This is a genomic window from Solidesulfovibrio sp. C21, assembly GCF_047785625.1.
In the GTDB taxonomy this organism is placed as follows: Bacteria; Desulfobacterota; Desulfovibrionia; order Desulfovibrionales; family Desulfovibrionaceae; genus Solidesulfovibrio.
The window spans coordinates 1-56,131 of the sequence record NZ_JBLODY010000006.1 but is presented as its reverse complement, the minus strand read 5'-3'; the positions used below and the strand labels follow the sequence as shown (position 1 = coordinate 56,131).

Genomic DNA, 56,131 nt, shown 5'->3' with positions numbered 1-56,131 from the left:
TCCCATTGGACTAACTTGAAATATCCATTTTTAAAACAACACAATCTGCCAACAGTCACATCCACTGGTCGAATTGTGGACTTTGGGCCGAGGCTGCCCTTACTTGCGATTTCGGGGCATGGGGCCCGGAGATTTCCCGGGCCGGCAGAAAACTCCCAGGAAAGGGCCGTAGGGCGCGATCCCAGGGGTGTCCGGGGATCAAGGGGCAAGGGCAACGAGCACCCCCACCAAGACGATCAAGAACAGATCAATTAACAGCCAAAGCTCATTCACATAAATCTCTTTTCATTTGACAGGAAATCACCTTAAAGCTATCTGCCGATTAATTCATTCAGACACAAAGGAGCTAATCATGGTCGATAAAGAAATCTGGGCAGAAGCTTTGAACTTGGCAAAAGACCAGCTTCGGCATGGAAAGGTCCACTTCAGTGAACTCGAAGTAGTCACGAAGAGCATTTACGAGAAACTGATTTCTCTGAGCTGCGGTCCTGTAATTTATATAGAACCTGAACCGATGAATCAAATTGAAGCTCCTCAGCATGTGAAGACCAGAAAAGGTGTCAAATGTGCTGTATGCGGTAAGGAATTTAAAGTTTTAGGTACAAAGCATCTTGAGTCTCATGGTCTGACTCGTAAAGAGTACATGGAGAAATTCGGCGTTTCCAAAAAAGACATGTCCATCAAGATTGCTAGGAAAACACTTACTGGCGAAGACAATCCTCTCAAGCAGATACAGATGATCATGAAGGAATTTGGAATTAAGCGTGGCGAGGTCACTCAGTTTGTTATGGACAAAGGATATGGCGGTCTGAAGGAACTTACGGCGGAGGTCAAGGAAAAGAATATTGGCCTTCTTGAGCTGTTAAAATCTAGTGCCGAAGCTCAAGAGGCCAAGGACAATAAGAAATAGTTAAGGCTCAAAACAAAAAGCCCACGTCTGTCCATGCTATAATGGTTGGCGTGGGCTTTAAGCATGTGTGTGTGATTCTGGAGCGGAGCGACCCGTAGTTTGTTGCCGACGTCGAGTTGGACAAAGTTGGAGGCCGAGTGGACGTCCATGTTGAGCATACTATCGGCATCCGCTGGCGCTGTCCGACCTGTGGCCGCGAACTGGCTTGTCGTGATCATGCCGAGCTTCGGATATGGCGCCACCTCTACCCGTGGCGTACCCGGAACATGCTTCAGCTTCAGGTTAAAGTACCTTTGGCCGAGGCCAAAGGGCGTTTTACTTTGCTCATGGAACGCTTGATCATCCACAGCGGCGTAAATGTCGAAACGAGAGAGCATGGCCCCCGGTTACATGCGGGAGGGAAATCATGGGAAGTGCATGGATGTGGATTGGGTTCAATGTGTTGGTGTTGGCCTTACTGGCTTTGGACCTGGGTGTCCTGCACCGCCATGGACGAGAGATCGGCGTACGCGAAGCGCTGTTACTGAGCCTCGGCTATGTCCTTTTGGCCTTGGTTTTCGGCGCGGCTATCCATTACGTGCTTGGCCCCCAAGCTGCGACAGAGTACCTGACCGGCTATCTGATCGAAAAAAGTCTCTCCATTGACAACATCTTCGTCTTCGTTCTCGTCTTCCTGCACTTTTCCGTTCCCAGAGACTACCAGCACAAGGTTCTCTTCTGGGGTATTCTTGGCGCACTGATTATGCGTGCCGCGCTTATCCTGGCCGGGGCAGCGATTCTTGAAGCCTTCCACGGACTCATCTACGTCTTTGGGGCGTTCCTCGTCTTCACAGGAATTAAGATGCTGGTTACGGTTGGACAAGAGCCGAACCTGGATGAGAACCGCATCAATCGTTTCATGCGTCGCCACTTTTGGGTGACAGAAAGCTTCGAGGGTGGCAAATTTTTCGTTCGACGCAATGGCTTACTCTGCATTACGCCGCTCCTCATCGTCCTGGTACTTATCGAAGTCACAGATGTAATCTTCGCTTTGGATTCCATTCCGGCAATTTTTGCCATCACCACCGACCCCTTCATCGTTTATACGTCAAATGTCTTCGCCATCCTCGGCCTCAGGGCGCTTTACTTTGCTCTCGTGGGTATCATCCACCGTTTCCATTATCTCAAATACGGTTTGTCTCTTGTACTTGTGGTCGTGGGGGGTTAAAATGATCGTTAACGCTTGGTTCGGCGAAAAATTTGTATCCACAGAACTAGTGTAGCGTTCTCGTAATAATATTGAATTAAGCGGTCAAAGGCTTTCCTTCATAGGTCCATTTGAACGGATGAGCGCGTTCGTTATAGTGCCGAATGTAGGTCATAATCTGAGAGACAAGAGCTTGTCTTGATTTCCAAACTCCACCTTTAAGGACATCTCGGGTAAATATGTTGAACCATATTTCGATTTGGTTCAACCACGAAGAATACGTCGGGGTGAAGTGTAGGTGCAAACGACGACGTTTTTCGATCCAAGCAAGAACATCTTTGTGTTTGTGGGAACTCAAATTATCAGCAATCACGTGCAGGTCTTTGCCGGGGTTTGACCGATAGAGGTGCTTGAGGAAGTTTAAAAAATTTGTGTGCTTCGTGCTATCGACACAGCGACCTTCTATCGTACCTTCGTGCACAGCAAACGCTGCGAGCAGACAAGTTGTGCCGTTGCGTTTATAGGTTGCCGTAATTCGTTTCGGTTTACCAGGGCGCATAGGCAAAAGTGGCTGTGTTCTATCGAGCGCTTGGATTTGAGATTTCTCATCGACGCATAACACGATGGCGTTGACAGGAGGATTCATGTACAGTCCAATAATCGTGGCCTGCTTAGATGCGAACTCGGGGTCCGGGCTTTTCCCACACCAGTGTTCAACTTTATGAGGCTTCAAGTCGCCTGCATTGAGAATTCCATGGATGGCCGACACAGAATGTCCTGCCACTTCGGCAAGCTTGCGCATGCTCCAACGACTACTGCCGTCAATCGGCGTTGTGCAGGCAAGAGCCATGATCTCAAGACGCTCCTCTTGCGATATACTTTGAGGTCTGCCACGCCCAGATTTGTCGGAAAGCCCTTCGAATCGTTCTGCGGCGAAACGTTTTCGCCACTTCAGGCAGGCGTTGACGCTCAGTCCTGTACGACTGGATATCTCATCCAACGTCAACCCTTCAGCAGCGGCAAGCACGACTTGCGCCCGGACGGCCATGCGCTGCTGCGTTGTACCGGACGCCACCCAAAGCTTCAAAGTGGACGCCTCTTCCTCAGTCAATTCGAGTCGTTTGGCAGGTGCTCCCATCCCAGTCCTCCTGGGATCAAATATATCAACTTTAATTCAAGAACGCAACACTAGCTTTGTTTATCACGTCAGCGATCATCGGTGGTTCCATGTTGTTTTCATTGCTGCGAACACGTAAAACGCCCATTGAAGAAACCCTCAAAGAAGCGACCCGTTGGTGGGTGCCGGGCAGCCCTCCAAAAGTTGAAGCGGACAAGCAGATCAGAAACGACAAGAAACATGGCTAGATGAGGTTCCAAAAAAACGTGATCGTTGGGGAGCTGGCTGTCAGGCTCATCGGCAATGAGAGACTAACCCTTTTTAAGCGATGAGGATTGGGAACGAATTCACGCTGTTCTTCCCAAAGGGAATGGTCGTGGCTGGCCACGCCGCGATGACCGCCAGGTGCTGGAGGGAAGCCTATGATTTTTGCGCTCCGAAGCCCGATAGCGCTAGTCGGTAGGGAAGGTGGGCTTCTGGAGTGGGAGTTCACCTTCCCCAACCCTTCTTTCTCCAGGGTTACCAGCTATTGACATAAGGATGTTTCACTGAACTCAGTAACATTTTAAAGTAGCTGTTTATTTGTTGGAGATAGATTCCTTCGGGAATCAGGTTTCGGTCGAGTAATTTTTGCGTTTCCGGGGAGATGCCGCCGTTTGTGACCACCTCGGCTCCCGACTTTTCCAGCAGCCCCAGATAGTCTGCGATGATTGGCTGCAATTCGGCTGCTGGATTGACCAGGAGCGGCCCCTGGGGAGCATAGATTTCCCCGATGACTTCCGTAAGGTTGTTGCGGGCTAGGCGCTGTATCCAGTGGCTGAGCACTTGGAAATGCCCTCTCTGCCCCAGACCGCCGTTGGCGATAGCTACTAGTTTGGCACGATAGAAGGAAGACTCCGCTCCTGGTGCTTTCTTCGGATGGCGCGTTTCACCTGTCTGGTCGACCAACATGAATGGATTGGCGAAAACCAGCAGCCGCTCGACAAAAACTTTCAGCATACTGGATACATTGGCGTACTTGAGCGGTGTGGCCCAGACGACCACATCGACACCTTCGGTTTGGGAGAGAATCTCCGCCATGTCGTCATCGTCAATGATGCATTTTCCCGGAGTCTTGAACCAGCATGCCATGCACCCCCGGCAATGCCTGATGTCTTTTTCCGCCAGAAAAACCGTTACGGTCTCAGCGCCAGCCCGCTCTGCTCCTTGCAAAAATGAACGAACCATCAAGTGGGTAATGCTCTCTCGTCCCTTCGGGCTGCCATTGATTGCGGCAATTTTCATGGTGTCCTCCTTGCCTTCTCCAAAGCGTGTGAACAGGATTCAGCCCAAGTACACCATCAGATAGGTATTTCACCTGTCAGAACTGACAGGCAAAACGATCGGAAAGAGGATCAGGAAATGTCGACCAAACCGGAGTGGATCGCTACCGCCACGGCCTGCGCGCGGTTCACCACTTGAAGCTTCCGTAAAATGTTGGCTACATGAAAGTTGACGGTTCTCTCGCTGATTTTCAGGATGACGGAGATTTCCCAGGAAGTCTTTCCCGCTTTCAACCAATCGAGCACTTCCTTCTCCCTGGCGGAGAGGACAACATCCCCTTTCCCATGGAATTTATCCCTAGTGATGTCGGATAACACCATGTGCAGGTGAGGTATCAGGACCTCCAGTATCGCCTTATGCCGATCGGAACACGTAATGGACGAACCGGAAAAACAGAACATACTACCTCGACTTCCCACCATCCCGGATATGCCGTGGGTACAGCATTCCCGCAGCCCAAAATCAAAGCCGAGTGACGTAATCTCCTCTCTGCGAAAAAGGTTCTTTCTGGCCAGGGGCCAGACCTGAACCCTAAAGGATCGGAAGTTTTCCAGGACGACACGGTCTCTCTGAGGATAGTTTTTCGCCAGATACTCCGAGAGCCATCCATCGGGAAAGCTGACATTAACATGACTTGCCAATAAGAGCCCATGAGGCCTGTCAAGTTCACCCAGTGCGGTAATGGCGTAATCAAAGGGAAAGATTTCCTGAATTTTCGGAAACAGCGCCCTGAAATCCTCTTTACTCTTACAAGCGAGGCACATGTTGATCAATTCGATCAATGCGAGCGCATCGCCGCCCGTGATTCGGGCACGCACGCTATTGGAAGCATGTGGGGACATTTTCCATCCGCCTCCTGTGGCAGGCAGCGGAATCAATTCATACCCGTTACCGATGACAACAAGCCGGTCGCTGCCCTGATCTATCAAGGGGACATGAACCCGTCCAGCCTGCACTTAAAAGGCGTCCGCAGGAACACAACGAAGAAGCGGTGCCCCGGCAATCCCTCCGTCTGCCTTACTAACGTCGCAGCATATGAAAATCGTGATTCAGTTAGGGCTCTGATTTCACACTGGGACAGAAGAGTATAGACGTATCATCCTGTCTTTATATTAAAATTCAGTGAGTTATTTGCCAAATTAGATTTCGACTTGCTCTCACACACCTCTTTTGATATCAGATTAATCGATCAATTATGCTAGGAGATATCGAAAATGCAAATACTTATCGTTCTTTCGAGTAGCTGCCCGGAAATCAAGTGGAATGCCGTTCGATTCGGCAATTTCCTGTTAAACGCCGACGAAGAAGTCACTATTTTCCTGAACGGACCAGGAGTTGCCCTCTATGATGGAGACTCTGCGCAATTTCCAATCGCTGAAGAAGCAAAGTTATTTGCTCTAAGCGATGGTATGCTAGCAGCTTGAGGGAAATGTATGATCATCCACGGTGTGGATGAAAGTGAATACGTCAAGCGATCAAACATGAAGGCTCTTTACGAGCTAGTCAAAATCGCAGACAAAATCATCAGCTATTAAGAATAGCAAAAAAAAACAGGCCTATGTTATCACTTTTAGCAGCATAGGCCTTTTTTATTAATAGCACCAGGCTCCCCGCCTCTTTACCTAAGTCCTTTCTCCAATAGACCCTGAATTGACTCGAGCCTGTCCAATCTACCTGGACCACCTCAATCCTTCGTTTGGGGCCTCGTGGTGGCGTGTCCCTCAAAAGGGTATCTGGTCGACGCTGTCTAACGAATGCCTTCCAAGGCGGGCATTGTTTCCACCTGGAACGATTGAAACATGACGGCCATTTTTCGCTGATCGTGCGGTAGTGCGGGGTGCATCTTGTCGCCAAGCCAAGTCGCGTACCGAAGCTCCACGGTGTTGCGTCCTGGTTTGGCCTTGAGGGCGACGTCATGGCGGGACAGGTCAGTGGCTGTCCCGACGTAGGCGATATCGTTCCATCGTGCGAGCTCCTTACCATTGGCGACCACCAGCAATGTTTGATCCGGAGTGGCGCTCAGACATTGCACGGCGACATGTATACGGGCATGACGAGGGGCGAAGACGGTTACCACCGTACTCGGCCCAATTCCCCAGCGGAAACGTCGCTCGGCATTTTCCTCTGTCCCCCATAAGCCTGTGACAGTGACGTCCGCATCGGCGTCGTTGCCGACAAGATCACGAGAGATCGCCGCCAATCGCTGTGTTTTCCCCACATTTTCAACCACCAAGTCGAGCTGTTCGCGAAGCTTTTCTATGTCGACGACCTGTTGCCGCGCATTGTTTGTGTCGACAAGGGTCTGACCAATTCTGTGAGCCAACAATTTCTCTCCATCTTTATTGTAGTGGCAGCAGTCATCCATATAAAGTGTTTCATTGTGGTCTTGAAAAATATTTGACGTATCGGTGAAATACAAACTATTGGCGACAAGTTCCTTTCCAGCTTTTCGCAGCAAATCATACCCCTCTTCCACACCTACGCGATATGGCGAGTCATCGATAGCTATTTGCTTTTCTTCACTATTTATAGGCTTCGATCCCTTGTCGTATTGGTTAGGTTGCAGAAAATGGTAGTAGCGGCCGCCCGAAGCGACGACGGCGTTGTTGATAAGCGCCGAGGCGAACGCCCAATGTACGGCCAGATCAGGATACAATTCGGAGGCAGGATAATCTCGATGCGAACCAAAGAAGATTTTGCCCGAGGGACTAAGGCTGAGGAAATTACCGACCGCCGGCTTGTCATGGTCACGGCGGCCCAACCGCGAGGCCTCCAAGGCATAGAGCCTGTTGGCCAGCAGCTGATCGATGACACTCCAGAGCGTGGCGCTGGTCAGGCCGAGGCCGAAGTCCTGGTAGGCCTTGGCGAGATGGACACGCACATGTTGCAGCAAGGTCATCTTACCGAGGACGGCCAAGTCTTCATTGGAAGCGACTTCACCGGTCCTGTCGGACCAACCGCTGGGGAAAAAGGGCGAGACGCGGTTTGGCAGGTTGTGCACGCCGGGATGGGCGACCTCGTTGAAGCCGTCGATGTTGACAACGATGTCGAAACGTGCGCCCTGGGCGAGGAAGTCGTTGACGATATTGAGTTGCTGTGGCTCTTTATAGGAATAATTGCCAAGGCCGAGAATGACGATCTGCTTGCCTTGGGCCTCCGGCAACCGCTCGACATATTGCCGGAGCACTTCCCCCATGTTGGCCGCAAAGTATTTGGCCACTGAGCCGCCGAGAATTGCTACGGTAAAGACCTTGTCGGGATAGTCCGGTATCAACTGGCCCGCTGTGTCGAAACCGAAGGTTCTCGCCGCGTTGATTACATTGGGGCCATGCTCGGTTTCCTGGTCTGTTTTGCTGACATATCCAAAGTACGGGTCAATGAGATAACTTCGCTGGCTGCTTGGATCATTTTTTTCGTTTAGGTAGCTATTTATAACGACATTGTTTTGACTGGCAATAGCAGAAAACGAGAGTGGTTTCCTGAAGACGAGAAGATATGAAACATAGCTTACAGTCTCAACAAATCCCAAAAGTACACTGGCAAGTATCACAAAATATGCAAACTTTTTAGGCATCGAAAACATCATCCATATAATATATTTGACCGTTAAAAACAATTTCTCGTGATTCAAAAATCATTTTTTATGAATTCAAATATTTTTTCTGCAACAATTCCATTCCCTTCGTCTGTAAAATGAACTTCATCAGTATATAAATATTTTTTATCATGAAAAATATCAGCCATAAAAATATACACTCCTTTCGCGAAGTTATTTTTGTTCATATCCGAAAAAATCCTTCTTGCTTCGCAATAAAATTTTCCTTTTAGAAACTCAGCTTGATTGACTCCACCACTTCGAAAACAGTATTCAGGGCTATAATCGCGCCAAGGTTGGAGACAGGCGATAAATTTAATACCAAATTCTTTACAGATTCTGGCCATGATCTGGATATTATCGATATAATATCGAGTTGCAGCGAGCACATCTTCAACACTAGTCAATTCATTTGATGGTGAAAGTTCTGGATAATATTCGAATGCACCCTGGCTCTTTATATCTTTATCTCTTGCCGGCCAACCAAGCCTTTTAGTGGCATGCAAAAAATTGTGAATATCGTTAAAGCCGTCTAACGCCACGACCAGATCGACATGCAATCGCAATAGCTCATGCACTAATACAGAAATTTCTTGCTCCGTATTATACGAAAGAGTCCCTGTATTGATATATTCGACGGCAAATCCAGCATTTCTTATATGTTGCGCTACCATAGAAATAATTGACGTCTCGTTTGTATCTCCCTGAAAAGCAACTGAACCGCCGATAATGGCAATCCTTATTACACCTGACTCCTTGTCTTCATTCACTTCTGGAGATCGATAGCCGCGACTATTTATTGAAAATTTTACCTTATCACTAATACCAAGGACACTGGGTTCTGTTTTAAATGCACTAAACGGATGCGCCTTTCTAAAATCAATAGACATTGCATCTTTTTTCTCATATTTTTTCTGGTTATTTTCTTGACCATAAACAGAAACATTAGAAGTATATTTTTTCATAAAAGCGCTAGTTTGCTTTCTATAAACAACAATATCAAACATTGAAAAGAAAAATACGCAACATCCCACTACAACGGCGATGTTGGCAAAAACGACAATTGACCACAGCATGAAACGCTTCGATACCACAAACATATTCCTCAAACATTTAGCCAACATCGAAATCAGTAATTTCAGTCATTTTTTCGCAAAACCCCGAACGCATGGCACCTTCGTTGGGCATGCTGCTCCAGACATTGAGACCCTCACTGGCAGTCGAGAGCAGCAACCAGCGGCAAAATAGGTCAATGAACTCCTTTTTTCAAGTAAAAAAAGTATATCATCTGGTTCGCCCCCTGTCTCCAGTTCCGTAAGGAGAATCAGGGGGCAACCATGGCTAACATTCACAAAATACTGGGGAAAAGGATCCAATCCTTCAGGAGGAAAGCCGGCTTGACTCAACTCCAACTTGCTGAAATAGCTGATTTATCCTTGAAGCATCTCGGCGAGATCGAAAGAGGAAGAGGAAATCCCACCCTGGAAAGCCTCGACAATTTGTCACAGGCGCTTGGAATTTCCTTAATGACGCTGTTCGATCTGGAAATTGAGGCACTCACCACTCAAGACATGGAAAAGCTCGCGATAAACATTATTCAATCAAGCTCGTCAGAAAACAAATCGAAGATGTTAAAAATACTGTCCATCCTGGCGGAATAATCGCAATACAACGATGCATTGGCCACGACAGCCACTCTCGACAACATCGCCAAGACATGCCTTGCACCTCATGCCTATTGTTTTTATTCAACAAAACAACTGTTCGACCTGCTTTTTGAAGTTTGTCGACAGATACATTCCTATCTCTGCCCATTGTCTGACGAATATCCCTTGCACACCAGAATCCGCCGCCCCCATCACGCTGAAAAGATTTTCTATTGGCTGAAAGTGTTCAATAATCGTTTCGAGTTTTTCAAAATCGCCATCACCGGCAACATCATCATCCGACATAACGTTTCCTCTTCTAGATCGGTGAATCCAAAGAAGAAGCCCCGGCCTTTTACAGGATGGGGCTTCTTCCCGCCTCAGTTGACCATCCCCAAAACCATGCCACCCACACGCTGGAGCCGATAGGCGCTTTCCGCCGGCAGGCCAGGATACTGGGCCGCTTTCGTATACGCGTTGATGACATGAAACATGGTGCCGCCCTGCTCCTGCGGCCAGGCCCATTCCACGGCTTCGACCTCGGGCTTACCGAGCAGAAACTGCCTGCTCAATGACCGCAAGGTCGCGGCAGGGTCCTTGACCTCGGATGCAAGGGAAAATCCGAGCCGTTTCTTGTCCTCGATCATCCTGGCGCTGACGTCCCCGATCGTCGTTGGGAAATCGTTCAGTATCCGCGTCGAGACATGCCGGTAGGACGCCTCGACTTCGGTCTTGGAAATGAGCCCGTTGGTGCAAACCAGCCGCAGGATGAAGGCGGAGATGGATAGCGCCGACAGGCCGACTTCCGAGTTGCCGATGGAAATACCGGGGCGCATCCTGTCGTTCCCCTTAACGGTGAACTCTCCGGCGGCATCGAGGATGGACAGGGACATGAATTCCCGGTCCAGATGACACTGCACTTCGGAATCCATAGAGTAGCCCAGCATTTCCAGCTTGTTGAGGACCGTCAGGTTATCCACAGGCACATAGCGGGGGGTAAAGACCGCCCTGACATCGTCCCCATCGAACCGCAAAAACAATTCGTCGTTGCGTTCCTTGGACAGCCAATGGTTCAGGTTCTGCGCCTGCAAGTCAGGGGGACATTTCTTCACATACTGTAGCGGCACACCCAGCCGGCAGGACAATGCCCGCTGCGCCGTAGGCCGAAGCCCATGCACCTCGCCGTGCACCGCAACCGTATCAAGGTCATGGAAAGCAATGGCTTTGACCGGGACGATCCGGTCATGGCAATCCTTCGACATGCGCTCGACACGGGCCATGACTTGCCCAAAAGAGGTCAGATTTCCGCTCATGACCGCACCTCACTTTGCCCTCCAGCGATTTTCCGCCCATGGCCTTCCACGACGGCGGGATCACCATCCGACATCTCCGCCGCAACACTGAAAATGGCCACGGCCACGGGCATGGAGATGGTGGGATAAAACGAGTCCACCTCCCTGGCCACGAGATCCTTGGTCGAGCCGAAGGGGCTTTTGGCGCTGCGCTCTCCCGTCAGCAGCAGCAGCCCGACGTCGATCCTGCCCAGGTCGTAGCCGAGCTGCAGCCGTGCCAGCCCTTCCAGGATGTACTCGTAGGCGTAGAAATTAGCCTCGATGGCAATCCGTTGCAGGCAGCCCTTGTACTGGTAGCGTCGGCCTTCGATAATGGGGAGATTGCCGTTGTCACGCCAGCCGCAGTCCTCCAGCCCAAGGCGAAGGCGACGTCCCTTGGCTGACGATTCGTTCAGAAGGGTATCGACATACTCAAGGGTATCTTTGACGATGCCGGCCATCCCTTTTTCCTCAATGACCAGCTTGGAATCTCTGAAATGGAGTATTTCAAAAGGCATAGCTGCTTCCTCACAGTTTTCAGAATAGGTTTTAAGACTTGTCGACAAGGGCAGAGCCCGTCATCTCGTCGATGAACATGGAACGCTTGGCAGGCTGCCCTAGGTAGTTGTGGGAATAAGTGACATAGAGCCGGTCCATGGCGCGGGAAAGAGCGACAAAGCAGATGCGCCGCTCTTCCTCCAAATCGCCACGCTTGGTGGGCATGATGCCTTCGACCAGTCCCACGACAAAGACCACGGGGAATTCAAGCCCCTTGGCCTTATGAATGGTCATGAGACGGACGCCGCCCGGATCGCGGCTCCAGGCTTCGTCCTCCACCGTGGCCACGTAGGTCAGGAACTCGCTAATGGAAATGTAGCGCGACGCCGATTGCAGAAGCTGCTTCAGGTTGACGATGGCCTGGTTGTCCGGGGACGGAATGTCCTTGTCCGTGATAAAGCGGTCGTAATCGAGCCGGTCCCTGAGCTTCGCCAACAGTTCCGCCGGCCCAAGCTGTCCTTTTTCTTGGATGCAGGCATCCATGAGCCTGACAAACGCATGGACGTTCCGTCTGACATGGGTCCTGTCGAAGTCCATGTCGCGAAGGGCTTGATACAGGCTGCATCCTGCTTCGGCGGCATGCCCTGTCACCTCTTCCATGAACATCCGGCCCAGGTAGCGGTTGGGGGCATTGATGATGTACGGCAAAACCGCATCGCCTTGTTCCGTGTCAGGGCTTTCGATGAACCGCAGATAGTCGAGCAGAATCTTGACCTCGCGGCGTTCATAAAAGCCCATGCCGTTATCGATCTGGAAAGGGATGCTCGCACGCACGAAGGCGTTTTGGAGCACCTCAGACTGGAAATTGGCACGGTACAGCACCGCCATATTGTTCAAGGGAGTTCCGTCGGCGGTGGCCAACTGCTTGATCTCATTGGCGACAAGGTTTGCCTCTTCCTCTTCATCCAGGGAGTCGACGATAAAAACGTTATCGTTCCCATGGGGCTTATGGGCGATGAGCTCCTTAGGGATCTTTCGCTGGTTATGGTCGATGAGCCGTTGACAGGCAGCCAGTATCGCCGGCGTGGACCGGTAATTGACGTTGAGCACGATTTCTCTGGCGGAAGGGAATATCTGTTGAAATCGCAGAATGTTCCCGATGCTGGCACCATTGAAGGCATAAATGCTTTGCCAATCATCGCCGCAAGCCCAAAAGGAACCATCCTCTTCTTGTATCAGGGCCTTGAGAACGGCCAACTGAGCCGGATTCGTGTCCTGGTACTCGTCAACGAGGATGTGCGGGTAGACCTGCCGGTACTTTTCAGAGCCGCCATCATGAATCAGAAATCGGCACGCGTGAAGAAGCAGGTCATCGAAATCGAGCAGCAGCCGCATGGCCTTTTGCTCTTCGTACTCCCTGAAAATCATGGCAATTTTTTGCTTGGTGAGGTCATCGCCATAAAGGTCGACGAACTCTTCAGGGGTGACCAGATTACTTTTGGCAAGGCTGATTTCTTGCAAAATGCCGCCGACAGGCAAATCCTTGATCCCTTGGGCACGGAGGATGGTCGCCATCATGGCCACTTGCTCCACCCCGTGCAGGAGCGTGAAAAACTTGCCTTCAACTTTGAGTAACCGCAGGCAAAAGCCATGGATCGTGTACAGGTTGACGCGGTGGGCTGCTTCGTGAAGCACCGCTTGCAACCGTTCACGCATCTGTTCGGCGGCCTGCCGGGTGTAGGTCAGACCCAGGATATTTTCCGGGGATACCCCATGGTCATTGACGAGGCGGCCAATCCGTTCAGTCATCGTCTTGGTTTTCCCGGAACCAGGGACGGCCACGACCAGGGCTATCCCGGTATGAAACTGCACCGCTTCTAACTGTTTGGGGTTAAGGGACATGATCCCTCCTTGTTCAATTTGAGAACCAATCACGGCAGCACTGCTGATATGAACAGCCTTTGCACTTCCACGAGGTATCATTGGGGATGAACACACCCTGCATGATGCCCCGGTAGACGGCCTGAATCTTCTTCATGGCCCGCTGTTCATCCTCTTCCGTGCGGACGGTGTAATACTGCTCGAACTTGGGCTTCTTGGTTTTGACGAGACAATCGAAGCGGAGCAGGATCTCCCGGTCGGCATACCCATTGGCTTTGGCGGCCATGCCGTAGATGGTCAGCTGCAGGCTCTTGTCGATGTCATCCGACGAGTAGGACCGGCTGGAGGTCTTGTGATCGACGATGACGATATTGCCGCCGGCATCTTCCTCCACCATGTCCATGGCGCCGACGATGGGGATGGGCACGCCTTCAATCTGAAACGAGAACGATTTCTCCAGGCCAATGACTTTGAGCCCAGTCTCGGGAAACTGGGTGACATAGGTGGCGAGCAGGGATTTCCCTTCAAGCAAGGTGGCGTCGAAATCCTTGCCTTGTTTGAATTGAATTTTGCCAGCCTGCCGCTCAAAGGCTTCAGTATAGCACTTCTCGAAAGCAGCAGTGATGTCCATGACGGAAAGCCTTGTCCCAATGGACCGTTCATGGTGATAGAGTTCGATAATCTTGTGGATGGTGGTGCCGAAGATAAGCGCTTCAGCAATGGCCTCAGGCTGCCGCTTCTCGATCTTGGCGAACTTGAATTGCATGCCACAGTCTAGATAGCTGTTGATTGATGAAGCAGATAGGTGCGATATTTCAATTGGTTTATCCATAGAACAATCTCCAAGGCGGAAACCGCTCAAAGGGCGCACGAATCCCCTCAAGCGGTCCCCGCTCGTTAAAATGGACGTCAATGAATAGAACGAGGTTCGGCTAGGCCGATTGCTGGAGTTGGCGAATGAAGGCGGCAGCGTCGGAAGGCGAAAGGGAATCCAAGGCAACACCGAAGGCTTCGATAGCCATGCCGTCGAGATCAGCTTCGGCAATGCCCCGGCGTCTGGACAGGCTTGCGATGGCGCGCTTTTGGGCTTCACTCATGCGGATGGTGGCATGGGGCGCAGGCTTTTGTGAGTTGGTGGCGACTTTGGCCACAGGAGGCGGCGTGTTTTTTGTGCTCACCGCTTTCTGCTCAGAAGGCTGCTTGCCTTGCTCCTTGTTAGAGGAAGCTGCCTGCGTGGTCGCGGGGGGGGCGTCTTGACGGCCAGTTTGTCGCGCAGGGGCACGGGGGGGCGTTTCACGGGGCTTGCTGCCACTGCCAAGTTTTCGTCCGACAGCGGGGCGATCTGGGCCATTTCCGACGACGTCTTCGATATCGCCCAGTTCTTCGAGCGCCGTCATGCCGATATTATTCATGTCGCGAAGGACGCGAGCCTTGGCCCTGGTGCTGGCCATGCGGATAACATGGGCGGCGATAGCGCGGTTGGTATTTGAAGGGTTGGCGTCGCCGATGTCGACAAATATTTCGCCGGTACGGGTCATGGCCACCGCCTTGCAAACAGCTTCCATGCCGTTTTCCTTGGTTGGATGCTGGACAAGTTCCACTTCAAGTTTGGCGAGGCCGCGCTGATGGCCGAGATCGAGTAACCCGGAGTAGAGCACGAAATCCTTGCCATGCAAATTGGCCACGAATCGATCGTCAAGCTTGGGCTTACGCTTTTCGATGGCCTCGGCAGATTGAATGCCATCGGGCTGCGATTCGAGGACGGCGAGGATGTGCTTGCACTTAAAATCGGGATTCGACTTGCTGTTGCGGGTGAAATCGGCACAGGGGCAATAGATGGTTCCGTTCACATTGACTTTGTAGGCGATCTTGCCTTCTTCGGAACCGACGAGATACAACCCTTCACCGACACTGAAAACAGGAAGTTGCTGGGCCTTTACTTGTCTACGATGCATTTCTGGGTCGGTCATGTTCCTGCTCCTTCTTTGGTTTTGAAGCTACTTTATCGATTACCGCCTTTACAACTTCGACAACGATAGAGACAAGAACTTCTTTGTTACCCCACATGCATTGTCCTCTTTTTGTTTATGATTAGAAGGGAACGTCGTCGGGAGCTTAGTCATTTTCAAAGCCACGGCCATCGGCCTTTATAAACTCGACGCCATTTGCAATAACCTTGACTGCTGTACGTGTTTCACCGTTTTTTTGACTCCAATTCCTCTTGATCGATAGAGCCACGGACGGATATCCGTGCTCATTTTTGCAAATATATTATTTGCAATTTCCGAAAATTTATTGAAACGTTTAGCCATACTCCATATTGTCTTCTTTTGGGTACGTCGAAAATCTACGATAAATGAGAAGATGAGGATGTTTTCAGATGTGCAACTGGGCTCAGGACATGCATCTAGGTTGCCGGTTATAATAATTATATTCACTTGCGGCGTAAATTTCAATTCAAAGATGCAATATATTTATTTAATATATATAGTGCATAGTAAGCAAAATGACGTAAAAACACATGCTTGATCATTGGTTAATTATTCTAACAGAGGGATTTCCTCCAACCCTCGCGGATACTGCAATTAAGCCTGCGCCCTCCAAGCACTGGAGTGCCCTCCTCTTTGCGTCCCTTGATATGGACATCTGACGAAGATATTTATTTTTCAAATGCACCCATGTAGACCTCTCGATCGTGGTTAGGTGTCTGATGATGAGGGCCACCTGGAGGGACTTCCCCGGGAGACTGCCGGCGCGGAGGATCCAATCTAACGGGATAGGTGCCAAGAAGAGAGCCTTCTTTGCGGTTGCCTCATTATTCTCCGGACTTGATGGGTCGTAGTTCATGCAACATAGCTCCCTTTGCAAGCTGGCCTATTTTATCTGGTTGAATAATTCCTGGCTCCCCTGTCGACTACTCAATATATATTATTGAAGCGGGGTCGCATCAACGCGCCCCCCCCCCAACGTCGGAAAAATTACACTCAACTGTCGCCGTCACCCTCAATTTTCCTCATCATAAGCCCCCACATGTTTCTACCTCTTTCATCCATATAGCGGTCCCCCTCGTAAATAATCTTAGAGTCCGCCCTGAGGGTCAGGGTCCCGAGCAATTCCCTGCTAGTGTTTCCCATAATCGCCATTGCTTCATCCCTATTAGCTTCTATACAATCAGTATTTGCTTCAATAAGAACAGCATCATGGACTGTAGCAATAACAGATACCCCCTTCCTTTTCATCATGACGCAAGCAAGTCTAAGCATGTCAGAACCATTTGCCTGCATTGGAAAATTTCTCAATGAATTTTTTGACCTGTCGGAAACATTTAATATATGCAGGCCCCAGCCAAATTTTGTCTTAAGCTTTCTCATATGGAAAGCATAGTCAACTATTTTATCAGACCACTTCCAATAATCAGGGTACGTCCTTTTGTGTATGTTTAATAAATTTTTTGCAACATCAATTGTCGATATAAGCCGTGAAGCAAGAGATCTTGCACCCATACAATATTGAACAGCTATTGCACAAGTTTTGTATTGTTCTCTAATATTTCCATGACTTTTTTTCGTAGCATCTTTAGGTGCTGCACCTGCTTGGATGGCGAACTCCATATATGGATCACCGCTTTCATAAGCCTTGATCATATTTTCATCGTGCGACAAAGCAGCCGCTATCCCAAATTCTTGCTGCGACCAATCAATATAACAAAGTGACTTTCCTTTTTTTGGCTTTATAAGACCACGCATCCAGCAAGGAAGTCCAAATATAAAGCTACTATTACTAGGTTGATTTCTACCTGTCTTTGAAATAAAAGGCCTTAAGCAAGTTCTATTTCTGGAGTCAACCCCAACCGATAATTTAAAATTTTTCATAACTGACAATGTTTTTCTTAAATCCCGTATTGGCTTAATGTCTGGATATTTCAAAGACATTTCTTTAAAAGTGTCATCATCCAACAATAGCGAGCCATTCTTATATTTAGGCCATTCGATATTTTTAGAATTAAGAAATAATCCGAATTTTTTAGTGTTAAATTTATCTCCTTGATATACTTTTAAATTAATATCGACTTCTTCAATAAATGACAGTTTTATTGTTTCCCATTTTTCACGTAAGCGAATCAATGTGTTGCTATCGATAGGGATACCACGACGTTCAATTTCCGAGAGGCACACTATATACTCTCCCCTAAATAATGCTTGATTTAAAATTAATTTATTCTTATAAAATTCATAAAAATACATAACTTTTTCGACAATTTTGCAAGATTTTTCAGACATTATAAAATATTTCTCGCATTCTATATTACAATCTTTACTTAGTATCGAGCTAGTAGCGCCAAAATAATAATTCAAATCAATGCTTTTTGATTCTCTATCCCATATTGTATCACTTGAATTTGTAATATTTGAATTTGTGAATACACGCCATTCAGAATATACATCTATTATATAATGTGGTATACTCCAGCCTAACTCTAAAAAACAGGAAACATCATTATATGCATACGCCATCAAAAAAATAGATGTTTCATAGTCATTAAAAGGATGCTCAATTAAATTATTAAGATCATTTTCATTGTATTGCTTCAAATTTTTACTATTATACTCAAATACAACTAAGAATTTAGGCTTTACGTTCTCACCACTTTCTTTTGTATATTGAAATGAAATAAAATATATGCTTTTATATTTTTCTATTTGACACATTCAATGACTCCTTTATTGGATATAATTTAACCAAACATTCAAGATGATTCTCTGTGATAGTGTGAAATTTAATTAATTTTTGAACAATTAAGTTCCAATCTAACAACGGCCATAAAACATCATCAAAGTCCTTAGCTAATTCAAAATCATACTTTTTCTCCTTTTTATTAGAAACAACATAAATCCAATTATTTTTAGCCTTCGCGGTAGCATAAAGAGCCGAGCTGTTCCAAGTATCATTATTATATTGTCCATCGATGCACTTTATAGGCCACACAAATAAATAACCAGAATTATTCATAGAAATATGTAGTATTTCTTTTTTTAAGTAACATTTTAGTTTTTTATTAGTTATTTCATTTAAAAAAAATCTTTCATCAGTTCCTTTGATATGGAAAACACTCTTAACAAAACTGCCAATGTCCAAAACTTTTATCTTTTCATTTATACATGGTTTTCTAATTGGAATTTTATCTATTGCTATATCTGCTTTTAATTCCACACCACAATTTACCACAAAATTTTGATTCACCATCGAACTAAGTAGATCATTAAATAATATTGTCTTATCTAACAAAATTGAATTTTCATTTTCATTATTTTCCATATTTAGCTCCAATAAAAATACGTTAAAACAAGAAAAGCCGCTCGTATCTGACGAGCGGCTTTTTCATTTAACCTTAAAATAAATAATTTGTTTACGTATCTTATGGCAAATTAAATGGTATACCGATTTTTTTGTCTAAAAAAATATCTTTAAATATTTCTTGTCCATGGATATACCTTTCATCGTCTTTACTATCACTTTCGAGATCTTTAAGTTCACGTTTATCTTTAGCAATTTTTTCTTTTACTTCTCGAAGTATTGCTGAATTCTTATTAATATCAGCTTTACTTTTTTCTATCATCTTTTTAATCCTCCTACTTGTCTTTAATCTAATATTAAAAACATGATTGGCAAAACGATCATCACTTGAATTACTTTCAAAATATTCTTTAACCTTAAATTTCTGGTCATCGTCTAAAATTGTTCCAGAAAATTGGACATTCCCTATTGGCAAGGTTTGGTTAGTATTATTTTTGTGTATACTCCACAAGTCTCTAGATTTCATGACTTTTCCATTAGATGAGATAACAACATCATTTTTAGCAATCATTCCTTTAGCTATCAGTCTTTTTCTTATTTTTGAAACAAATGGGTGACTAACTTTACATATTCTGGCCACATCATGATCAGATTTTTTTTGGAGCTTTTCGTTACAAAGGACAATAGTTACAGCTTTTTCTTTGTCAGATCTAGATCTTCTTAGGCCATGTTCATCATTTGATTGAGCCGCAAAAGTAATGGCCTCTTCTAATGAAAATCCTCTATAGACTTTTCCAGTAATCATCAGCAAATCTGCCTGGATAGCAGCTTTGACACGATGCCAACCATCTACGACCACCAACTTTGAATCAATTTCAAAAACTGAAATAGGAGGCAACTCGTCACCTTCAGACATAATTCTGGCATATTCATCAATATCTTTAGACCGATATGAGTGTCGGGCCTCGACACGAGGATCAAGTTCTAAATCAATAACTGTTAATGTTTCCAGTGGGGGGCTAGAATTTGATTCCATAGTTCCTCCAAACGTTTCTCATTTGTTGTCTCGAAACAGGATCACGACAAAATTATTAATAACACTCAGATTATATTGTAAATTTCTGTGAAATCGGCCACTCAATTCGGAATATTCGGCCACCCTGGATGAGTTGAGCGCGCTGGTGTTGTGGTCCTGCTTTAGGTGGCCGATTTGGTCAAGTCCGATGTCCGTTTCCTCATGGGATCCCCCGGCAGTTCAATCCGGTACGAATCGTGAACGATTCTGCCCAAGACCGCATCCGCTAGGGTCGGATACTGGAAACGTCCATGCCATTCCGCCACCGAAAACTGCGTCGCAAACAGAGTCGATTTGTTCCGAAATCGGTCATCCATCAGGTCGGCGAGACCACGTCCGTAATCATCGAACGCAGAACGGTGTTGAGATCATCCTGGCTGGTGATCTCTCCTTCGAACACCTCGCCTGGCCAGTTCATCACGGTTGATCAGCACAAAAACTTCCTGAGCTTTCGTCCCTTCGTGGAGGTTTACACAAATTTCGTAACAGACCTCTTCAAACAATATACCAATATAAATATTAATAAAGACTATAATTACTAAAAGATGAAAGCTATCATTATCATATCTGATTTGAACAACAAAACAATCATCAATTTAGGAATTTTTCAATTGCATCATTTTTTTTAGAGCCTTAAGCGCATTCTCTCTGTATTTGAATACTATTGTATTTGGCTTAGAATTTATCTGCTCAATTTTATATATATTGTTACTTATAATATAATCATTTTGACATTCCTTAGCAGCAGAATATAATTTTATAATTTTGTTTACAATATCACTATTATCATTATGCTTATTTCCAGTAGGCTGTATTGAATCATTCAGTACATCGTTAATATGTTTAGCAGACAATCCAGTTACTTGAGACAAAACACTCATTGACTTTTCCTGAGAAATATTTACATTCATCGCCAATTTATGAAAATCTTTAATTCCTTCATAACGGATTTCCTTAACATCTACAGAAACAGTCTCCAAAAGCCTTTGATATGTGCGCATTGATAAATTTTTTTTATTTAAAATTTTACATTTGCTATTATTAATTTGTAGTTTTTCAAAAAACATTTTCTTCTCACCTTTAAATCCATTCAATAAATCAATCCATTCACTCATTTTATTATCCGTCTGAGATAAAATTATATCACTTATTACTTTTAATTTACATTTTGTAGCCTCGAGTGAATCAGATAATTTAAAAAAATAAAATCGCGCCGCAAAACAAATAAAAATAATTTCACTGTTTTTGCTTGTTACTTCCCCAACCCCAGAAATGGATTTCTCAAATACTTTACACATAATATAAATAATATTTAAAAATATATTTCGAATTTAATTTTATCAATTACTTCATTAAAAATTATTCTTGATGAATACTTTTTACCATACCTCCCATATGTAATGCTTTGACCAGCTACTTCATGTCCCAGCACCTCCCTTACTTTAAACTCGTCAATACCACCAACTTTACAATAATTTGCAAATGTATGACGAAAAGAATGAAATACTTTTTTACTATTTTCTGTTTTAACACCAATTTTTACAAGAAAATCAGAATTAAACCATCTTGACACATAATGGGAATAGCGCCCGCTTTGCTTTTTCAATTCAGAAAATATTCGGCCGCACCCTTTTTGAGCTTGTTTAGACACAAAATCATGAAACTTAAATTTATCTATTAATACTGGATGAAGAGGCACCATCCTATTGGCTGCAGGAGTCTTTAACCTTTTATCTTTTCCATCATTCACACTAATGCAATACAATCCATCCTCAACAATAAGATCTTCTATATAAAGTTGACAAATTTCTTCCAGACGCATCCCTGTAAAATAACCAATCAATGGAACCCAGTATTTATATGAATGATGACAAGAAATATTCGTGTAAATTTCAGAGCTGAATATCTTATTAATATCATCACGAGTAAATACATCTCTTAGCAAATCCACTCTTACCTGTACCTTAACTGACATAATATCTGACAATCCATCACTGACACCATCATAATTCTTTTTCATCCATATCAAAAAGCTATTTATGGTTCCATAATATTTACCAAGACTCGATATTGACATCCTCTCATTAAAAGGGATATCCATCTGTATAATTTGCTCAAGACTATATTTTTTGTATTTTTTTGATATTCCATAACGAGATGGAAGCGTGTCTATTATATTTTTAAAATTTCTAATATGCTCTTTATTTAACTCATCGATGCAAATATTACCAAGCCGCTGGCCAAAAAAATGCAACTTCGGCACAAAGTCATCTCTTGAACGTTCTGTCCAGGAACCAGCTCTTATTTTCTCTTCTATATACTTGCCAATAACATCGCAAACCTTAGGAGAGGAGTTAGCATTAACAGCACTCATCCTACTCCTATCATTGCTTATATTATCAACATTTCCAATCGAATTATCTAAAATAAGCGAATCCGAGTAATCACCAATAGCACGTTTTGCCTGAACCTTTGAAAGTTCTATGGTCGCTTTCATATATTCAGCCGCAAGTGACTTAAATTCAATAGAATTGCTATCAGGAATAGGCCTCGACTCCTTTTCTAATTGAGATCGCATCCAGTCCTGACTTACCAACGAAAAATCACCGGCAGCCAATTTTTCCTGATAAACAGTCGCCAAGCGTTCGAGTTTCTCTTTTCGCTCCGCAGTCGCCGCTGGTGGCACAGGCGTGTCCCGGGACAGATGATCCGCCTCGTAATGCTCAAGGCCCTCCAGCAACCATTTTTTGGCCAAAGTGCGTATCGTTTTCTTATCCAGCATTGCCATGGAAGATCCATTCCTTTGGACATGACGGTAGACGAGATGGGCATTGGCAGCAAGCCTTCCCGCCAGTACCCGCGCCTCGCGAAGGATGCCCGTCTTGAGGGACGCCCTAAATTCGCTCAGCCCACCAAGATACGGGCGGTAACTCGCGGGTACGACCATGCGAAAATGCCATGTGCCATTTCTGAGGACAAGATGGGAAGGTGATTTTGTACCAAGAGAAAAGGCGGGATAAGCCGATTGTGAAGCCCGCATACGGGCCTCCTGTCGTTGGCATTTTGTACCAACGCTTTGTACCAAATCTCGGCTTCAATCATTTCAAGGGGTTTTCGCGGACCGAAGGCCGGGAACAAACGCTGCCAACCCCTGAAAAAAGTAAAGGGGTTCAAGCTGTTACAGCCTGAACCCCTTTACAATTGTGGTGCCGAAGGGGGGACTCGAACCCCCACGGGCATGGCCCACCACCCCCTCAAGATGGCGTGTCTACCAGTTCCACCACTTCGGCAAATATTGACTCGACTACTTCGTGCCAGTCTCCGGCGCTTTCGGAGCCTGCTTGGCCGGGGCGTCCTCGAAGGTCACGCCCTTTTTCGGTTGCGCATCCTTGGACGCCTCGGGAGCAACTCCCGCCGGGGGCGCGATGGGCGTGCCGCTGGCGTCGATCATGACCGACTTTGCGCCACGGTGGTGCGACCCCGTATAGACGTTATAGACAAGCGAAGTAATGAGAAAGATCGCTCCAAAAAGCGCCGTCAGTTTGACCAGCAATCCGCCGGCACCCGTGCTGCCGAAAACCGATTGGCTGCCGCCACCGAAGATGACCCCCATCCCTTCCTTGCCCGACTGGAGCAGAACCAGGACGATCACCGCGACGCAGGCGAGTACATGTACCGTAATAATGAGCGTTGTCAACTGAATTTTCCCGTTATTTTCGCGGAGATGGCCCCGCGTTCATCAAGCCGTCACAATAGCCGCGAAGCTTTCAGCCTCAAGGCTCGCGCCACCTACCAGCACTCCGTCCACATTGTCAATCCCCAAAAGCAATTCGGCGTTGCCCGGCTTCACGCTACCGCCATAGAGAATGCGCACGGAAGGCCCGGTTTGGGGCCCAAATCGCTCGATCAGCCAGGCGCGAATCATGGCATGGGCTTCTTCAACTTCCTTGGGGCCGGCAGTCAGTCCCGTGCCAATGGCCCACACAGGCTCGTAGGCGACCGCCAGGGCTTCGGGGGATACTTCGGACGGCACATCGGCCAAACCGGCGGCCAGCTGGCGCGTAACGACCGCCTCGAGCTGGCCGGCCTTACGCTCCTCCACCTTCTCGCCCACGCACAGGATGACCGACAGCCCGGCGGCCAGGCCAAAGGCCGTCTTTTTGCCGACAAAGGCGTCGTCCTCGCCCAGAACATGCCGACGCTCGGAATGGCCTGTCAGCACATAGCGACAGCCGGCATCGCGCAGCATATCCGGTGCGATCTCGCCAGTAAAGGCCCCTTCCTTGGCCGGATAGAGGTCCTGTCCGCCAAGGGACAACCCGGTCTTGCCGGCAAAAGCCCCGCCCACGGCCCAAAGCGCGGTAAAAGGCGGGATCACTAGCACCTCGCGGTCTTCCGGCAGCCTGCCGTCCAGACGCGCGACCAGATCCGAAGCCGTGGCCGTGGCCTCGGCCCGCATCTTGTACATCTTCCAGTTGGCGGCCATGAGCTTTTTCATGACTGACACTCCATAAGCGCCGCAAAAGCCGGCAGTTGCTTGCCTTCGAGGAATTCCAGGGACGCCCCGCCGCCCGTGGAGATAAACGTCATCTTTTCGGCCAGCCCGGCCTGATGCACCACCACGTCGGTGTCCCCGCCGCCAACGATGCTCACCGCCGGCGCGCTGGCAATGATGTGGGCCACGGTGAACGAGCCCTGGGCAAAGGCCTGGTTCTCGAACGCGCCCATGGGGCCGTTCCAGACGATGGTCTTGGCCGGCTCGATGGCCAGGGCGTAGAGCCCGGCCGTCACCGGGCCGATGTCGAGCACCACCGCGGCGTCCGGGATGGCGGCGAAAGGCACCTGCCCGGACGGGCGCATCTCGGCGATGGGCTTGCCCGCATCGAGGGAGATGATGCAGTCGACCGGCAGATAAAAGCCCACGTTCCGCTCCCGGGCCTCCTTGAGGATGCCAAGCGCCGCGTCGAAGAGGTCGGGCTCCACCAGCGATTTGCCGACCTTGTAGCCCTGGGCGGCCAGGAAGGTGTTGGCCATGGCCCCGCCGATGACCATGGCGTCGACCTTGGACAGCAGGTTTTTGAGCACCCCGAGCTTGGAGGACACCTTGGCCCCGCCGGATACGGCCACGAACGGCCGGGTCGGGTTGCGCACCGCCTCACCCAGAAACTGCCATTCCTTCATGAGCAGAAAGCCGGCACAGCATTTCTTGGCCACGGCCGGGAACCCGACCATGGAGGCATGGGGCCGGTGGGCCGTGCCAAAGGCGTCGTTGACGTAGACCTCGGCCATGGACATGACTTCCTTGGCGAAGTCCATGTCGCCGGCCGTCTCGCCGGGATGGAAACGCAGGTTCTCCAGCATGAGGATGTCGCCGGGGGCCAGGGCCGCGGCCATGGCCTTGGTGGCGTCGCCCAGGCAGTCCGGGGCCATGCGCACCTCGCGGCCGAGCAGCTCGGACAGGCGCTTGGCGGCCGGGGCCAAGGACAGCTTGGGATCGGGCGTGCCCTTGGGCTTGCCCAGGTGCGAACACAAAATCAGCGAGCACTTCTGGGAAAGGGCATACTCCAATGTGGGCAGGCTCGCCCGGATGCGCAGATCGTCCGTAATGACGCCGCCTTGCTGCGGCACGTTGTAATCCACGCGAATAAGAAGCTTCTTGCCGGCGACGTCGACTTGGTCAATGCGAAGAAGGGCCATGCGTGCTCCTTGGCGCTTGAATGTTTTTTATGTGGCGGCGTTCCCGGCCTGCCCGGCGTCACGGACCATGACCAGGGCATCCTCCCCGTTGTCGGGATAATACCGTTTGCGCGCGCCGGCCACGGTAAAGCCGTGCCGGGCATAAAGCCGTCTGGCCGGGACATTGCCCGCGCGAACTTCCAAGTACCCTCGGTTCATGCCCATTTTATCGGTTTGTTGCAAGACGTTGGCGAAAAGCGCGGTGGCCAGGCCACGGCCTCGCATGGCCGGGTCCACGGCGATGTTTATGACCTCGAACTCGTCGCCAAGAAAATGGAACGTGGCATAGGCGACGAGCCCTTCCCCGGCCGGGATGCCGAAGGCGGCGAAGGCCGGACGGGCGAAGGCGGCCGTGAAAGCGCCCTCGTCCCAGGGGTCGGGAAACGTGCGGCCCTCCAACTCAGCCAGGGCCCGGGCATGTTCAGGCCCCAGGCGCATGGGGGGAGCGGCGTCCGGCGTTTTCATTTCATGCGTCCTGTGGCATGTTCGTTGCGGCTTTACGGCCAAAAGACATATGGCGAAAAAAAAATACCCCGCTCCCGCGCCCGAACTCGTGGACATCGTGGACGCACGCGACCGCCCGCTGCTCGTCATGTCCAAGGCCGAGGCGCACCGCCAATCGCTTTTTCACCGCTCGGTGATGGTGCTCGTCTACAACGCCCAAGGCAAGCTCTACCTGCAAAAACGCGGGGCCAACAAGGATCTCTACCCCGGCCGGTTCGACCTTTCGGCCACGGGGCATGTCCGGGCCGGGGAAGCCCGCCGCGACGCGGCCGCCAGGGAACTCTACGAGGAGCTCGGGCTGCGGGCCAAGACGCTCACCGTGATCGACGCCATCCCGGCATCCCAGGAAACGGCCGACGAATTCGTGACGCTTTATTCCGCCGGCCGCATCACGGAAACGCCCCGCCCCAATCCCGAGGAGGTCGCGGGCGGCATGTTCGTGGACGCCGGAGAACTGGCCGCCCTGACCCGCAGCTACCGCGATATGCTCACCCCGGCCGTGGTGCGCTTTTTCGAAGAAAAAGCCCTGTTCAGCCCAACAGAGTAGGAAAAGAAAAGGGAAAGGGAGAAGAGGGTGCGAGAGGGGAAACCCTTTAAAAAGGGTTCTCCCCTCTCGCACCCTCTTCTCCCTAAACTTTTTAACGATAGCAGCAGGATATCTGCAAGCGCGCCATCGTTAGAAGTCTTTGGAAAGGGGGTCCGGGGGGAAACTTTTCTACAGAAAAGTTCCCCCCCGGCGCATTTCCTACTCGCCCAAAAGTGTGCGCATGGCGTCGTGCAGGCGGGTATTGCTGGCCAGGATGCGGAAATCGCCCAGGGAGTAAGGGCGGGACGGCCGATAGGAGCTGATTGTGCCGCCGGCCTCGGTCACGAGCAGCGCTCCGGCGGCCACGTCCCAGGGATTGAGCGCCATTTCGTAGAAGGCGTCGACCCGCCCGCAGGCCACGTAGGCGAGGTCCAACGCGGCCGAACCGGGCCGGCGGATGCCCTGGGTCTCGGCCAGCATGACGCGCAGATCGGCCATGATTTCGTCGAGGTTCTCGCGGATGGCATAGGGAAAGCCGGTGGCGACCAGGGCGGCGATGGGCTCGGCCGTGCCGGAAACATGAATGCGCTCGTCGTGGCAGTAGGCGCCAAGGCCCCGCCCGGCCCAGAAAAACTGGCCCAGGATGGGGGCGTACACGCAGCCGGCCAGGGCGGTCGGGCCGTCGTAGAGCGCCACGGAGGTGCAGACGAAGGGAAAGCCGTGGGCGAAGTTGGTGGTGCCGTCCACGGGGTCGATGATCCAGGTCAGTCCCGACATGTCGGCTGCGGACGCCGTCTCCTCGGCCAAAAACGTCGCCTCCGGCAGGATGTCGGACAGGCGATCCTTGAGCATGGCCTCCACGGCCAGATCCGTGGCCGTGACCAGATCGATGCGGCCCTTGTGGCGCACATCGGCCGGGTCGGCGAAATCGTCCCGGATGCGTTCCCCGGCCGCGGCCACGGCCGCGCGCATGGGAACGAGAATTTTCGCGATATCCAGGTCCATAGGCCCCGCAACGTCTTTAGTTGATAAACACGTCCCGGTAGCGCAGCCGGTCTTCCATGGCCCGGCCCGTGCCGCGCACGACCGTGGTCAGCGGCGCGTCGTCGAGCATCACAGACAGGTTGCTCACCTGGCTGATGCGGGCATCGAGTCCTTTCAAGAGCGCCCCGCCGCCGGCCAAAAGCAGGCCGTTTCGGGAAATGTCCGTGACCAGTTCGGGCGGAGTCTTCTCCAGGGCCTTCATCACCGCATTGACGATGATGTTGACGGGCTCGCGGATGGCCTCGCGCACATGCTCGTCGGTGACGGTGACCGTGGCGGGCGTGCCGTCGATCAGCGACTTGCCGGCCACTTCCATGGATAGAGGCTCGGGCTGGGGCATGGCGGAGCCAATGGTGATCTTGATCTCCTCAGCCATATTTTCGCCGATGAGGATCTGAAATTCGTCCTGGATGAAACGCTGAATGGTCTCGTTGAGCTCGTCGCCGGCCACGCGTACCGATTCGGCGTAGGCGATGGCGGAAAGGGAGACCACGGCCACTTCGGTGGTGCCACCGCCGATATCCACGACCATGTTGCCCGTGGGCTTCTCGATGGGCAGCCCGGCGCCGATGGCGGCGGCCATGGGCTCTTCCACCAGCTTGACCTCGCGGGCTCCGGCCATCTGGGCCGACTCGATCACCGCCCGCTTCTCCACCTGGGTGATGCCCGTGGGCACGCAGATGACGATTTTGGGCTTGGCGAAGCGCATCCCCTTTATCACCTTGCGGACGAAGTAGGCGATCATGGCCCGGGTCACCTCGAAGTCGGCGATGACGCCGTCCTTCATGGGACGGATGGTCCGGATGCGGTCCGGGGTGCGGCCCAGGTACTCCTTGGCTTCGGCGCCGACGGCCAGCAGTTCGCCGCTGCGGATGTCGATGGCCACCACCGAGGGCTCGTTTAAGACAATGCCCTCGTTGGCCGTATAGAGGAGGGTATTGGCCGTTCCCAGGTCCATGGCCAGGTCTTTCCCGAGAAAATTGAAAATTTTGCTAAAAAACATGCCCATGCTCGAGTTGGAGTTCGGGATCCCGGGGTCTGGGCCCCACTTCGCCACAATTGCGGCATCGTAGATGGAGGAACCCGAAAAGTCTATGCCGAAGGCTGATCAACACGGGCGCGCAGATGCAGATTTTCCAGAAAAAGGGCAAGATTTTCCGCCACCATGGCCACGAAGGCCTTGAGATCCTCGGTGACGGGCAGGGGACGCGGGTCGGCCAGGGTGAGGACCCCCCGGGTCTTCTTGGAAAAGCGGATGGGCAGACACAGCACGCTTTTGTAATCCCCGCCCGGCGCGTCCAGGCCGAAAAGCGGTAGCCGCGCCGTGCCGGCCTCGTCGCCGTCGCCGGAAAAAACCGGGGTCTGGTTCTTGAAAACCCAGCCCACCAGCCCCTGCCCCACCGGGAATCGCCTGGCCGCGTCGCGCCCGCCGGGAAATGGGCTTTCATTGGCCCCTTCCAGAAAATACGAGCGCCCGGATTCGTCGCGCACGGTCAGGATGCAGTAGCGGTAGCCCGTGGTGCTGGCCAAAAGCTCCAACAGCCCGGAGCGGAAGGCCGTCCATTTGGGGTGGCTTTTGTGCAAGGTGGCGATAAGGCGCAGGCATTGGTAGAAACGGTGCTCGCCGAGACTCGTTTCCACCTCGCGGGATTTGGCCAGATGGTAGCCGGCTAGGTTGGCGAACTGGGAGAGTATCTTGAGGTCTTTGTCGCCGAAGGTGTAGGTCTTGCGGCTGTCCAGGCAAAGCGCTCCGCCGGTTGCGGCCAGGGGATAGCCCATAAAAGCCCGGATGCGCGCCTCTTCCCCGCCCCGGTAATAGCCGAGTACCCCCCGGCGCTGGTCGAAATTGCTGATGAGAAGCGGCTTGCCTTCGCGCAAAATCCAGCCCACCAGCCCCATACCCGGCGCGACCGCCGCCTCGCGATCAAGGTTGTCGCTGAGGCTGAAGGAGGCCTGAATGCGGCACGCCTCGCCGCTCGGACCGGGCAGAAACAGCACGGCCGAATAGGCGTCGAAGACGTTGCCGACAATGGCCAGGAGCTGGTCGTAAAACGGTGCGTCCATTATGTCGCTTCAGGCGTTCCCGCCGGCAATGCCCGCTGGGGAAAACGGGGCGGTTTCCTTCACGTGGGGCGCGGTAGCAACCGCTGGCCCGGGGCGGCCCGCCGGAGAGTGGCGCAACCAGCCGCAAGTCATGTGCTTTTCGTTTCCCGGCCGACCCCATGCCCGACCGCGCCATGTCCCACCACCATACGAGGCGCGACCTGCCGCGTCAAATTTTGCAGTCCCCGGCAAGCGCACTCCGCGAGAGGCTCTTTATAAAAATTTCAAAGTAGGTTATCTGAATATTTTATCCTGGTTTGGCACCCTTTGCCTACGTCGAGGGACGGCCGGCCGGTGCGACAAAAAGACCCCAGCAACACGCGGGACGGACATGAGCTTCGATTGGACCAAGGCATTCAGCCAGGTGGCCGAGGCACCCTTCTTTCAGGACGACCCGCGCCCGAAGGAAGGCGATATCCTGCGCGTCCAGTCCCTGCCCGACCTCAAGCGCTTTCTCGATTGGGTCCACATCAAGTTGTGCCTGCTCAAGCCCTATTTTGAACACGACAACTACCCGGTGGTGGATTTCCGCGAACTTTTGCCCTCCTTCGAGGCCGACGCCTTCGAATACAAGGAGCTGCCCGGCTTTTCCATGGTGGCGCTCGGCCGGCCGCTCAAATATTTCCAAGAAATTTTCCAATACGACATCCTGCATTGCCTGCTCGACTACGCCGACGAGACCTACCGGGACCAGTGTCCGCTGGAATCCTCCATCTTCGCCCAGAACACCCGGGCCTTTTGCGCCCATATGCCCAAGTCGGCCCAGGACCAGTTCCGCAAGGATTTCACCGACGTAGACGTCACGAGCCTGGAGAACTACGCCGCGCTTTTGCCCACCGTCCTCCAGATGGACCGGGCCCACGTCATGTCCCTCGACAGCCAGAACGACTTCTACCTCTCCGGCGTCTACTGCTCGTTTCCGTCCTACCTCGATACGGAACTCAAGCGCTTCGGGCTCAACATCAAGAAATTCCTGGTCGGCGACGACCGGCGCTACGAGCGGCACCGCAATTTCGTCTACCAGTTCCTCATGGAGCTTTACGGCTTCCCCATCGTGTCCGAGCGCCGCACCTCCTCGGCCCTTTTCGCCCGGCGTCTTTTCCGCATGGGCGAAAAGTTCATGGTGCGGGTCCTTGGCCAGACCGACCGGACCATCACCTCGCTCTACTCCCATCCCGAGGCCCGGTTTTATCCGCGCGTGGAAAAAATCGCCCTGGTCGGCGTGGACAAGACCCAGACCGAGGCCATCAAGGCCCTTGGCGAAGGCGGCTATTTCATCGATCCCGACCGGCGGGTGGTCATCGTGCGGGTGCTCTACCGCCAGCACAAATACGACCCCAACAACGTCCGCCAGGACCGGGCCTTGTCCGTGGCCGCCCAGGAAATCATCCATCCCATTACCGGACAGGCGTTTTCCAGGCTCAACCTCGTCAAGGACACCTACAGTCTCTTTCTACGCTTAAATGACATCGTGCGCGGTGAATACAACGGCCGCATCGTCTACAAGCGCAACGAGATCGTGGAAAACACCGACACCCACGAAAAAAAGCTCAAGTTCCTCTACTCCTGGCTGTCCAAGCACCAGCGGCGCATTATCGGCTATTCCGATGAATTCTATTCCAATGTCGTCAAGGTGCTCGACAATTACATGCTCAATGCCGACCATTATGATGATTTCAACGCCGTGCGGGAACTCTACCAGGAGGTCTGGTCGAAATACAGCTACATCCAGCAGGCCCGCAAGGTGAAGATGCTCGAGGATCTCCAGGACCGCAACTACAAGGGTGAAAACCTCACCTACCAGCGCATGCTCTCGCTTTTTACCGAAATACTGAACGATCTCAAGTTCGAGATCGTCAACTACTTCGATTCCCTTGTGGAGCGCGTGCTTTCCCTGGGCGACATGATCCTCAATGATCGCTACCTGCTGCGCCATTACATCCGCAAAAAGGACACGGAGCTGACCACTTATGGCCAATCCGTGAAAAAGACCTATGGACGTCTGGTGGCCCTGCTCGACGAGTTCCGGGCCATCCGCAAGATCAAAAAGGAACAGGGCATCGTCGTCCCCCTGCTGGCGCAAAACTGACGTCTCGCGCATATTGCAACCCACAAGCGGAGCATTTTCGTGCAACATCTCGTAAAAACACCCCTTTCGGACTGGAACCACGACCATGGGGCCAAGATGGTCCCCTTCGCCGGCTTCGACATGCCCGTGCAGTACGCCTCCATCCTGGCCGAGCACGAGCAGACTCGCCAAAAAGCCGTCGTTTTCGACATCTGCCACATGGGCGAATTCTACCTCTCCGGCCAGGGCGCGGCGGCGGCCCTGGGGCTGGCCGTCACCCACGACCTGGAGACCCTGGCCCCGGGCAAATGCCGCTACGGTTTTTTGCTCAACGATGCCGGCGGCGTGGTCGACGACCTCATCATCTATTGCCTGGCTGCCGACAGCTACATGCTCGTGGTCAACGGCGCGCGCATCGACGTGGATTTCGAAACCGTCAAATCGCGGCTGCCGGCCGGGCTCACCTTCACCGACGCCTCGGCCGAAACGGCCAAGATCGACCTGCAGGGGCCGCTGGCCTTCGACGTGCTCAAGGACCGCGTGCCGGGCGATTTTTCAGGACTCAAATACTTCAACTTCGCCTGGACGGACTTCGACGGCCAAAAGCTCATGGTCAGCCGCACCGGCTACACGGGCGAACTCGGCTACGAACTGTTTCTGCCGGCCGGCAAGGCCGTGGCCCTGTGGGAGGCGCTTTTGGCCGATCCCCGGGTGGCCCCGGCCGGACTCGGCGCGCGCGACACCCTGCGCCTGGAAATGGGCTATCCCCTCTACGGCCAGGACCTCGACGAAGACCATACCCCGGCCGAGGCCGGCTACGGCTGGCTGCTCACCTCCCCCGCCGAGTACGCGGGCAAAAAGGGGGGCGGGGCCGTCCGTCAAAAGCTCATCGCCCTGGAAATTCCCGGACGGCGCAGCGCCCGCCACGGCGACGCGGTTATGGACAAGGCCGGCAAGACCGTGGGCGTGGTGACGAGCGCCTCCTTCGCCCCGAGCCTCGGTCATGCCGTCGCCCTGGCCTACGTCGCCGCCGACGCGGCCGAGGCCAAAAGCTTCACGATCGCGGCGGCCCGGGCCGAACTGCCGGCCATTCGCCGCGCCCTGCCCTTCTACAAGTCCGGCACCGCCCGCAAAAGCGTGGCGGGGTAAGAATGCCTCCGGCGGACAGGGGGAAACTTTTTGAAAAAAATTTTCCCCTGGACCTCCTTCAAAAACTTCTAAAGGGGTTGTGAAGCCTGACCATGGGCAGACCCGACGCATTTTACATTCCCCCCGAGGCATTCGGGGAACCCTACGTCCTGACCGGCGGGGAAGCGGCTCACTGTGCCAAGGTGTTGCGCAAGAAGACCGGGGAAAGCATCCGGGCCTTCGACGGACAGGGACGGGAGGGGCTTTTCCGCATCACCGCCGTGTCCCGGGACCGGGTGGACTTGGCGGCGCAGTCTCTGGCCGAGGTTCCCCTTCCGACGACGCGCCTTTTTCTCGCCGCCGGCTTTTCCCGCTCCACCCGGCGTGATTTTTTCCTGGAAAAAGCCGTGGAACTGGGCGCGGCCGGCATCCTTTTCTGGCAGGCCACCCACAGCCAGGGCCGCATGCCGGATACCCCCAAGGACTCCTGGAAAGCGACGCTCGTTGCCGCGGCCAAACAATGCGGCGCGGCCCGGTTGCCCGAACTGGACGTGGTCCCGGGCGGCGCCGCCGGCCTTGTGGCCGCCTGTTCCCACCGCTTCGACCGCCGCTATCTCCTGTGGGAAGCGCCGGGACTCGATCGCCGTATCCGCCTGGACGACGTCGGCGCGCCGGGCGAGGCTCTCTTCGTGCTCGGGCCCGAAGGCGGGCTGACGGACGCCGAAGCCCAGACCTTCCAGGACGCCGGCTACGCGCCCGTAAGCCTCGGCGAGCGGGTACTGCGCTTTGAGACGGCGGGTCTGGCTGTTCTGGCCCTGGGTCTGGTCGCCCCCCCGCCCCCCGCCCCGTCCCGGGGTTGATTCCGGCTTTATCAAACCGCCCAAACCCGCTATGAGGGGGGAGTCGCACGTTTGTCGGGCGACGCGCCAAACCGCCGGGAAGCCCAGCCCGGTACCGAGGAGCCGCATGGGAGAGGACAAACGCCGGCGCAGCCGGGTCTGCGCCCACTTCGACGCCTACGTCTACATAGACGGCGAAAAAATACCGGTCAGCACCCAGAACATCAGCATGAAGGGCGCCCTGTTCGATCCGGAGCCCAGACTGGCCGAAGGACGCGAGTGTACCATCGTCTTCAGTCTGGCCAAGGACATCAAGGTCCGGCTCAAGGGCCAGATCGTACGCGCCAACGACGAGGGGCTGGCCATCGATTTCGAGAGCATGGACGAAAACGCCTTTTTCCATCTGCGCAACATGGTGCGCTACTCGGCCGACGACGCGGACAAGATCGACGAGGAGCTGCAGGTTCCGGCCTTCGAGCCCGGGCGCGACGGAGACGACCGCTGATGCGCCCGCTCCGTCTGTTCGCCGCCGCCTGTGCCGTGGCCGCCCTGGCCTTCGCCCTGCCGCGAACGGTCCCGGCCGGCGGCCTGGACCAGGCCAAAGCGGGGCTTAACGCCCTGGCAAAAGGCAATTACGCCAAAGCGATAACCAACCTGACCGAAGCCATCGATTCCAACGAATTGCCCGAGGAGAAAGCCTACCTGTTCTATACGGCCCGGGGAAATGCCCGCAAGGCCGACGGTGACCCGCTCGCGGCCATCGGGGACTATTCCGCCGCGCTCCAGAAAAATCCTCATTACGCGCCGGCGGCCTTCAACCGGGGCAACGCCCAGTTCGCCCTGCACCATTACGACAAGGCCATCGCGGATTATTCCCTGGCCCTGGACATCGACGTGGCCAACGCCAAGGCGCTCAACAACCGGGGCGCGGCCTGGTTCAAAAAGGGCAATCTGCAAAGCGCCCTGGCCAACTATACCCTGGCCATCGCCATCAACGGCGACGACCCGGACATCTATCTCAACCGGGGCAAGGTCTACGAGGCCATGGGAGAACCGGAAAAGGCCCGCGAGGACTTTCTCCAGGTCAAAAAGATCGATCCTTCGGCCAAGACGCCCCTCGATTGAGGTCGCCGGCCAGCCTCCCGCGCCCGGTCATCGGCTGGAGGTCTTTTTGTCACGACCCGCGCCACGGCCTTGACGCATGATCGGCTCCGTGGTTTCATCCCCATGCTGCAATAAACCCCCAACAAGAGGTGCACCATGGGCCTTCGAACCACCACACTCCTGGCAGGCGTGTTTTTCCTTTTCCTGTTTGCCTTCGCCATGGCCACACCGGCAATTGCCGGCGACCTCCTCCTGGCGCAAGGACCACCCATGCAAGGGCAACAAGGTCGCCCCATGGGCGGAGGCGGCCAGGGCGGCGGCCAAAACAGCTGCATGCAGAGCTACCAGCGCTGCGTCATGATCTGCGCCGGAGTGGCCAACTGCATCAACAACTGCAACGTGGGCTATGCCGCCTGCACCCAGCAGGGCGGCGGCGGACGTCCCGGCGGCCAGGGCGGCGGCCCGAGACCGGGCAAGTAGTTTCGCGCAAAAAAGCCGGGGGAGAACCTTTTTGAAAAAAGATTCTCCCCCGGACCCCCTCTCCAAAAACTTCTCAAAAAAACAGCCCGTTGTGTAGCCCACGCCCCCACTAAAAAGTTTAGGAAAGGGAGAGCGCGAGAGGGGAGAACCCTTTAAAAAAGGGTTTCCCCTCTCGCACTTTCTTTTCTCAACTTCTTCCCTCTAATCGATACGGTAGTGGCAGCCCAGGGAACGGCGGTTTTGCATGGCCGCGATGGTGATGGTGTAGGCGGCCTGGCAACCGTGGAAGAGGTCCACGATAGCCTTGGACAGGGGCGTTTCACGGTAGAAGTCGTGGATGTGCTTGTTGAGTTCGCGCAGGTCTTCGAAGGCCCGCTTGAGCCGTGAGCTCGACCGGTTGATGCCCACGTAGTTCCACATGGTGTTGCGGATGGTGGCCCAGTCCTGGGCAATGAGCGCCGGGTCCTCGTTGCGGTTGGAGCCGGGGCTGACCCAGTCCGGGATGCTGTCCACCAGCCGGCGGCCGAGCGACGTCTTGTGTCCGGCTCGCTTGCCGATGTCGTGACCGACGCTGTAGCCCCACAGCAGGCACTCGAGCAGCGAGGTGCTGGCCAGCCGGTTGGCCCCGTGGATGCCGGTGCAGCCGCATTCGCCGGCGGCGTAGAGCCGCTCCAGGGTGGTGCGTCCGGCATTGTCGGTCAGCACGCCGCCGCAGAAGTAGTGGGCGGCCGGTACAACGGGAATGGGCTGCTTGGTGATATCGATGCCGAGCTGGAGGCAGCCCTTGTACACGGTGGGGAAGTGCGTTTCCAGGCCTTTGACGTAGCTGGCCACGTCCAGGTAGACGCAATCGTGGTCGGTTTTGAGCATCTCGGCCAGGATGGCCCGGGTCACAATGTCGCGCGGGGCCAGGTCCGCCCTCGGGTCGTAACGCTGCATGAAGGGCTCGCCCTTGTCGTTGACGAGCCGCGCCCCTTCGCCGCGAAGGGCCTCGGTGACCAGCAGCCGGCGTTCCGCCCGGTGGAAAAGCGTGGTCGGGTGGAACTGCATGTACTCCACGTTCATGACCTTGGCGAAGGCGCGCGAGGCCATGGCCAACGCCGAACCTATGGAGGAGCGGGTGTTGGAGGTGTGCAGGAAAAGCCGGCCGCAGCCGCCCGTGGCCAGGACCGTGTAGTCGGCCAGGATGGTTTCCACCTGCCCCGAGACTTCGTTTAAGACGTAGGCTCCCAGGCACTGGTTGAGCAGCTGGTACTTGAATTCCAGAAGCGTGGCGTGGTGGTGCGAGGTGAGCAGGTCCACGGCCGTGCGCCGGGCCAGGATCTTGATGGCCGGGTTGGCCTTCACCGCCGCCATGAGCCCTTCCATGATGGCCCGGCCGGTGCGGTCGGCCATGTGGAGGATACGGGCCACGCTATGGCCGCCTTCCTTGCCCAGATGGTAGCCGCCACCTTCGCCCTTGCGGTCGAACGGCAGCTGCAAGCGGTCGATGAGCAGCTCCTGGACCACCTGCGGCCCGCGTTTGGCCAGGTATTTGACGGCGCGCGGGTAGTTGTGCCGCCAGCCGCAGGTCAGCATGTCGCGTTCCAGAAGCTGGGGCGAATCCTCCTCCCCGCGAAAGACGATGCCGCCCTGGGCCAGGGCGCTGTTGCCGTCGTCGAGGTCGTCCCCCGACGTCAGCAGAATCACTTCCAGGCCGGCGTCGGCCAGCGTCAGCGCCGCCGTGAGTCCGGCCACCCCTGATCCGACGACCAGGGCATTGGCGTGCATACGGTAGACCATGCGTCCTCTCCCATGCGGCCCGCGCGTCAGGCCGAAACTTCAAGCATCCGCGTCACGGCGGCTGTGGCCGGCACGCGCACGTCATCCGAAACGGTCACAGGCGCGGCCGCGTCCAGCCCTTCAAGCAGGGCGAGCAGGTTTTCCTCGGTCCCCTTGGCCATGTTCGAACAACTCGAGACGCACAGGGGGCGAATCGTCTTTTCGCCCTGGTAGCGCCGGGCCAGCCGGGACACCAGATTGATCTCCGTGCCGATGACGATCTCCGCGCCCTGGGGAGCCTCGGCCACGTATTTGATGATAAAGGAGGTGGAACCGGCGGCATCGGCGGCCTGCACGGTTTCCGGGGCGCACTCGGGATGGACCACCACCTTGACTCCGGGGTGCGCCTTGCGCACAGCGGCTATATCCCGGGCCTTGAACCGTGAATGGATCACGCACTGGCCGGGCCACAAAAGGACTTCGGCCTCCCCGGCCGCCTGTAAATCCAGGTGCGCGCCGCCGCCCCGGATATCGAGAATGTGCCGGCGCCCGGCCGGAACGCCCAGGGCGTCGCAGGTATTTTGCCCAAGCATCTTGTCCGGCAAAAAGAGCACGCCACGTCCCTGCTCCAGCGCCCAGCGCAGCATCTTGCCAGCATTGGCCGAGGTGCACACCGACCCGCCGCGCGCGCCGACAACCGCCTTCACCGCGGCCGAGGAGTTGACGTAGGTGAGCGGCAGCACGTCGCGGCCGGCGGCGCTTAAGCGGTTAAGCACCGTGGCCACCAGTGACGCCGGGGCCATCTCGGACATGACGCAGGCGGCGTCCGGGGCCGGGATGAACACGCGCTGGCCCTCTTTCGCCAGCATGGCCGCGGTTTCGGCCATGAAAAACACGCCGCAAAAGACGATATCCCGGGCGGAGAGTCCGGCCACCTTGCGGGAAAGTTCGAGGGAGTCGCCCAGGATGTCGGCATGGGCCACCACCGCGTCACGCTGGTAATGGTGGGCCAGGATAGCCAGGGACTCGCCCCGGCTGCGGCGAATCGCCGTAATCCGCTCGGCAAGGGAAGCGTTCATGGGGGCTCCTTACAGCAGCATGCTGAAATCGGCGCTTGGGGCGGAATGGGTGATGCGCCCCACGGACACGAAATCCGCGCCGAGCGCGCCGATGGCGGCCAGGGCGGAAAGGTCCACCCCGCCGCTGACCTCGGTTTCGATGCCGGCCGGGACGAGTTTCAAGGCCTGGCGCATGACGTCCGGGCCCATGTTGTCGAGCATGAGCCGCGCCGGCCGCTCGGCCACGGCCTGCGTCACCTCGTCCAGGTTGCGGCACTCGATTTCCACCGGCGGCATGGCAGTCGGATCGTCCTTGTAGGCGCGGCGCACGGCGGCCATGGCCTGCGGGATGCCGCCGGCCCGGTCGATGTGGTTGTCCTTGAGCATGATCATGGCGGCCAGATCCAGGCGGTGGTTGACCCCGCCGCCGACCACGACGGCGTATTTCTCGGGATAGCGCAGCCCGGGCAGGGTCTTGCGGGTGTCGAGCAGCCGCGTTCTCGTGCCGGCCAGGGCGGCCACGCCCCTGGCCACCATGTTGGCTATGCCCGAGAGGTGGCACAGAAAATTGAGCATGACGCGCTCGGCCTTGAGCAAGGTCACGGCCGGGCCGTCGATGACCGCGACCACGGTCCGATCCGGGACCTTGTCCCCGTCGGCGACCTTGAGGTCGATCTGACAGCGGGCCGTTTGGCCCATGCGGTCGAGGACCAGGGGCAGGATGGGCAGGCCGGCGACCAGCGTGTCCTCCTTGGCCACAATGGTGGCGCGCAGACGGTCGTCGGGCGCGAAAACGGCCATGGACGTGCGGTCTTCGCCGTCTTCCTCCAGGGCGAGGTCGATGGCGCGCACCAGGAACTGCCGGGCCGGGCCGGCGAAAAACGCCTCGAATCGGGGATCTGTCATGGGCGCATCCGCGGGTAGGGGCCGAAGGACTCCACTGCCTCCGGCCGGGTGGAGGGAACGCCCCGGACGCCACGACACGTCACGAAAGCCTTCCCCGAAAAGCCACCGGCCGTAAGACCGGTCGCCGTGAAAAAAATAGCTTTTTTGGCCCACCCGGGCAAGGGAAGGGGCTGGCGACATTTGTCCTTTTTACCGTCCGGAGCGGGACGCCTTTACCCAGGCGGCCCCGCCCGTCACCCCTGCCGCTTGCGCAGCCGCGCCAGTCGGGCGGCCAGGCGCGGCTCCTGGCCCTGGTCCTTGGCCTGGTAGAACTGCCGGCCGGCCAGTTCCTCGGGCAGATAGTCCTGGTCCACCCAGGCCTCGGGGTAGGCGTGGGGATACTTGTAGCCCTTGCCGAACCCCCACTCCCGCTGCAGTCTGGTGGAGGGGTTTCGCAGGTGCAGCGGCACGGGCTTGAGCCCCGCCTGCATGATCTCCTTTTTGGCGGCAAGGTAGGCGGCGTAGGTGCTGTTGCTTTTGGGCGCAAGCGCCAGATAGACGGCGGTCTGGGCCAGGGGAATGAACCCCTCGGGCATACCGATGCGCTCCACGGCCTCGGTGGCGGAAACGGCCAGGGGCAAGGCCATGGGGTCGGCCAGGCCGATGTCCTCGGAGGCGGAAATCATGAGCCGGCGGCAGCAAAAGCGCGGGTCCTCGCCGGATTCGAGCAGGCAGGCCAGATAATAGAGCGCCGCGTCCGGATCGCTGCCCCGAATGGATTTGATCATGGCCGAGGCCAGTTCGTAGTGGGAATCGCCGTCGCGGTCACCCCGGGCGAGCGCCTCGGGCAGCTGTTTTTTGAGTTCCTCCGGGGCGCGCTTTTCCTCGGGCAGCGCGGCGGTGAATTCAATCAGGTTCAAAAGCGTGCGCCCGTCGCCGGAAGAAAGCATGGCCACGGCCTCCAGGCTCTCCGGCGCCAGCTCCATGCCGGCCTCCCGGGCCCCCCGCTCGGCCAGGACCAGCAGCTCGGCCTGGGACAGGGGCCGCAGCCGAAAGACGTGCAGCCGGGAAAGGAGCTGGCGCGTCACGGAAAACGACGGGTTTTCCGTGGTGGTGGCCAAGAGTACGATCTCGCCGGTTTCGAGCAGCGGCAGAAAAAAATCCTGTTGGGCCTTGGAGAACCGGTGCAGTTCGTCGAGGATCAGGATTTCCTTGCCCTTAATCAGTTCACGTAGCGCGGCCAGCCCAGCTTCCGGGGCGCTGACCCGCACATACGGCCGTCCCTTGGCCCGGGCCAGGATCAGGGCCAGGGTGGACTTGCCGCAGCCCGGCGGACCGAAAAAAAGCAGGCTCGGCAGGCGCGGCGCGGCCAGCATGGTCTCAAGCCTGGAAATCACGTGGGTCTGGCCGACGAAACCGTCGAGAGCCCCGGGACGAATGCGTTCGGCCAGGGGCCGTTTTTCATTGCCGAGCAAATCCATGAAAACCTTTCATCTTTTTACGTCGTAAGGGGTGTCTATTTTCCGGACGGATCTCCCCCGCCGGACATGTCCTTTGCCCGCCCGGTCGCGGCGGCCACCTGATCGGCCGTCGGACGATAGCGCAGCATGAACCGGGCCGGCGAATCCCCCGGAGCTTCCAGCACGGCGTCCACCGCGCCCATACGCCACAGGCAAATTGCCATCTTGGCCGCGTCGCGGCAATAGGGCGCGCCGTAGGCCGCGGTCAGGCGCTCGCGCAGCGTCGCCGCGTCCCCGGGCGAGCCCAGCCGGGCGGAAACCGAAAAGAACCGGCCCCGGTAAAAGGCCAGTACAGGCGCGGGCAACCGCACGCCGTAAAATGCCGCGTCACCCGTCGGCAGGGTGTAAAAACGCAGGTCCCCGGCCACTGCGGAGGGCAGCGGCACCCGCTCGGGCGCGGCGGCCGGCGGCGGCGGATCGCCAAAGGCCAGCCCGGCGAACCCCGAAGGCGGTTCGGGAGATGAGGAACAGGCGGCCAGGACCAGCAACCCGGCCAGGAGCAGACCGGCCATCCCCGGGAAAAGCGGTCCCGCGATGGCCGGTTTCGGGCTTGCCGGGCCGGCGGGCGCGGCCGACGGGGGAGACGGGGAATGCGGCCGTCGCCGCAGGGACTGCCCCGATTGCATCAGTGCAACCGACCAAAGCAACACGGATGTTACACTGCAATAAAAAAATTTTACATCATGCAATGGTATTTTTACCATAAATATCTTCCCATATAAAATAAACAAAATATATTTTTTCTGTCTTTCACGAAAAAAAGATACATTTATACTGTCGATACTCCACAAAAACTCCTCGCCTTGACCTGATTTTTTAAGATGATAACCTCATCACGATCAGCACATGTTTTTATCTATTTTCACTTGTACCCAGGATACGCATGGAAAAAATAATCATACAAAATTTAGTAAAGATTTTCGGTGACAAACCGGAAAAAGCCCTCTCCCTGCTGCGCCAGGGCCACTCCAAAAAAGACATCATGGCCGCCACAGGGCAGGCCGTGGGCGTGGCCGACGTCTCCTTCACCGTGGACGAAGGCGAGATCATGGTCATCATGGGCCTTTCCGGCAGCGGCAAATCCACCCTCGTACGCTTGATCAACCGCCTCATCGAGCCCACCAGCGGCAAGGTCGTCATCGACGGCCAGGACGTGGGCGCCCTCTCGGAACGCGAACTCACGGAATTTCGGCGCACCAAGTTCGGCATGGTCTTTCAGAATTTCGCCCTCCTCCCCCATCGCACCGTGGCCGCCAATGTGGAATTCGGCCTGGAGATCAAGGGCATGCCGCCAATCGAAAGGCAGGGCCGGGCCATGGACGCGCTGAAGCAGGTGGGCCTTTCCGGTTGGGAAGACCGCAAGCCCGCCGAACTTTCCGGCGGCATGCAGCAGCGCGTGGGCCTGGCCCGGGCCCTGGCGCTGGACCCGGACATCCTGCTCATGGACGAGGCCTTCTCCGCCCTGGACCCGCTTATCCGCCGCGACATGCAAGACGAGCTGCTGTCCCTCCAGGACACCGTCAAAAAGACCATCCTTTTTATTACCCACGACCTCGACGAGGCCGTCAAGCTCGGCGACCACATCGTGCTCATGAAAGACGGGGCCGTCGTCCAGACCGGCACGGCCGAGGACATCCTGACCAACCCGGCCAGCCGCTACGTCGAACGTTTCGTGGAAGACGTGGACTTTTCCAAGGTGCTCTCCGCCCGCTCGGTCATGCTGCCCCCGGCCGTGACCGCCCTGGCCCGCCACGACGGCCCGAGGCTCGCCCTACACAAGATGGCCGAGGCCGGCATTTCCAGCCTTTTCGTCATCGGCCGCGACAAGCGCCTGGAAGGCATGGTCACGGCCATGGACGCCTCCGACGCCGTCAGACGCGGCGAACGCAGCCTGGACGGCGTCGTGCGCCAGGTGGACAAACGCGTCTCTCCCGATGCTTCGGTCCAGGAGGTCATGCCGCTTCTGGCCGCAGACCGCGCCCCCGTGGCCGTGGTCGACGAGGCCAATAAACTGCTCGGCATCATCGTCCAAGGATCGCTTCTGGCCGGACTGGCCGACAAAGGGAGGGGTGAAAATGGCATATGAACTGCCGCGCATTCCCCTTGGCCAGGGCATCGAAATCAGCATCGATTTTCTCTCCGACCATCTGGCCCCGCTGACCAAATCCATTTCCCTGGTCCTTGAGACCGCCATCGACGCCATGGGCGCGGCGCTCATGGCCGTGCCGCCATGGATGCTCATCATCGCCATCGCCATTCTGGCCTGGCGGCTGGGCTCCCGGCGCATCGGGCTGCTGGCGCTCTTCGGCCTGACGCTGGTCTGGGACCTGGGACTTTGGGAGCCCACCATCTCCACCATCATCCTGGTTCTTTTCTCCACGGTCATCGCCACGTCCATCGGCGTGCCGCTTGGCATCCTGGCCGCCATGCGGCCGGGGTGGGGCCGCATCATCATGCCGCTGCTCGACTTCATGCAGACCATGCCGGCCTTCGTCTACCTCATCCCGGCCATCCCCTTCTTCGGTCTGGGGCCGGTGTCGGCCATCTTTTCCACGGTCATCTTCGCCATGCCGCCGTCCATAAGGCTCACCTGCCTGGGCATCCGGCAGGTGCCGGAATCCCTGACCGAGGCCGCCGATGCCTTCGGGGCCACGCGCATGCAGCGCCTGCGCAAGGTCGAACTGCCGCTGGCCCTGCCCACCCTCATGGCCGGCGTCAACCAGACCATCATGCTGTCGCTGTCCATGGTGGTCATCGCGGCCATGATCGGCGCCCGCGGCCTTGGCGGCGAGGTCTGGAAGGCCATCCAGCGTCTGGAGCCGGGACTCGGCTTCGAGGCCGGTCTGGCCGTGGTCATCGTCGCTGTCATCCTCGACCGGGTGACGCAGAAACTCGGCTCGAAAAACGTCTGAAACCCGAAACCAACAACCAAGGAGGCCCTGTGAAAAAGACCGCCTGGTACGTCATTGCCGCCACTATCGTTTCCCTGACCGCCGTGCTGTGGGGTACGCCCGCGCCGGCCGCTTCGAAAAACACCGTGAAGCTCGCCTATGTGGAATGGGCCTGCGCCACGGCTTCCACCAACCTGGTCAAAGCCGTGCTCGAGGAAAAGTTGCACAAGAAAGTCGAGATCCTGCCCGTCTCGGCCGCCGCCATGTGGCAGGCCGTGGCCTCGGGCGACGTGGACGGCATGGTCACCGCCTGGCTGCCCGTCACCCACGGCAATTACCTCAAAAAGGTCAAGGACAAGGTCGTCAACCTCGGCGTCATCATCCCCGGCGCGAAAATCGGCCTCGTCGTTCCGGATTACGTGACCATCGACTCCATCGCCGATCTGGAAGGCGCCAAGGCCAAATTCAGCGGCAAGATCATCGGCATCGATCCGGGCGCGGGCATCATGAGCAAGGCCGAGGCGGCCATCAAGGACTACGGCCTGACCGGCTACAAGCTGGTGGAAGGCTCCGACGCCACCATGACCGCCGCCCTGGCCGACGCCGTGAAGCACAAGGAATGGGTCGTCATCACCGGCTGGACCCCGCACTGGATGTTCGGGCGCTTCCATCTCAAATACTTGCAGGACCCCAAGGGCGTCTTCGGCGGCGACGAGACCATCAACGCCATCGTCCGCAAAGGGCTTAAGGAAGACAAGCCCGGGGTCTACGCCTTCCTGTCCAAGTACAAGCTGCCCATGTCCGACCTGCAGGCGCTCATGGCCGCCAACAAGGAAAACGGCAAACCCTACGAAAACGCCAAGAAGTTCATTGCCGAGCACCAAAAGCTCGTGGACTCCTGGCTGTAAGCGTCACACGCTGCCGGCCGCGCCGCCGCCCGACCAAGGACGACGGCGCGGCCGGTTTTTCCCCAAAACACCCAACCATCCCACGAGAGACGCATGCGGTATTTTTTCATGCGCCAAGGCAGTTCCCTGACGTTTTTCAAACCCCAAAGAAGCCGCGTCCGCCTGGTTCTTCTCCTGGTCCTTGCCATAGGAGCCGGGGCCGCCGCCCTGGCTTTTCTGCGCAACGCCGGCCCCAGGCCGTCCGTCCCCCTCGTCGACGCCTGTCCGCCCTGGGCCGGGCAGTACTGCGACCCGCGAGAAAACCTTTTCGCGCGCACCGACGAGGAAGACCCTTCCGAAGAAGTGCTCGAGGGCTCGGTCAAACCCGGCCAGACTCTCGGCGGCATTCTTGGAGACTATGTCGATGCGGCCGCCCTGGCCGGCCTCGACAACCCCGACGACTTCTCCTTCGCCAGCATCCAGTCCGGCCAACCCTACCGGCTGACCGTGCGCGACAAGGAGCTCGTGGCCTTCGAATACGACATCAGCCCCACCGAGACCCTGGTCATCGACAGCGCAAAAGGCGACCTGCAAGCCCGCGTCGAAACCAAGCAGTGCGAAACCCGCACCGGCGTCATGGCCGGCACGGTGGACTCCAGTCTTTTCAAGGCCGTGGAGGACGCCGGCGGCGACGCCCAGACCGCCGTGGCCCTGGCGGACGTGTTTGCCAGCGACATCGACTTCTGCCGCGACGTGCAGCCCGGCGACACCTTCTACGCGGTGGTGGAAAAACGCTACGCCGAGGGCAAACTTATCGGCATCGGCCGGGTGCTGGCCGCCCGCTACGTGAACGCGGGGAAAACCTACGAAGGGTTCGCCCTGCTCGGCCGGGGGGGCAAACCCGAGTATTTCGACGCCGACGGCCGGCCGCTGCGCAAGGCCTTTCTGCGCGCGCCGCTGTCGTTTCTGCGCATCACCTCGCGGTTTTCCGGCTCGCGCCTGCACCCCATCCTCAAGGTCCGCAAGCCGCATTACGGCGTGGACTACGCCGCGCCCACCGGCACGCCGGTCTGGAGCGTGGGGGCCGGGGTGGTGGTCGAACGCGGCCGCAACCGGGCCGCCGGCAACTACGTCACCGTGCGCCACAGCCGCACCTGGGTCACGCGCTACAACCACTTCAGCCGCTTCGCCAAGGGAATCCGCAAAGGGTCCAAGGTCTCCCAGGGGCAGGTCATCGGCTACGTCGGCCAGACCGGCTTCGCCACCGGCCCCCACCTGGACTTCCGCATCTATAAGGACGGCAAGCCGGTCAACGCCCTGGCCAATCCCAATATGCAGGCCGATCCGCTGCCGGCCGCCAAACTGGCCAGTTTCAAGCGGCAGGCCGCCCGGCTGGAAGCCCTCATGGACCGGGCCTTGCAAACCAAGGACCTGGCCACGCGCGACACTTCCGACACAAAGGGCCTTCAGTAAGCGAGGCGCTCCAAAATGACGTTGCTGACCAAAAAGCCGTTTTTGGTCAGCCGCAGGTGGCCGGCGCTGATGCGAATGAGTTCATTTTGCCGCAGCGCCGTGACGAGGCCTTCGTTGTCCTTGATGAAATCCCGGCCCGTGGCCTGGCGGTAGGCGGCCAGGCGCAAGCCCTTGGCCGTGCGCAGCGACAACATCACCATCTCCCGGACCTTTTCCGCATCGGTCAAGGCCACGCCGCCCTGGCCGCACTTGCCGGCCCGCACAAGCGCACCCCACTCCCGCAGATCGGACGGGTTCTCATGGCGCACACCCTCAAGCGTGGAAACTGCCGCCGGGCCGAGCCCAAGATAGTCCTTGCCTTCCCAGTAGCCGCTGTTGTGGCGGCTTAGAAACCCCATGCGGGCAAAATTCGAGATCTCGTATTGCAGGTAGCCCGCTTCCTCCAGAAACTCGGCCCCGCGCACATACATGCGCCCCTGCTCGCTCTCGCCCGGCAGCGTCACGCCCCCCGCCGCGACGTCCTCGGCCAGGGGCGTGCCCGCCTCCACCGTCAGCCCGTAACAGGACAGGTGCTCCGGCCGCAGCTTGACCGCCGCTTTGAGCTGCTCCAGCCACACGGCCTCACGCTGGCCCGGCAGGCCCCAGATGAAATCCAGGCTGATGTTTTTAAACCCCACCCGCCGGGCCAGCCCATAGGCGGTGAGAGCCTGTCCCGCATCATGGGGCCGGCCGAGAAACCGCAAATCCGTGTCGGACAGGCTCTGCACGCCGAGGCTCAGCCGGTTGACGCCATACTTCAAAAGCGACTTTAAATACGGCCCGTCCACGGCCGAATCCGGATTGGCCTCGAACGTCCACTCGACCACAGCATCCAGATCGAACTGCCGCCGCAACTCCGGCATGATCCGCGCAAGCGCCCACGGCGGCAGCAGGCTCGGCGTGCCGCCCCCGAAATAGATCGTCTCCAGCTTCGGCCGCGCAAGCTTGCGCCCCCAATGCCGTATCTCCAATAGCAACGACGCCACGTAGGCCTCGACCTGCCCCATGTCGAACGGCCGCGACACGAACGAACAATACCGGCACTTGCCCCGGCAAAACGGTACGTGGATGTAGAGCAGCATGGCGGGCCGAACGATACGGCCCTTGCGCGCGCCCCGCAAGCAGGCGGAAAATTTCCATAGCCTTCTTGAATGCGGCGCTTCGCCGCTGGCGCGGTTGTTGCCGCAATCGTGTCCGGCGTCGAGGGGCGAAAGCCCATCGTGCCGCCGGGCCGATTGCGGCAACTAACATACGGCATCCCGCCGCCCAAAGACCCCAATCAATCAAACACCCCCGCTGCATTTCCCCCACTCAACTGCCCCAACCCGGTAAAAGGGGGTCCGGGGGACATCAAGTCCCCCGGCGGGGGGAGGGGCAGAGCCCCGCCCTCTTTCTTCCTCGCCTGCCTATTTGCCATCCAGTTCGCCGACGCTACGAAGCGCCTCGTAGAGCACGATCGAGGCGGCGTTGGCGAGGTTGAGGCTGCGCACCTGGCCCCAGATGGGGATACGCAGGCGCACGGGGGCGACGTCGAGAAGCGATTCGGGCAATCCCCGGCTTTCGGTGCCGAAGACGAGGGAATCGTCCGTGGTGTAGGTCAGGGTGTGGTAGGGAGCCGCCACGTGCCCCCGGTTGCCGGCGGTGGTGGCGACGAGGCGATTGTTAGGCCTGGCGGCCAGGTAGTCGTCGAAGCACTCCCATACGGTAAGGTTGACGTGGGGCCAGTAATCGAGGCCGGCGCGCTTGAGGTAGCGGTCTTCGAGGGAGAATCCCAGTGGCTTGATGAGGTGCAGGGGCGTTTTGGTTGCGGCGCAAAGTCTGGCCACGCTGCCGGTATTCTGGGGGATTTCCGGCTCGTAGAGAACGACTTCGATCACGCCGTCTCCTTGGTGTAGGGCGTGTTCTTGCGGTAGACGGTGCCCTGGAAGGCGGCGATGGCCTCATCGGCGTCGTTGCTGATGGTGACGGCATAGGTGGCCATTTTGTTGCCGCAGGAAATTTCGCGGGCTTCGGCGTAAAGGGTCTTGCCGGTGCCGGGTTTGATGTAGGCGATGGTGGCGGAGACGGCCAGACACAACTTGCCGTAGCCGTTGGAGGCCACGGCCAGGGCCAGGTCGGCCAGGGAGAAGATGGCGCCGCCGTGGGCGATGCCCGCACCGTTTTTGAGATTGTCGGTCAGGTCCATGGCCGCTTTCGCATAGCCGGGTTCGGCTTCGAGGAGACGGATGCCAAGGTGGGCGGCCAGGGCGTCACGTTCAACAAACCACTGCATATCCATGAAGAACTTCCTTTGTCATTTGGGAGAGTGCCGTGAAATTTCGGGATGGAACGCCAGGCGTGGTTGTTTGTCAAGCCGGGGGATTGCGGGTATACGGGGACGTCGCCGTTGCCGATGGAGGGGATCAGGATGCCGAGGACCATGTGTGCCTTCGTGCTTGCTTTTGCCGTGCTGACAGGCGTGGTCGGCGTTTGTCCGGCGGCCCCACCGAGTCCGGCCGATCTCATGCGTTCCATCGAAACAGCCCGCAAGGCTATTGCCGAAAACGAAACAATCCTGGCCGCTTATGGCAACGAGTTGCGGACCCTGGTGGGCAATGACCCGGCCTCGGCCAAGCGTCGTGAGGAAATCCGCATCCTCAAGCAGTATTATGCCCATGCGATCGAAGACTATCGGGCCAAGATCACGGACGATTACCGCAAGATCCAAGAGTACAAGGCTCGTGGCGTCCAGTGAAGAACAATCCGCTTTCCCAAATAAAAACGCCTCGCGTTGCGAGGCGTTTCATTTCCTGTAGGTGGTGGGCGATCGGGGATTTGAACCCCGGACTTCCACCGTGTGAAGATGGCACTCTAACCGCTGAGTTAATCGCCCGTCGAAGAAAGTATGCTGACCGACCTGAATTGGCAAGACTTTTTTTGAGAATCGGGTAAAAAAGTCCTCGGGCGACGGGCCCAGACAACGACAACACCTCATCATAAAAGGATAAAACATCGATGCGACTGCTCGTGACCGGCGGATGCGGCTTTATCGGCTCCAACTTCATCCGCGACATGCTGGACCGCCATGACGACCTGACCATCGTCAACCTCGACGCCCTGACCTATGCCGGCAACCGCCAAAGCCTGTCCGACGTGGAGGCGGCCCATGGCGGTTCCCGCTATTTCTTCGCCCGGGGCGACATCGCCAACAGCGAGCTGGCGCTGCACCTGTTCGAGGAACACCGGATCGAGGCCGTGGTCAATTTCGCGGCCGAGACCCACGTGGACCGCTCCATAAACGACGCCTCGCCTTTCATCCGCACCAACGTGGCCGGCACCCAGAGCCTGCTCGACGCGGCCAGGCTCTTCGGCATCGAGCGCTTCGTCCACGTCTCCACCGACGAGGTCTACGGCACGCTGGGCCCGGACGGAAAATTCTCCGAGGAAACGCCGCTTGCCCCCAACAGCCCCTACTCGGCCAGCAAGGCCGGAGCGGACATGCTGGTGCGGGCGGCCCACGAGACCTACGGCATGGACACGGTCATCACCCGCTGCTCCAACAACTACGGCCCGTTCCAGTTCCCGGAAAAGCTCATTCCCCTCATGTTCTCCCGGGCCATGGCCGACGAACCGCTGCCGGTCTACGGCGACGGAAAAAACGTGCGCGACTGGATCTACGTCACGGACCATTGCCGGGGCGTGGAGCTGGCCCTGGTCAAGGGCCGGGCCGGCGAGGTCTACAATTTCGGCGGCGACGCGGAAAAGCCCAACATCGAGGTGGTGCGGACCATCCTTGCCGCCCTGGGCAAGCCCGAAAGCCTCATCCGGTTCGTCACCGACCGGCCCGGCCACGACCGCCGCTACGCCATGGACTTCACCAAGGCGGCGCGGGAGCTGGGCTTTGCGCCCGAGTACGATTTCAAGCGCGGCATCGCGGCCACCATGGACTGGTACCGCCAAAACGGAGAGTGGCTCAAAAGCGTGCAAAGCGGCGCCTACCGCCAGTTCATGGACAAATGGTACGGAGGACGGGCATGACCGAAAAAAAAGAGACCGGGCGGGCCATTATCCTGGGCGGCAAGACGGGACTGCTCGGCCGGCCTCTCACGCAGGCCCTGGCGGGCGCGGGGTTCGCCGTGCGGCCCACCACCCGCAGTGAGCTGGATCCGTTCGACGCGGCGGCCGTGGACAAGGCGCTGGCCGATTTCGGGGCCACGCACCTCTTTAACACCGTTGCCTACACGGCCGTGGACGCGGCCGAGGACGACATGTCCGGCGCCTACCGCCTCAACCGGGACCTGCCCGCCCGGCTGGCCCGCGCCTGCGGCGCGGCCAAGGCCATGCTCGTGCACTACAGCACGGATTTCGTTTTCAGCGGCGATGCGGACGCGCCGTATACCGAGGAGGACGCGACCGGCCCCCGCTCGGTCTACGGCGCAAGCAAGCTGGCGGGCGAAAAGGCCATCCTGGACTCCGGGCTTCTGGAGTACCAGATTTTGCGCACGGCCTGGCTGTTCGGCCCGGGCAAAAAGAACTTCGTGGCCACCATCCTGGGCCTGGCCAGGGAGCGCGAGGAGTTGCGGGTCGTGGGGGATCAGGTGGGCTCGCCCACCTACACCCTGGATCTGGCCGGCTGGTCGGCGGATCTGGCGCTAAAAGGCCCGGTGGGAATCTTCCATGCCGTGGGAACCGGACATGGCAGCTGGTGCGAACTGGCGGCCGAAGCCGTGGCCGCCGCCGGCCTGTCGTGCCGGGTGGTGTCCATCCCGTCGTCGGAATATCCGCAAAAGGCCTACCGGCCGCGCTATTCGGTGCTCAGCACCGCCAAGCTGGCCGAGGCCATCGGCCGCGCGCCCCGGCCGTGGGTGCAAACGGTGCGGGAATACGTCTATTCGCAGATGCACACGGACGACTGATCGGCCACGTTTCCAAGGGGCAGGGCGAAGCAGAAGCTCGCGCCCTGCCCGGGCAGGCTTTCCACCCAGATGCGGCCGCCATGAGCGGCGACGATGCCCTCGGCAATGGCCAGTCCCAGACCCAGGCTTTTCTCGCCGGCGGTGGGCTTGGCCGAAAGCCGTTCGAAGGGCTTGAAGAGCCGGGCGCGTTCCTCGGGCAGGATGCCCGGCCCCTGGTCGCGCACCCGCACCACCGCCTCCTGGGCCGCCGCGTCCATCTCCACGCGCACGACGGAGCGCATCGGCGAAAACTTGACCGCGTTGGACAGCACGTTGTCCAGCAGCCGGGCCACCAGATCGGCGTCGATCTCCATGGGGGGCAGCGGCCGGGTCGCGATCTCCAGCCGGATGCCCTTGCCGGAGGCGGTGGCTTCGGCCAGCCTGACCCGCTCCAGGATCAGGGAATCCAGGCAGGTGGGGGCCAGCACGGGCTCCAGACGCCCGGTTTCCAGGCGGGTCAGGTCCTGCATGTTGGAAGCGAGCGTGCACAGCCGGCGCCCGGCCTGGCTGATGACGGCGGCCATCTCCCGCACCTCGCCGCCGACCTGGCCGCAGATGCCGTCCAGGATGAGGTTGGCCGCGCCAACGATGCCCCCGGCCGGACTTTTGAGGTCGTGGGCCAGCATGGACAAAAACATCCGGCGCAGCCGCTCCAGCCGCTTGATCTCCAGCATGCGCTCCACGGCCACCACACCGTGCAGCACCCGGCTGTAGAGTTCCTCGCGCTCGAAGGGCTTGTGCAGGTAGTCGTCGCCGCCGTTTTTGAGAAATTCGGCCGAGATGGAACGGGGGGCCTTGCCCGAGATGCCGATGAGACAGATTTCCCGGTGGCGGAAGTGCCGCCTGATGTTACGGGTCAACTCCACGCCGTTTTGATCCGGCATGTCGTAATCGATGATCACGGCCATGATGTCGGGCCGCTGCTCCAGGATGCGCATGCCCATGCCGGGGGTGGCGGCCATGTGCACCCGGAACTGGTAGCGCCGCAGTTGCCGACGCAGGTGGGCCCGCATGAAGGCCGAGTCCTCCACCACCAGGATGCGCACCAGCCTGTTGCGTAACAGGCGCTCGGCGAACCTGGCCACAGCCTGGCTGTCCTCGGCGTCGGCAACAACGTAATCGATGGCGTCGAGGGTTTCGGCCCGCTTGCGCAAGTCCGGCGTATACCGGTCGCCCACGGCCAGCCAGGGGATGCGGTGGCGCACCGCGGCTGCGGCCAGGCGCTCCACTTCGGCCTGGGGCAGGGCCATATCCACCACGCACAGCACGATACCCTGCGCGCCCGCTTCGGCCAGGGCGGCAGTGGCGGCATCGGAATTGTCGGTGCGGATGGCCCGCAGGCCGGAGGCAGCACTGCAATGGCCAACAAGATTGGCGGCCAGGGCGGCGTTGTCTGAGGCGAGCAAAATACGCGGGTCGGACATGGAATGCGGTGTCTCCCCGGTAGAATTCGCGCAGCCTAGCAAAGGACATTTGACAGATCAATGGCGACGGACAGGAAATCGAAAACAGAATCCCCCCATGGCCCACGCGCCGCGCAGACGCGAATCGATCCTCCGCCACCCCGAGATTTTTGTTGTGTCGGGGCCGTTTCGCTCTTCCCACCGCCGGACCGGATACGAACCCTCAAATCACAAGGCCAGGTTGCTTTTGCCGTGGAAGTCCCGTAATCCGTGCGCTATGGCTCACCGTTATGCGGTACGCCTACTCGCCAACCGGAGATCGCCATGCCCTGGATGCGGATGCAAAGTCTGCGCACGCGTCTTTTCCTGCTTGTTTTCCTGGCCCTGCTCCCCGCCATTGCGCTCCATGTCGCCTCGACGTTGGAGAAGCGCAACACGGCGCGCCAAGCGGCCAAGGAGAGCCTTACGACCACCGCGGAACTCGCTGCGGCCAATCTGCATTCCATCCTCAAAAACGCCGGAGAAACCCTCCAAGGGCTGTCCACGCTGCCCGAAATCGTCTCCATGCAGCCGCTCCCGGCCGAAAGACTTCTGATCAAGGTCAAAGAGTACTTTTCCGATTTCGCAACGATCGCCCTGCTGTCTCCCGACGGGACCATCGTCGCCTCCAACCTCCCCGGCGGGCGGGAGTACAACTACAGCGACCGTCCCTGGGTGCGCCGCGCCCTGGCCGGCCAGGCGCTGGCCATCGGCAGAGTCACCGTCGGGTCCCGCACCGGCCTGCCCGACATGGCCCTGGCCAGCCCGGTGCGGGACCCAACCGGCAAAATCATTGGCGTATGCACGCTCAGCCTGCGCCTCAGCTGGTTTTCAAAGGTCTTTTCCGACAACGCCATGCCACCCGAGGCCGCGGCCTGTCTGCTCGACGCCCAGGGCACGGTCCTGGCCGCCTGGCCCGAAGGCTCCCGCCCCATCGGCCAGCCCCTCCCCGAGGCCGCCACGATCATGGCCGACCATGGCCACGCGCCAAAGGCGGTTCGAACCGGCGCCGGCCCCAACGGCTCCGCCTCTTTCGAGACGCTCGTTCCGGTCATGGCCGATGGCCGCGATTCCTTGTATCTCCAACTGGGTCTGCCGGTAAAAACCGTTGTCGCGTCCCTTGAAAGGATCATGCTCAGGGACCTGGGATTTCTCGCCATAAGCCTGACGCTGGCCCTTTTTGCCGCCCTTGTCTTCAGCAACACCACCCTGCTGCGGCCCACCCGACAGCTTGTCCGGATGGCCACGGCCATGGCGCGCGGGGAGCTCTCGAGCCGCCTGGACATCGGGCCGGGCTACGGCGAGCTTTCGGAACTGGGCCGGGCCCTGGAGGCCATGGCCGACGGCCTGCGCGAACGCATCCGCTTCACCCAGGAAATCATCGACGCCATTCCGGCGCCCGTGTTCTACAAGGGTCTCGACGGCCGTTACATGGGCTGCAACAAGGCCTATGAAACCATGCTGGCGCGCCCCCTGAGCGACATCCTGGGCAAGCTCTCCCGGGAAATCCACACACCGGAGATCACACGGCAATGCGAAGAAACGGACCGGGAGGTCCTGACCACGCGGCAGCGGACCATCCAGTTCGAGATGGACGCGCGTCTGGCCGACGGTGCCTGGCACGACCTGCTGGTGACCAAATCCAGTTTCGAAAACGCCTCGGGCGTCACGGCCGGTATCGTCGGCGTGGCGCTGGACATCACCACCCTGCGGCGTTCCGAGATGGCGCTTTACGATTCGGAAGCGAAATACCGGACACTCCTCGCCTCCATGCACGACGGCTTCGTGGTGGTCGGCAAGGACAACCGCATCGTGGAGTCCAACCCGGCCTTTCGGGAAATGCTCGGCTACAGCCTTGAGGAACTGAAGCGGCTGTCCTATCCGGACATCACGCCGGAGCGCTGGCACGCGCCCGAGGAGGCCGTGCTGCGCACCGTCGTCGACACCCACGGCTTTTCCGGCATTTTCGAAAAAGAATACCGACGCAAGGACGGCAGCGTCTTTCCCGCAGCCCTGCGCCTGCAACGCTACCCCTCCCGGGGCGACGACGAGCGGCGCTATTTCGCCATCGTGCGCGACGTCACCGAGGACAAGGCCATCGAAGCCGACCTGCGCACCGCCAAGGAGGCGGCGGAAACGGCCAACCGGGCCAAAAGCGATTTTCTGGCCAAAATGAGCCACGACATCCGCACGCCGCTCAATGCCGTCATCGGCATGACCGAGCTGACCCTCGGCACGTCGCTGTCCCCCCAGCAGCGAGACGCCTTGGAAACCGCCCGCGAATCCGCCGCCAGCTTGCTGGCGCTTATCAACGACATTCTCGACATCTCCAAGATCGAGGCCCGCAAGCTGGAGCTTGCAAGCGAGGTCTTCGACCTGCGCCGCACCCTGGCCGGGATCACGCGCTCCATGCGCGCCCAGGCGAAAGGCAAGGCCCTGCATCTGGTCCTGGCCATCGCCCCCGAAACACCCCGCTACGTCACGGGCGATGCCATGCGCCTGCGCCAGATTCTGCTCAACCTCGTCGGCAACGGGATCAAATTCACCAACCAGGGCAGCGTGTCCCTGACCGTCGGCCCGGAGGCGCGGCCAACCGACTCGGACGGCCGCCCGGCCATGACCTTCACCGTGTCGGACACCGGCATCGGCATCGCACCCGAAAAGCTCGAAGGTATTTTCGACATGTTCGCCCAGGCTGACGCCTCCATCACCCGACAATACGGCGGCACGGGCCTGGGACTGGCCATCTGCCGCGAACTGGTGCGGCTGATGGGCGGTTCCATCGTTGCCGAAAGCACGCCGGGAGCCGGGAGCCGTTTTCGCATCGTCGTGCCCCTGCCGCCGGCATCGCCGCCGGCAATGCCCACAACGCCCGTTGCCGACGCAATAACAGACCCGGCCGCCCCCCACCCGGAGCAGCGGAGCCTGCGCGTCCTTTTGGTCGAGGACAACCCGGTCAACGTGAAGGTGGCGCGCACCTATCTGTCCAGGCGGGGGTACGCCTTCCTGGTGGCGGAAGACGGGGGCAAGGCGCTAGCGATACTGGAAACCGCCCCGGTCGACGTGGTGCTCATGGATATCGAGATGCCGGGCATGGACGGCCTGGAGGCGACCCACCGGCTTCGGGCGGGGCTGGCCGGTCCCCTCAACCAGAACGTGCCGGTGGTGGCCATGACCGCCCACGCCTTAAGCGACGTCAGGAAGCGCTGTCTGGAGGCAGGCATGAACGAGTATCTCACCAAGCCGCTGGATTTTCATGCCCTGGATGCCCTTCTGGACGGAATCCCCCGGCGGGACCACACGCCCGGGCTCCGCGAAGTCCGGCCAGACGACACGCCCCCGGCCCTGGACACACAGGAGGCTCTGTCGCGCCTGGACGGGGACATGGAGCTGCTGCGGGAACTGCAAAGCGACTTCCTGCGGCAATATCCGCGCAAGTTGCGCTTGATCGACCTGTGCGTGGACAACGAGAACTGGGATGAAGCCACCCTGGCCGCCCACTCGCTTAAAAACATCGCCGGCGCGGTCGGGGCCGAGGCTTCGCGGCAGGCCGCCGGACGCCTTGAAACACACCTGCGCCAGGCCGACTACGAAGCCGCTTCCGACGCCCTCGCCACCATCAAGGCCCTGCTGGGCCAGGCCGCCGCGGCCCTCCAGGCGGAGAGGGAGGGGGAAGAGATTGGGGGGAAACCTTTCTGAAGAAAGGTTCTCCCCCCAGGCCCCCCTTCCAAATACCATGTTGGCCTCGACCCTCAAACTGGCTGATAGTGCCAGTGAACGTGCTCCAAGGGCACAAACGAGGCGAGGAGACCAACATGGCAAGACAAGAGTTATCCCAACTTCAGGCGTTTG

Annotated in this window: 54 protein-coding genes and 2 tRNA genes; 20 read left to right on the top strand and 36 right to left on the bottom strand. The window is 56.9% G+C overall.

The window, feature by feature from the left end; all coding sequences use genetic code 11:
* Positions 1 to 352 precede the first annotated feature (352 nt).
* A complete protein-coding gene (locus tag ACMZ6R_RS03530) occupies positions 353 to 910 on the top strand; it encodes a MucR family transcriptional regulator (protein WP_416109506.1) in 558 nt (185 codons plus the stop codon).
* 406 nt (positions 911 to 1,316) lie between these two features.
* On the top strand, positions 1,317 to 2,117 hold the full coding sequence (locus tag ACMZ6R_RS03525; protein ID WP_416109505.1) for a TerC/Alx family metal homeostasis membrane protein: 801 nt from the start codon (positions 1,317 to 1,319) through the stop codon (positions 2,115 to 2,117).
* 76 nt (positions 2,118 to 2,193) lie between these two features.
* On the opposite strand, the gene ACMZ6R_RS03520 is transcribed toward ACMZ6R_RS03525, so the two are convergent.
* On the bottom strand, positions 2,194 to 3,234 hold the full coding sequence (locus ACMZ6R_RS03520; RefSeq protein ID WP_416109504.1) for an IS630 family transposase: 1,041 nt from the start codon (positions 3,232 to 3,234) through the stop codon (positions 2,194 to 2,196).
* 89 nt (positions 3,235 to 3,323) lie between these two features.
* Between ACMZ6R_RS03520 and ACMZ6R_RS03515 the strand changes: the two genes are divergently transcribed.
* A complete protein-coding gene (locus ACMZ6R_RS03515) occupies positions 3,324 to 3,461 on the top strand; it encodes a hypothetical protein (RefSeq protein WP_416109503.1) in 138 nt (45 codons plus the stop codon).
* Positions 3,462 to 3,732: 271 nt separating this feature from the next.
* Here the strand turns inward: ACMZ6R_RS03515 and ACMZ6R_RS03510 are convergent, their stop codons facing one another.
* On the bottom strand, positions 3,733 to 4,497 hold the full coding sequence (locus ACMZ6R_RS03510) for a flavodoxin family protein (RefSeq protein WP_416109502.1): 765 nt from the start codon (positions 4,495 to 4,497) through the stop codon (positions 3,733 to 3,735).
* A gap of 110 nt (positions 4,498 to 4,607) precedes the next feature.
* Positions 4,608 to 5,465 carry a LuxR C-terminal-related transcriptional regulator gene (locus ACMZ6R_RS03505; protein ID WP_416109501.1) on the bottom strand — a complete coding sequence of 286 codons (858 nt, stop codon included), beginning with the start codon at positions 5,463 to 5,465 and terminating at the stop codon, positions 4,608 to 4,610.
* A 285-nt stretch (positions 5,466 to 5,750) separates the two neighbouring features.
* Between ACMZ6R_RS03505 and ACMZ6R_RS03500 the strand changes: the two genes are divergently transcribed.
* Positions 5,751 to 6,071 (top strand): DsrE family protein, encoded by a 321-nt coding sequence (locus ACMZ6R_RS03500; RefSeq protein ID WP_416109500.1) that lies wholly within the window; start codon positions 5,751 to 5,753, stop codon positions 6,069 to 6,071.
* 212 nt (positions 6,072 to 6,283) lie between these two features.
* Here ACMZ6R_RS03500 and ACMZ6R_RS03495 read toward each other — a convergent pair whose 3' ends face one another.
* Both ACMZ6R_RS03495 and ACMZ6R_RS03490 read right to left on the bottom strand, forming a co-directional pair.
* On the bottom strand, positions 6,284 to 8,110 hold the full coding sequence (locus ACMZ6R_RS03495) for a hypothetical protein (protein WP_416109499.1): 1,827 nt from the start codon (positions 8,108 to 8,110) through the stop codon (positions 6,284 to 6,286).
* A 53-nt stretch (positions 8,111 to 8,163) separates the two neighbouring features.
* Entirely contained in the window at positions 8,164 to 9,207 is a 1,044-nt protein-coding gene (locus tag ACMZ6R_RS03490) for a hypothetical protein (protein ID WP_416109498.1), read from the bottom strand.
* 261 nt (positions 9,208 to 9,468) lie between these two features.
* Between ACMZ6R_RS03490 and ACMZ6R_RS03485 the strand changes: the two genes are divergently transcribed.
* A complete protein-coding gene (locus ACMZ6R_RS03485) occupies positions 9,469 to 9,792 on the top strand; it encodes a helix-turn-helix domain-containing protein (protein ID WP_416109497.1) in 324 nt (107 codons plus the stop codon).
* Positions 9,793 to 9,879: 87 nt separating this feature from the next.
* On the opposite strand, the gene ACMZ6R_RS03480 is transcribed toward ACMZ6R_RS03485, so the two are convergent.
* The 18 genes from ACMZ6R_RS03480 to rimI all read right to left on the bottom strand — a co-directional run bounded on the left by ACMZ6R_RS03480 (position 9,880) and on the right by rimI (position 26,058).
* Positions 9,880 to 10,083: a hypothetical protein gene (locus ACMZ6R_RS03480; protein WP_416109496.1), complete on the bottom strand. Its 204-nt coding sequence runs from the start codon at positions 10,081 to 10,083 to the stop codon at positions 9,880 to 9,882.
* A 74-nt stretch (positions 10,084 to 10,157) separates the two neighbouring features.
* Positions 10,158 to 11,090: a DUF932 domain-containing protein gene (locus ACMZ6R_RS03475; RefSeq protein WP_416109495.1), complete on the bottom strand. Its 933-nt coding sequence runs from the start codon at positions 11,088 to 11,090 to the stop codon at positions 10,158 to 10,160.
* Positions 11,087 to 11,626, bottom strand: coding sequence for a hypothetical protein (locus ACMZ6R_RS03470; RefSeq protein WP_416109494.1), 540 nt, complete (start codon positions 11,624 to 11,626; stop codon positions 11,087 to 11,089). Before ACMZ6R_RS03470 ends, ACMZ6R_RS03475 begins: the two co-directional genes overlap by 4 nt.
* Before the next feature lie 31 nt (positions 11,627 to 11,657).
* The gene (locus tag ACMZ6R_RS03465) at positions 11,658 to 13,508 is read right to left on the bottom strand and encodes an ATP-dependent helicase (protein WP_416109493.1); all 1,851 of its coding nucleotides are present in this window, start codon (positions 13,506 to 13,508) and stop codon (positions 11,658 to 11,660) included.
* Positions 13,509 to 13,521: 13 nt separating this feature from the next.
* The gene (locus ACMZ6R_RS03460; protein WP_416109492.1) at positions 13,522 to 14,319 is read right to left on the bottom strand and encodes a PD-(D/E)XK nuclease family protein; all 798 of its coding nucleotides are present in this window, start codon (positions 14,317 to 14,319) and stop codon (positions 13,522 to 13,524) included.
* Positions 14,320 to 14,419: 100 nt separating this feature from the next.
* Positions 14,420 to 15,457: a hypothetical protein gene (locus tag ACMZ6R_RS03455; RefSeq protein ID WP_416109491.1), complete on the bottom strand. Its 1,038-nt coding sequence runs from the start codon at positions 15,455 to 15,457 to the stop codon at positions 14,420 to 14,422.
* Between the two features lie 559 nt (positions 15,458 to 16,016).
* A complete protein-coding gene (locus ACMZ6R_RS03450; RefSeq protein ID WP_416109490.1) occupies positions 16,017 to 16,334 on the bottom strand; it encodes a hypothetical protein in 318 nt (105 codons plus the stop codon).
* A 137-nt stretch (positions 16,335 to 16,471) separates the two neighbouring features.
* Positions 16,472 to 18,196, bottom strand: a complete 1,725-nt coding sequence (locus ACMZ6R_RS03445) for a DNA polymerase (RefSeq protein ID WP_416109489.1) — start codon at positions 18,194 to 18,196, stop codon at positions 16,472 to 16,474.
* Positions 18,174 to 18,803: a hypothetical protein gene (locus ACMZ6R_RS03440; protein WP_416109488.1), complete on the bottom strand. Its 630-nt coding sequence runs from the start codon at positions 18,801 to 18,803 to the stop codon at positions 18,174 to 18,176. The genes ACMZ6R_RS03445 and ACMZ6R_RS03440 overlap by 23 nt, the downstream gene beginning before the upstream one ends.
* Positions 18,804 to 18,903: 100 nt before the next feature.
* Positions 18,904 to 19,818 carry a hypothetical protein gene (locus ACMZ6R_RS03435; RefSeq protein ID WP_416109487.1) on the bottom strand — a complete coding sequence of 305 codons (915 nt, stop codon included), beginning with the start codon at positions 19,816 to 19,818 and terminating at the stop codon, positions 18,904 to 18,906.
* A 161-nt stretch (positions 19,819 to 19,979) separates the two neighbouring features.
* Positions 19,980 to 20,174, bottom strand: a complete 195-nt coding sequence (locus tag ACMZ6R_RS03430) for an ATP-binding protein (RefSeq protein WP_416109486.1) — start codon at positions 20,172 to 20,174, stop codon at positions 19,980 to 19,982.
* Between the two features lie 279 nt (positions 20,175 to 20,453).
* Complete coding sequence (locus ACMZ6R_RS03425; protein WP_416109485.1) at positions 20,454 to 20,972, bottom strand: hypothetical protein; 519 nt, start codon at positions 20,970 to 20,972, stop codon at positions 20,454 to 20,456.
* 197 nt (positions 20,973 to 21,169) lie between these two features.
* Positions 21,170 to 22,897: a DUF6538 domain-containing protein gene (locus tag ACMZ6R_RS03420; protein ID WP_416109484.1), complete on the bottom strand. Its 1,728-nt coding sequence runs from the start codon at positions 22,895 to 22,897 to the stop codon at positions 21,170 to 21,172.
* Positions 22,898 to 23,061: 164 nt separating this feature from the next.
* Positions 23,062 to 23,147: transfer RNA gene (locus ACMZ6R_RS03415), tRNA-Leu, on the bottom strand.
* Positions 23,148 to 23,161: 14 nt separating this feature from the next.
* Complete coding sequence (gene secG / locus ACMZ6R_RS03410) at positions 23,162 to 23,554, bottom strand: preprotein translocase subunit SecG (RefSeq protein ID WP_416109483.1); 393 nt, start codon at positions 23,552 to 23,554, stop codon at positions 23,162 to 23,164.
* A gap of 42 nt (positions 23,555 to 23,596) precedes the next feature.
* Complete coding sequence (gene tpiA / locus ACMZ6R_RS03405; RefSeq protein ID WP_416109482.1) at positions 23,597 to 24,355, bottom strand: triose-phosphate isomerase; 759 nt, start codon at positions 24,353 to 24,355, stop codon at positions 23,597 to 23,599.
* Positions 24,352 to 25,554 (bottom strand): phosphoglycerate kinase, encoded by a 1,203-nt coding sequence (locus ACMZ6R_RS03400; RefSeq protein WP_416109481.1) that lies wholly within the window; start codon positions 25,552 to 25,554, stop codon positions 24,352 to 24,354. Before ACMZ6R_RS03400 ends, tpiA begins: the two co-directional genes overlap by 4 nt.
* Positions 25,555 to 25,581: 27 nt before the next feature.
* Entirely contained in the window at positions 25,582 to 26,058 is a 477-nt protein-coding gene (gene rimI / locus ACMZ6R_RS03395) for a ribosomal protein S18-alanine N-acetyltransferase (protein WP_416109480.1), read from the bottom strand.
* 49 nt (positions 26,059 to 26,107) lie between these two features.
* On the opposite strand from rimI, the gene ACMZ6R_RS03390 reads away from it, so the two are divergent.
* A complete protein-coding gene (locus ACMZ6R_RS03390; RefSeq protein WP_416109479.1) occupies positions 26,108 to 26,644 on the top strand; it encodes an NUDIX hydrolase in 537 nt (178 codons plus the stop codon).
* Between the two features lie 198 nt (positions 26,645 to 26,842).
* Here the strand turns inward: ACMZ6R_RS03390 and ACMZ6R_RS03385 are convergent, their stop codons facing one another.
* The 3 genes from ACMZ6R_RS03385 to ACMZ6R_RS03375 form a co-directional block, all read right to left on the bottom strand.
* Positions 26,843 to 27,628, bottom strand: a complete 786-nt coding sequence (locus ACMZ6R_RS03385) for an inositol monophosphatase family protein (RefSeq protein WP_416109478.1) — start codon at positions 27,626 to 27,628, stop codon at positions 26,843 to 26,845.
* Positions 27,629 to 27,644: 16 nt separating this feature from the next.
* On the bottom strand, positions 27,645 to 28,670 hold the full coding sequence (locus ACMZ6R_RS03380) for a rod shape-determining protein (RefSeq protein ID WP_416109477.1): 1,026 nt from the start codon (positions 28,668 to 28,670) through the stop codon (positions 27,645 to 27,647).
* A gap of 89 nt (positions 28,671 to 28,759) precedes the next feature.
* The gene (locus ACMZ6R_RS03375) at positions 28,760 to 29,731 is read right to left on the bottom strand and encodes a GAF domain-containing protein (RefSeq protein ID WP_416109476.1); all 972 of its coding nucleotides are present in this window, start codon (positions 29,729 to 29,731) and stop codon (positions 28,760 to 28,762) included.
* Between the two features lie 370 nt (positions 29,732 to 30,101).
* On the opposite strand from ACMZ6R_RS03375, the gene ACMZ6R_RS03370 reads away from it, so the two are divergent.
* The 6 genes from ACMZ6R_RS03370 (at position 30,102) to ACMZ6R_RS03345 (ending at position 35,389) form a co-directional block, all read left to right on the top strand.
* Complete coding sequence (locus tag ACMZ6R_RS03370) at positions 30,102 to 31,859, top strand: hypothetical protein (protein WP_416109475.1); 1,758 nt, start codon at positions 30,102 to 30,104, stop codon at positions 31,857 to 31,859.
* A 39-nt stretch (positions 31,860 to 31,898) separates the two neighbouring features.
* Entirely contained in the window at positions 31,899 to 32,987 is a 1,089-nt protein-coding gene (gene gcvT / locus ACMZ6R_RS03365; RefSeq protein ID WP_416109474.1) for a glycine cleavage system aminomethyltransferase GcvT, read from the top strand.
* A 92-nt stretch (positions 32,988 to 33,079) separates the two neighbouring features.
* Complete coding sequence (locus tag ACMZ6R_RS03360) at positions 33,080 to 33,826, top strand: 16S rRNA (uracil(1498)-N(3))-methyltransferase (RefSeq protein WP_416109473.1); 747 nt, start codon at positions 33,080 to 33,082, stop codon at positions 33,824 to 33,826.
* A gap of 106 nt (positions 33,827 to 33,932) precedes the next feature.
* Positions 33,933 to 34,310: a PilZ domain-containing protein gene (locus tag ACMZ6R_RS03355; protein WP_416109472.1), complete on the top strand. Its 378-nt coding sequence runs from the start codon at positions 33,933 to 33,935 to the stop codon at positions 34,308 to 34,310.
* Positions 34,310 to 34,930 (top strand): tetratricopeptide repeat protein, encoded by a 621-nt coding sequence (locus tag ACMZ6R_RS03350; RefSeq protein ID WP_416109471.1) that lies wholly within the window; start codon positions 34,310 to 34,312, stop codon positions 34,928 to 34,930. Before ACMZ6R_RS03355 ends, ACMZ6R_RS03350 begins: the two co-directional genes overlap by 1 nt.
* A 135-nt stretch (positions 34,931 to 35,065) precedes the next feature.
* Positions 35,066 to 35,389, top strand: coding sequence for a hypothetical protein (locus ACMZ6R_RS03345; protein WP_416109470.1), 324 nt, complete (start codon positions 35,066 to 35,068; stop codon positions 35,387 to 35,389).
* A gap of 201 nt (positions 35,390 to 35,590) precedes the next feature.
* Here ACMZ6R_RS03345 and nadB read toward each other — a convergent pair whose 3' ends face one another.
* The 5 genes from nadB to ACMZ6R_RS03320 form a co-directional block, all read right to left on the bottom strand.
* Positions 35,591 to 37,171, bottom strand: coding sequence for an L-aspartate oxidase (nadB, locus tag ACMZ6R_RS03340; protein ID WP_416109469.1), 1,581 nt, complete (start codon positions 37,169 to 37,171; stop codon positions 35,591 to 35,593).
* A gap of 26 nt (positions 37,172 to 37,197) precedes the next feature.
* A complete protein-coding gene (gene nadA / locus ACMZ6R_RS03335; RefSeq protein WP_416109468.1) occupies positions 37,198 to 38,229 on the bottom strand; it encodes a quinolinate synthase NadA in 1,032 nt (343 codons plus the stop codon).
* A 9-nt stretch (positions 38,230 to 38,238) separates the two neighbouring features.
* A complete protein-coding gene (gene nadC, locus ACMZ6R_RS03330; RefSeq protein WP_416109467.1) occupies positions 38,239 to 39,114 on the bottom strand; it encodes a carboxylating nicotinate-nucleotide diphosphorylase in 876 nt (291 codons plus the stop codon).
* 233 nt (positions 39,115 to 39,347) lie between these two features.
* Positions 39,348 to 40,574 (bottom strand): replication-associated recombination protein A, encoded by a 1,227-nt coding sequence (locus tag ACMZ6R_RS03325; RefSeq protein WP_416109466.1) that lies wholly within the window; start codon positions 40,572 to 40,574, stop codon positions 39,348 to 39,350.
* A gap of 35 nt (positions 40,575 to 40,609) precedes the next feature.
* Positions 40,610 to 41,125, bottom strand: coding sequence for a hypothetical protein (locus tag ACMZ6R_RS03320; protein WP_416109465.1), 516 nt, complete (start codon positions 41,123 to 41,125; stop codon positions 40,610 to 40,612).
* Between the two features lie 371 nt (positions 41,126 to 41,496).
* Between ACMZ6R_RS03320 and ACMZ6R_RS03315 the strand changes: the two genes are divergently transcribed.
* The 4 genes from ACMZ6R_RS03315 (at position 41,497) to ACMZ6R_RS03300 (ending at position 45,864) form a co-directional block, all read left to right on the top strand.
* Positions 41,497 to 42,699, top strand: a complete 1,203-nt coding sequence (locus tag ACMZ6R_RS03315; RefSeq protein ID WP_416109464.1) for a quaternary amine ABC transporter ATP-binding protein — start codon at positions 41,497 to 41,499, stop codon at positions 42,697 to 42,699.
* Positions 42,689 to 43,525 carry an ABC transporter permease gene (locus tag ACMZ6R_RS03310; protein WP_416109463.1) on the top strand — a complete coding sequence of 279 codons (837 nt, stop codon included), beginning with the start codon at positions 42,689 to 42,691 and terminating at the stop codon, positions 43,523 to 43,525. Before ACMZ6R_RS03315 ends, ACMZ6R_RS03310 begins: the two co-directional genes overlap by 11 nt.
* A gap of 29 nt (positions 43,526 to 43,554) precedes the next feature.
* Entirely contained in the window at positions 43,555 to 44,412 is an 858-nt protein-coding gene (locus ACMZ6R_RS03305) for a glycine betaine ABC transporter substrate-binding protein (protein WP_416109462.1), read from the top strand.
* A 93-nt stretch (positions 44,413 to 44,505) separates the two neighbouring features.
* Positions 44,506 to 45,864: a M23 family metallopeptidase gene (locus tag ACMZ6R_RS03300; protein ID WP_416109461.1), complete on the top strand. Its 1,359-nt coding sequence runs from the start codon at positions 44,506 to 44,508 to the stop codon at positions 45,862 to 45,864.
* Here the strand turns inward: ACMZ6R_RS03300 and hemW are convergent.
* The 3 genes from hemW to ACMZ6R_RS03285 form a co-directional block, all read right to left on the bottom strand.
* Positions 45,858 to 46,985 (bottom strand): radical SAM family heme chaperone HemW, encoded by a 1,128-nt coding sequence (gene hemW, locus ACMZ6R_RS03295; RefSeq protein ID WP_416109560.1) that lies wholly within the window; start codon positions 46,983 to 46,985, stop codon positions 45,858 to 45,860. The genes ACMZ6R_RS03300 and hemW overlap by 7 nt on opposite strands.
* Positions 46,986 to 47,309: 324 nt before the next feature.
* Positions 47,310 to 47,780 (bottom strand): tRNA (cytidine(34)-2'-O)-methyltransferase, encoded by a 471-nt coding sequence (locus ACMZ6R_RS03290; protein ID WP_416109460.1) that lies wholly within the window; start codon positions 47,778 to 47,780, stop codon positions 47,310 to 47,312.
* A complete protein-coding gene (locus tag ACMZ6R_RS03285; RefSeq protein WP_416109459.1) occupies positions 47,777 to 48,181 on the bottom strand; it encodes a PaaI family thioesterase in 405 nt (134 codons plus the stop codon). Before ACMZ6R_RS03285 ends, ACMZ6R_RS03290 begins: the two co-directional genes overlap by 4 nt.
* A 129-nt stretch (positions 48,182 to 48,310) precedes the next feature.
* Here ACMZ6R_RS03285 and ACMZ6R_RS03280 point away from each other — a divergent pair, with 129 nt between their 5' ends.
* Positions 48,311 to 48,637: a hypothetical protein gene (locus tag ACMZ6R_RS03280; RefSeq protein ID WP_416109458.1), complete on the top strand. Its 327-nt coding sequence runs from the start codon at positions 48,311 to 48,313 to the stop codon at positions 48,635 to 48,637.
* A 62-nt stretch (positions 48,638 to 48,699) separates the two neighbouring features.
* Here ACMZ6R_RS03280 and ACMZ6R_RS03275 read toward each other — a convergent pair.
* Positions 48,700 to 48,775, bottom strand: a tRNA-Val gene (locus ACMZ6R_RS03275).
* A 122-nt stretch (positions 48,776 to 48,897) separates the two neighbouring features.
* Between ACMZ6R_RS03275 and rfbB the strand changes: the two genes are divergently transcribed.
* Together rfbB and rfbD are read left to right on the top strand one after the other, a co-directional pair.
* On the top strand, positions 48,898 to 49,920 hold the full coding sequence (rfbB, locus tag ACMZ6R_RS03270) for a dTDP-glucose 4,6-dehydratase (RefSeq protein WP_416109457.1): 1,023 nt from the start codon (positions 48,898 to 48,900) through the stop codon (positions 49,918 to 49,920).
* Positions 49,917 to 50,798: a dTDP-4-dehydrorhamnose reductase gene (gene rfbD, locus ACMZ6R_RS03265; protein ID WP_416109456.1), complete on the top strand. Its 882-nt coding sequence runs from the start codon at positions 49,917 to 49,919 to the stop codon at positions 50,796 to 50,798. Before rfbB ends, rfbD begins: the two co-directional genes overlap by 4 nt.
* Here the strand turns inward: rfbD and ACMZ6R_RS03260 are convergent.
* Positions 50,771 to 52,261 carry an ATP-binding protein gene (locus ACMZ6R_RS03260; protein WP_416109455.1) on the bottom strand — a complete coding sequence of 497 codons (1,491 nt, stop codon included), beginning with the start codon at positions 52,259 to 52,261 and terminating at the stop codon, positions 50,771 to 50,773. The genes rfbD and ACMZ6R_RS03260 overlap by 28 nt on opposite strands.
* Before the next feature lie 303 nt (positions 52,262 to 52,564).
* On the opposite strand from ACMZ6R_RS03260, the gene ACMZ6R_RS03255 reads away from it, so the two are divergent.
* A complete protein-coding gene (locus ACMZ6R_RS03255; protein ID WP_416109454.1) occupies positions 52,565 to 55,978 on the top strand; it encodes a PAS domain S-box protein in 3,414 nt (1,137 codons plus the stop codon).
* Positions 55,979 to 56,131 lie beyond the last annotated feature (153 nt).

Bases quoted from the DNA above. Each gene is read 5' to 3' on its own strand.
- ACMZ6R_RS03320 (WP_416109465.1), bottom strand. From the start codon at position 41,125: ATGGCCGGTCTGCTCCTGGCCGGGTTGCTGGTCCTGGCCGCCTGTTCC.
- rimI (WP_416109480.1), bottom strand. From the start codon at position 26,058: ATGAAAACGCCGGACGCCGCTCCCCCCATGCGCCTGGGGCCTGAACAT.
- nadC (WP_416109467.1), bottom strand. From the start codon at position 39,114: ATGACAGATCCCCGATTCGAGGCGTTTTTCGCCGGCCCGGCCCGGCAG.
- nadB (WP_416109469.1), bottom strand. From the start codon at position 37,171: ATGGTCTACCGTATGCACGCCAATGCCCTGGTCGTCGGATCAGGGGTG.
- ACMZ6R_RS03255 (WP_416109454.1), top strand. From the start codon at position 52,565: ATGCCCTGGATGCGGATGCAAAGTCTGCGCACGCGTCTTTTCCTGCTT.
- ACMZ6R_RS03285 (WP_416109459.1), bottom strand. From the start codon at position 48,181: ATGGATATGCAGTGGTTTGTTGAACGTGACGCCCTGGCCGCCCACCTT.
- ACMZ6R_RS03495 (WP_416109499.1), bottom strand. From the start codon at position 8,110: ATGCCTAAAAAGTTTGCATATTTTGTGATACTTGCCAGTGTACTTTTG.
- ACMZ6R_RS03465 (WP_416109493.1), bottom strand. From the start codon at position 13,508: ATGTCCCTTAACCCCAAACAGTTAGAAGCGGTGCAGTTTCATACCGGG.
- ACMZ6R_RS03315 (WP_416109464.1), top strand. From the start codon at position 41,497: ATGGAAAAAATAATCATACAAAATTTAGTAAAGATTTTCGGTGACAAA.
- ACMZ6R_RS03360 (WP_416109473.1), top strand. From the start codon at position 33,080: ATGGGCAGACCCGACGCATTTTACATTCCCCCCGAGGCATTCGGGGAA.
- ACMZ6R_RS03520 (WP_416109504.1), bottom strand. From the start codon at position 3,234: ATGGGAGCACCTGCCAAACGACTCGAATTGACTGAGGAAGAGGCGTCC.
- ACMZ6R_RS03450 (WP_416109490.1), bottom strand. From the start codon at position 16,334: ATGAACTACGACCCATCAAGTCCGGAGAATAATGAGGCAACCGCAAAG.
- ACMZ6R_RS03490 (WP_416109498.1), bottom strand. From the start codon at position 9,207: ATGCTGTGGTCAATTGTCGTTTTTGCCAACATCGCCGTTGTAGTGGGA.
- ACMZ6R_RS03530 (WP_416109506.1), top strand. From the start codon at position 353: ATGGTCGATAAAGAAATCTGGGCAGAAGCTTTGAACTTGGCAAAAGAC.
- ACMZ6R_RS03470 (WP_416109494.1), bottom strand. From the start codon at position 11,626: ATGCCTTTTGAAATACTCCATTTCAGAGATTCCAAGCTGGTCATTGAG.
- rfbB (WP_416109457.1), top strand. From the start codon at position 48,898: ATGCGACTGCTCGTGACCGGCGGATGCGGCTTTATCGGCTCCAACTTC.
- ACMZ6R_RS03480 (WP_416109496.1), bottom strand. From the start codon at position 10,083: ATGTCGGATGATGATGTTGCCGGTGATGGCGATTTTGAAAAACTCGAA.
- tpiA (WP_416109482.1), bottom strand. From the start codon at position 24,355: ATGAAAAAGCTCATGGCCGCCAACTGGAAGATGTACAAGATGCGGGCC.
- nadA (WP_416109468.1), bottom strand. From the start codon at position 38,229: ATGAACGCTTCCCTTGCCGAGCGGATTACGGCGATTCGCCGCAGCCGG.
- ACMZ6R_RS03380 (WP_416109477.1), bottom strand. From the start codon at position 28,670: ATGTTTTTTAGCAAAATTTTCAATTTTCTCGGGAAAGACCTGGCCATG.
- ACMZ6R_RS03385 (WP_416109478.1), bottom strand. From the start codon at position 27,628: ATGGACCTGGATATCGCGAAAATTCTCGTTCCCATGCGCGCGGCCGTG.
- ACMZ6R_RS03370 (WP_416109475.1), top strand. From the start codon at position 30,102: ATGAGCTTCGATTGGACCAAGGCATTCAGCCAGGTGGCCGAGGCACCC.
- ACMZ6R_RS03515 (WP_416109503.1), top strand. From the start codon at position 3,324: ATGTTGTTTTCATTGCTGCGAACACGTAAAACGCCCATTGAAGAAACC.
- ACMZ6R_RS03345 (WP_416109470.1), top strand. From the start codon at position 35,066: ATGGGCCTTCGAACCACCACACTCCTGGCAGGCGTGTTTTTCCTTTTC.
- ACMZ6R_RS03390 (WP_416109479.1), top strand. From the start codon at position 26,108: ATGGCGAAAAAAAAATACCCCGCTCCCGCGCCCGAACTCGTGGACATC.
- ACMZ6R_RS03325 (WP_416109466.1), bottom strand. From the start codon at position 40,574: ATGGATTTGCTCGGCAATGAAAAACGGCCCCTGGCCGAACGCATTCGT.
- ACMZ6R_RS03475 (WP_416109495.1), bottom strand. From the start codon at position 11,090: ATGAGCGGAAATCTGACCTCTTTTGGGCAAGTCATGGCCCGTGTCGAG.
- ACMZ6R_RS03310 (WP_416109463.1), top strand. From the start codon at position 42,689: ATGGCATATGAACTGCCGCGCATTCCCCTTGGCCAGGGCATCGAAATC.
- ACMZ6R_RS03485 (WP_416109497.1), top strand. From the start codon at position 9,469: ATGGCTAACATTCACAAAATACTGGGGAAAAGGATCCAATCCTTCAGG.
- ACMZ6R_RS03435 (WP_416109487.1), bottom strand. From the start codon at position 19,818: ATGGAATCAAATTCTAGCCCCCCACTGGAAACATTAACAGTTATTGAT.
- ACMZ6R_RS03420 (WP_416109484.1), bottom strand. From the start codon at position 22,897: ATGCGGGCTTCACAATCGGCTTATCCCGCCTTTTCTCTTGGTACAAAA.
- ACMZ6R_RS03460 (WP_416109492.1), bottom strand. From the start codon at position 14,319: ATGGATAAACCAATTGAAATATCGCACCTATCTGCTTCATCAATCAAC.
- ACMZ6R_RS03510 (WP_416109502.1), bottom strand. From the start codon at position 4,497: ATGAAAATTGCCGCAATCAATGGCAGCCCGAAGGGACGAGAGAGCATT.
- ACMZ6R_RS03425 (WP_416109485.1), bottom strand. From the start codon at position 20,972: ATGAGTGAATGGATTGATTTATTGAATGGATTTAAAGGTGAGAAGAAA.
- hemW (WP_416109560.1), bottom strand. From the start codon at position 46,985: ATGCTGCTCTACATCCACGTACCGTTTTGCCGGGGCAAGTGCCGGTAT.
- ACMZ6R_RS03375 (WP_416109476.1), bottom strand. From the start codon at position 29,731: ATGGACGCACCGTTTTACGACCAGCTCCTGGCCATTGTCGGCAACGTC.
- ACMZ6R_RS03455 (WP_416109491.1), bottom strand. From the start codon at position 15,457: ATGACCGACCCAGAAATGCATCGTAGACAAGTAAAGGCCCAGCAACTT.
- ACMZ6R_RS03445 (WP_416109489.1), bottom strand. From the start codon at position 18,196: ATGTGTCAAATAGAAAAATATAAAAGCATATATTTTATTTCATTTCAA.
- ACMZ6R_RS03400 (WP_416109481.1), bottom strand. From the start codon at position 25,554: ATGGCCCTTCTTCGCATTGACCAAGTCGACGTCGCCGGCAAGAAGCTT.
- ACMZ6R_RS03430 (WP_416109486.1), bottom strand. From the start codon at position 20,174: ATGGATGACCGATTTCGGAACAAATCGACTCTGTTTGCGACGCAGTTT.
- ACMZ6R_RS03440 (WP_416109488.1), bottom strand. From the start codon at position 18,803: ATGGAAAATAATGAAAATGAAAATTCAATTTTGTTAGATAAGACAATA.
- ACMZ6R_RS03260 (WP_416109455.1), bottom strand. From the start codon at position 52,261: ATGTCCGACCCGCGTATTTTGCTCGCCTCAGACAACGCCGCCCTGGCC.
- rfbD (WP_416109456.1), top strand. From the start codon at position 49,917: ATGACCGAAAAAAAAGAGACCGGGCGGGCCATTATCCTGGGCGGCAAG.
- ACMZ6R_RS03280 (WP_416109458.1), top strand. From the start codon at position 48,311: ATGCCGAGGACCATGTGTGCCTTCGTGCTTGCTTTTGCCGTGCTGACA.
- ACMZ6R_RS03350 (WP_416109471.1), top strand. From the start codon at position 34,310: ATGCGCCCGCTCCGTCTGTTCGCCGCCGCCTGTGCCGTGGCCGCCCTG.
- ACMZ6R_RS03300 (WP_416109461.1), top strand. From the start codon at position 44,506: ATGCGGTATTTTTTCATGCGCCAAGGCAGTTCCCTGACGTTTTTCAAA.
- ACMZ6R_RS03355 (WP_416109472.1), top strand. From the start codon at position 33,933: ATGGGAGAGGACAAACGCCGGCGCAGCCGGGTCTGCGCCCACTTCGAC.
- ACMZ6R_RS03525 (WP_416109505.1), top strand. From the start codon at position 1,317: ATGGGAAGTGCATGGATGTGGATTGGGTTCAATGTGTTGGTGTTGGCC.